Raw genomic sequence first — 57,671 nt, 5'->3', positions numbered from 1 at the left:
GGAAATTTTGAATACAATACAGGAGATCATGAGTTTACAAAAAATCAGTTTCCTATAAAAGTGCATATTGATAATGATTTTGTAGATAGATTGTTGTGTAAGGGTTGGGCAATTTATGATTTTCCAGATAGTTGGTGGACCGATGAGTTTAAAAATCGAGGGATGGAAGTCATTAAAGTAGAGTACGACGGTGCTTGCTACTCTAGAAGATATACTGGTTTTTGGCAGCCTGATGATAGATATTACGGAGACATATTTTATTATCATGCCGCATATGTATATATGAGAAATCTCAGAGTGAATTCAGAGCCTGTAGTAGAAATTCAAACTCCTAATGAACCTTTGTACTTAGCAAGTGAAGAATATGTAACAGTTAGTGTACCAGATAATCTATTAAGTAACTATAGTTATTATTGGAAGTTCAAAGTAGGAAATGAACAAAATTATAGAGGTATCTCCAACCAAAATGTTTTCTTAGAGAACGGTAACAAGGTTTTAAGAATTAAAGGTAAAGATTTTTTAAGAACTTCAGATTATGGTAAGAGAATACGGCTGGTACTAGATGCTGATTGCAAAGAATCAAATGCTATATCCTTTACATATTATCCATCTGCTCCAAGAGTTATAAATGTAGAAAAATTTGATCCTGTTTGTTTTGAAGGTGATGGAGAAGTTAAAATATCTTTTGATAGAAATTTAAATAGTTCTCTTCAAGAAAAGTTAACTATTAACTTGAAAGATGACTTAGGCGTAAAATATACTAGCGGTATTCTTACCACTTTTGTGACAGAAGGCACAAATAGCCACCATTACACTTTTGAAGGAGTTAAAGCAGGTGAATACCAGATTGAATTTGCTGGGGGTAATATGACCATTAATGGAGAAATTTTAAGCACGATTGTTAGAGACCCTGTTAATTTCGTGATTATAGAAGACCCTGCACAGGTATTATTTGATATAACTGTAAAAGATTCTAGTTGTAACGATGGAGATACAGAAATTAGTAACAATAATGACGGCGTAATAACAATTACAGCAGAGGGAGGCCGCCCTGGCGTATTTCAATATGCAATAACCCCGACAGATAATAATACTATTTTAGTTTGGCAAGATTTTGATAGTATAGATCAACATGCTGAACACGATCTTCGGCCAAGCCAATATGAAATACAAGTACGAAAAAAGATAGAGTCTGATTATTGTACAGGACACTTTAAGAGTGATGTATCTAAAACAGTAGTTACCGAAACAATTTCAGAACCTGATAATACCTTAAATGTTACACAGGTTTTTTATAAAGAACCTACTGCAAATGGTTTTTCTGATGGCGAAATTAGGTATTTAATCACAGGAGGAACTCCTTATGAAGATGGGGCTTATAGGTACGAATTTAAAAATACATCTGATATCATTCAAAATACTGTTACTACAGAGGTTTTAGACAATAATGAAGGATATGTGCTAACGCTACATTCTGTTGAATCGGATATATATACGCTATGGGTTTCGGATAAGAACTATGACGAAGCTATCTATAAAAAAGGTTGTTTTGAAAATAACATTAGCTTCAATCTACAGGAACCAGATCCTATAGAAGTTGTTTTTGAAGTGTTGAATCTGGTTTCTTGTAATATTTACAATGAATTTAATGATGGTAGAGATTTTGAGGTGCCATATAACGTTGCAGATCAATTTCAGGATGGTCAAATAGTTGCTCATGTTACCGGAGGTGCTGTTTATGATATAAATGATCAATCATTACCAGATAACAATATACCTTTAAATGATAGAGGAGAGCGACTTCCATATTATTATAATTGGAAAAAGAGAAATGATAATGTATGGACTGAAATTGAAGTAAATGATAGTATTATAAATAATCAGAGTTACGGAGATTATGCGCTAAATATTACAGATAAAAACGGGATTGTTCTAGGGAATTATAGAGCGGTAACTAATAGTGATGGAACGTTAGAGTATGTTTTGTCAGCGACTGTTGATAGTACTTTTTATTTAGCCCAGCCAACACAATTATCAATTTCTTTCGAAAAAACTGAAATCAATTGTTTTGATGGAGCCGATGCTACAGCAAGTGCTTTAGTAACAGGTGGTGTTCCTCCATATGATTATTATTGGAGCAATGGAGCTACATCTCAGATAGCAGATAATCTTATAGCAGGTAGACACCTGATTTATGTTACTGATATTAAAGGCTGTGTAATAGAAGGTAGCGTTGTTATAGAACAGCCTAACGGATTAGTTATTAATCCAATTAATGAAATAGCACCCACCTGTTATACGGGTGCTGATGGGTTTATAGAAATTACTGCTACTGGAGGAGAACCTCCTTACACTTATTTATGGAATACAGGAGCTACAACTACTTCGATTAATAATCTAAGCGCAGGATCCTATTCTCTAGAAATTGTAGACCAAAATCGTTGTAAAGCTTATTATGAAATTGTGTTAGAGAACCCAGCTTTAGTCACTGTTGATTTACCAGAAAAATATACTCTTTGCCAAGGACAAAATTTAGCGTTGGATGTAACAATAAATGATCCTGAAGCGGTATATGCTTGGTCAAGCGATAGAGGTTTTCTTAGTACAGATAGTCAAGTGTTATTAAATGAATCTGGCGTATATACTGCCCAAGTTACTAATGGATTAGGTTGTAGTAATCAAGATACTATCGTGGTAAATTTTTTAGATAAAGGAATCGATGCGCATTACTTGATTGCTACACAAGCTTATGTGGGTCAAGAGGTAACATTGATTAATATTAGTGAGCCTATTGGTGATATGGTAGAGTGGAGCATACCTGAAAGAACCAGAGTATTAAATGAAACTGACGAAGAGCTTACTTTGATTTTTGAAGAAGAAGGAGTCTTTGATATTAATTTAAGATCACATGTAGAAGATTGTTATAAGGATTTTAATAAAAGTATTATTGTACAACCAGCTATAATTGCTAATAACTCTTCAGAAACAGACAGATTTTTAAAAGAATTTATTTTGTATCCAAACCCAAGTACTGGAACATTTCAGACTAAAATAACTTTAGAGAATGCCTCGGATATCTCAGTTAAAATCATTCATCTTACTTCTGGAGCTATTCTGGATGAAAAACAAGGAACAAATAATGTAGAATTCTTGTTTGATAATTCAGTCTCACTTTCATCAGGATTGTATTTAGTGATATTAGAAACTTCTAGAGGTACATCAAGAAGAAAATTGATAATTGAATGAAAATGTTTCAAATGAAAAAAATCGGATGTATACTCCTTATGTTCTTTTGTTTGTCTTGCCTTAAAGAAGAAGCGGTACCAGTTGTTGTAGACTTTGATTATGAAGTAATTAATAACGATTATTCTATTCCGGTAAGTATTATATTTTTTAATAGAACCGAAGGTGCGGATGATTATGAATGGCGATTTGAAGGTGCAAATATTTCGAGGTCAGTGGACAGAAATCCTGGAGTTATAATTTTTAATGAAAAGGGTACGCAAACTATTTCTCTTACTGCCACCAATATTGATGGATCTGAGGATACCAAAACACTAGAGATTAAAATTGATGATCCAGTAACAATTGATTTTACAGCTACGAGTGTAAATAATTTGTTTCCTCCCGCAACTTATAATATTCGCAATGATTCGGAGGGAGCAAATTCTTTTATTTGGACATTTGAAGAAGGTGAACCCGAAAGTTCTACTGAAGAGAATCCTGAAGGAATAGTATTCGAAACACCAGGTGAGCATCAGATTTTTTTAGAAGTAAGTAACGGAAGGGAAACATATACAAAGGATACCACTGTTGTAGTTTTACCTTATTTGGTAGCAGATTTTAATTCTGAAATTGATTTTAAAGATGATGATTATCAAATCCCTGTTAAAGTCAAATTCATTAATACATCTATTAGTGCAACCGACTATACTTGGACTTTTGAAGGAGCTACTATCACTTCCTCTAATGAAAAAGATATAGAATTGATCTTTAATGAGGTAGGAGAGCAACAAATCACATTAATTGCAGAAAACGGAAAAGAAGTTAAAAGTAAAACTCAAAGGATTACCTTCTTCAGGAATACAAATCTAAGGGAATTAAAGAATGTAAAATTAGGCGTTAATACGGCGCATCAAAATAATAGTATTGGTAGCTTTTTTAGTATTGCTGAACGTAAAGTATATACAAAAGAGCAGATTACGCGAGAGACCGAAAAGATGGTAGACATTGTTTTCTACGGTCTTAATAGCACTTTTATAAGAAATGAATTTATTAGTCCTGATCTACTGTCAAATACTCCATTTACGAGTATTCAAAATCCTAAAAAAACTGTTTTTATAAATGCACAAGAATTATGTAATTGCCCGATTGCATTAACAAGTCAGCAGTTTGATGAAATGGAAGATGATAACTTGCTTCATAATCTTACAATAGTGTCAGATGATAATTTATCTTTTAGTGATTCAGTGACCCCGAGGATTATACTTTTTAAAACTCAAGAAGGTGAAAAAGGAGCTATAAAGATTAATCAATTTGTCGAAGATGGAGATGATTCCTATATCCTGATTGATATAAAAGTACAGAAAGAAACTAGATAATTATGAAAGTAAAAAGTATGCGTTGCTTACTAATGTTGTTGTTTTTTATGTCATTAACTCATGCACAGGTGCTGCCAGTGAAATCAACGGTTCAGTTAATCCCACCATATAGTTTAAGATTGTCGGATTATAGTACAGCAACTTTAGACAGGATATATTTGAATCTTCTACTGGTTGACCTAGTAGAACCTATACTCCAGGTTCGGCTTAAAATGTACATAGAAAACAGTACAGGATTATCTGTCCAGAGTAGAGATTTTGTAGCGGGTGCTAATCTAATAATCCTAGAAGGAGGTATTCCCACAAGACTGGGAAATATCGATTTACAACCTTATTTTGAATTAAATAATCTTCAAGGAATAACTCCTGATCAATATAATGCCACATTACCAGAAGGTTTGTATAGAGTTTGTTTTGAGGTTTATGATGTAGCATCCGGAAGGAAATTGTCTCGGAAAGATTGCACTACCGTATATTTAGTTCTTAACGATCCACCTCTATTAAATTTACCTTCGAGAGGAGAGTATATCGTAACGAGAAATCCGCAAAATATTTTTTTTACTTGGACACCTAGACATCTAAATGCAACTAATGTTTCTTATGAATTTGAACTTAAAGAATTATGGGATCGTAATTCAGATCCACAAACAGAGTTTTTAAAAAGTCCAGCATTGTATCAAACTACTACAAATGCGACAGCATTATTATATGGTCCTGGTGAGACCCAACTATTACCGAATAAAATGTATGGATGGAGGATAAGAGCTTCTGTAAACGATGGTATTAGTAAAGCTTCAATATTTAAAAATGATGGGTATAGCGAAATCTATTACTTTACATATACAGATACCTGTGATGAACCTAAATATGTATTAGCAGAGTCACAAGGAATTACTAAAGAAAATATTACTTGGCAGATTTCTGATCACGAACTATACCAAGTACAATATCGAAAAAAGGGATCACAGAATGATTGGTTTAAAGGGAATACTAAAAATAGTGTGATAACAATATATGATCTAGAACCTGGAACTACTTACGAATATAGAGTAGGAGGGCAATGTATTGTAGATGGACCTTTTGTGTATTCTCAAACGTTAGAATTTACGACTACTATAGCGGCTTCTGAGAATATAGCTTCAAATTACAATTGTGGTATACTACCTGATATCGAAATTACTAACCAAGAACCGTTATCATCTCTTGATTTAAGTAAAGGTTTTAAAGCTGGAGACTTTGATGTAGTACTGCAAGAGATTAGTGGTGGCAATGGGGTTTTTAGTGGTAAAGGATATATCACAGTGCCATATATGCGTGATGCAAAAATTAAGGTGGACTTTAGTAATATTAAAATAAATACAGAATATCAATTAATTGAGGGAATAGTAAACACTACACAACAATAAAATAATCAATAGATATTATTACTATTTGGGACTCATATAACGCATATGCCTACAAACGATCAAAATTAGTAGCGATTTGAAAAAGATATTCCTTTTTTTATTCTTACCAGTATTTTCATTTTCTCAGAATATAGATAATCAGTATATAACTAACATTATAAAAGGGGATCCTTTTAAAGTTAGTGGTCAGATATCGGCTAATAGTGTTTATTATAATGCTAATAGAGATTCAAATCGTATGCCATTGACTTATTTTCTTCAAGGAGTACTAAATGTCAGTTCTTTTAGTTTTTCAATGCCTATTGAGTATAGTTTTTCTAATCAAGGTGGAAACTTGGATTATGAACTTCCTTTTGATTATAACACCTTAAGTTTTCATCCATCATATAAGTCTATAACGGGACATTTAGGAACAATCACTATGAGTTTTTCTCCATATACTATGGATAATCATCAATTTACAGGAGGTGGAATTGATTTCACTCCTTCAAAATCTTTGGTAATAAATGCAATGGGAGGAGAACTTCGCAAAGGAATAAATGATGATGGAAACCCTCAAACAACTCCTTCTTACAGTCGTATGGGTTATGGTTTAAAAACATACCTAAGAAGAGGTAAATACAGTATTGGGTTTATTGGTTTTTATGCCAAAGATGATAAGAATTCTATAGATTCTATTCCAGAAGCAAGAAATATATTACCTAAAGAGAATCTAGTTTTGAGCGTTCAAGGAGAGATTAAAATTGCTAAAAATTATATCATTGAAGCAGAATATGCTTCTACAGCAATTACTCAAGATGTGCGAGCCAGCAATTCAAGCATCACAGGATTTTCTCCCGCAGGTTTTTTTTTAAATAATCATACTTCTACACAATATCACCATGCAGTAAAGGCTAGACTTGGATATGATCTAAAGTCTGTTAATCTAGGAATAGGTTATGAACGTATTGATCCTGGGTACGAAACCTTAGGAGCATATTTTTTTAATAACGATTTTGAAAATATCACCCTCGATCTCGCTAATACTTTTTTTAAAAATAAGTTGTCAATATCTTTAAATATTGGTTACCAAAGAGATAATTTAGATAATGCAAAAGTTAATAGTACGAATCGTACAATAGGATCTATCAATGCGCAAGCAATACTTTCAGACAAAATCACACTAGTAGGGTCATATTCGGATTTTACAACATATACAAATACAAGACCTAATCAATTTGACGATGTTAATGATGCAGATTTGTTAGATGAACAAATAGAAGAATTAAATTATAGACAATTATCGAGAAACGCTACATTATCCATGAATTATTTAGTGTCAGTAAAGAAAAAGTCAACCCAAAATTTATCTATAAATTATGCTTTAAATGATGTTGCTAATGAACAAGATGGTAATGTGCGTTTAGGCGATGTTTCTAGTTTTCATAACCTAAGCGCAGCACACACTATTAATTTCGCAGAAGATAATTTATCTATAAGTACGGCGGTAAATGCTACCTATAATACCATAGGTAGAGAAGAAACTACAACTTGGGGTCCTACCCTTGGTGTCGGAAAGCGTTTTTTTAATAAGAAATTAAACTCACGATTCGGAGCTTCATATAATCAATCTAATGGAATATCTGGAAATTCAAAAATCGCAAACTGTAGAATCAATTTTGGATACGTTCTATTAGAGCACCACAACTTTAACCTAAATGCGATACAGCTTTTTAGAACTACAGATCAAAAGGATAACTTTACAGAATTTACGGCTACTTTTGGTTACAACTATACTTTTGGATTAAAAAAGCCAAAAATTAATTTTAAGAGAAGAGAAAGAGTACAAGGAGACTCTATTAAAATTAGATATAGGAAATACTATTTTGAAGGACTACCTAAAGAAATAACACCAAAATTAACGGTTATTCCAGTGGATGAAGGTTTTAAACATCTTATTACCAGAAAAGAGCAGGAGCTTAATAGGTTGGAAGAGCAACTAATTGAAAATCAAGAGAAAGATAAGAGAGTATATAAAGAGGTTGCTTTAGCTTATCTCAAGAAAATGGATGCTTACTTTGATTTTATTGATTTTTACGATAAAAAAATATTGGAGTCCTATCAAAAGTTAGTTACTGAGGCTAGGTTAGCAGATAGACAGTTAAGAGATGAGTATATAGTTTTGACAGCTAAAATAAATAGCTCGGAACAAAAAAATCAAGAAGATTTAGAGCGTCAAAATATACTTGAAAAACGATATGAATCTCACACCAAACTTTTGAACTCGCTAATTAAATGGAATTTAGAGAAACAGGATGTAGAAAATCCTACTGGAGAAATTAAAATTCTTAAAGAACAAAATGCTTCAAAAGTATTTACCATGTACCATAAGAAGAAATCCGAGAAGGATATTGTAGATTTTATTGAAATACAATTGGCTGATTTATATCATAAGGTTTTAACGAGAGAACCTTAGTTACCTTTCCTTCAGTTAAATAAAATTATAAAAGATTATCTAGGCTACTTCCCAATACAGAAATTAGCAAAAATATTACCCAATAAATCATCCGATGTGATTTCACCTGTAATTTCACCAAAGTGATATAAAGCCTGACGAATATCAATAGCCATTAAGTCTCCAGAAATGCCATTATCAATACCATATTGTACTTTCTGAATTTCTTCGAGCGCTTTTAATAGAGCATCATAATGACGAGAATTGGTAACAATGGTTTCATCATTACGTAAGGCTCCCGTATTGACAAACGCTAAGAGTTTGTTTTGGAGTTCATCTACACCAATATTTTGTTTGGCCGATAATAAATGAATATTCTCGATTTCTGTAGTAAGACTTGAAATTTGAGACTTTTCTAATCTATCGATTTTATTAGCAACAACAAGTAAAGGTTTTTGAGGATATTTATTTTTAATCTTACCAATTTCAGTTTTTAATTGTTTTAAACTATCAATGGTTAACTCTGAACTATCTACCAAATAAATTACTACTTGAGCTTGTTCTATTTTCTCAAATGTTTTTTTAATACCAATACTTTCTACCACATCTTTGGTTTCTCTAATACCAGCAGTGTCAATAAATCTAAAACCAATACCACCAATATTTATTTCGTCTTCAATAGTATCACGTGTAGTTCCTGCAATTTCAGAAACTATAGCGCGTTCTTCGTTTAGTAAAGCATTAAGCAATGTGGATTTACCTACATTAGGCTCGCCTACAATCGCTACAGGAATACCATTTTTAATTACATTTCCAACAGCAAAAGAATCTATTAATCGTTTTAAAACCTTTGTGATTCTTGATATTAAATCTTGAAACTGTGATCTATTTGCGAATTCGACATCTTCCTCAGCAAAATCAAGTTCTAATTCTATTAATGAAGCAAAATTTAGGAGCTCATCTCGTAGTTTTTTGATTTCATTACTAAACCCACCGCGCATTTGTTGCATGGCAATCTGATGAGAAGCTTCAGAATCAGAGGCAATCAAGTCAGCAACTGCTTCAGCTTGCGAAAGGTCAAGTTTTCCATTGATAAAAGCACGTAGCGTAAATTCACCTGCATTAGCAATTCTACAACCTTTACGAAGTAATAATTGAATGATTTCTTGTTGTATATAACTAGATCCGTGACAAGAGACTTCTACCGTTGGTTCTCCTGTATATGAATTTGTTCCTTTAAAAAGAGATACTAATACTTCATCTAAGACACGTTTACCATCCAATATATGACCTAAATGTATGGTATGACTTTTTTGTTTATTAAGGTCTTTGCCTCTAATAGAACGAAATAAAGGAGCACAGATACCGATTGCATCGCTTCCAGAAATCCGTATTATAGCAATAGCACCTGCTCCTGCAGGAGTAGCCAAAGCAACTATAGTGTCTTGTGAAATCATATTTTACTTATGAAAGTACAAAAATAGACATAATATAATCTTACATTTCATTTTAGACTTCAAACTTTTTTGTAAACAAAATTTTCTTCCTTACTTTTATTGCTGGGATTGAAATTTAATAGATTTCGAATAAAAAAATAAGAGGAAATAAGAAGATGAGATTTAGTAATTTCTAAAATACATCTGTATGGAATATTTGTTTAGGAAGTAACTAATCCTAAACAGAATTGATTTAGTAACTAAATTTAATTTCTATATACTAAAACTTTTATTTTTATGAATTTTCACAGCACAAACTCATTTAATAATAGGAAACCGTTATTAAAACTCAAAATTATTGCTGCCGTCTGTGCAGTATTTATGCTAATTCCTTTTGTCAATTATGCTCAGACACAGAGTTTAGCGAGACATGAGACTCCTTATAATTTGACACTAAAGTCCGATGGGACCATTAATAAAAATGGTACTGAAGTAATTACTCAAGAAGTTTCAGAAACAGGAGCGACTTGGTTACGTTTATTTTTTAAGGATGTAAACTTAGGTAATAACAGTACTCTAACGATAACTTCAAAATTAGATGGAGCTACACAAACTTTAACTACCCAAACCATAAAAGATTGGAATAATTCCAGTGCTTATTTTAATGGTGACGCAGTTACAGTTACATTATCGGTAGCTTCGAATGAAAGATTAGCAGGAATTAACATTTCGGCATTAAGTGTGGGAGAGTTAGATCCTACTATCAAATCGCAATGTGGTTCTAACGATGATAGAGTAGATTCTGCCGACGACGCTATTGGTAGAATTGTTCCTATAGGATGTACCGGTTGGATTATTACGAATGGTAAACTAGTTACAGCTGGTCACTGTGTGGGTAGTAGAGCTGAGGTAATTGAATTTAATGTACCAAAATCAAATCCTGATAGAACTATAGTTCATCCAGGACCAGAAGATCAATATCCTATCGGAAATTTTGTTTCTCCTTATCCGGGGAGCCCAAGTCAGGCAAATGACTGGGCAGTTTTTGACGGTTTTGCTAATTCTCAAACAGGTCAAACACCAATTCAAGGACAAGGGGCATCGTATAATGTAGTACAAGACACACCAGGATCAAATATTACCATAACTGGTTTCGGAACGGATACTGGAATTGATAATCAAACACAACAAATTCATACAGGACCATTAAGTTCTACGACAAATACTTTTGTTAGATATAGAGCGGATACTACAGGAGGAAATTCTGGTAGTCCAATTATTGATACCGCTACAGGAAATGCGGTTGGGGTTCATGCTTATGGAGGATGTTCTGGATCTGGAGGATCTAATTCTGGAGAGAGAGCTACGATACCAGCTTTCTGGAACGCAATGGGATTAGGAACACCACCGCCACCTCCAACAGAGGAATGTACAGGAGATGTTTCATCTTTTCCTTATAGTGAAAGTTTTGAAGGATCTATTGGTGCTTGGTCGCAATCAACTAATGATGATATTAACTGGACCGTGAATTCTGGAGGTACACCTTCTAGCGGAACAGGACCAAGTGGAGCAGTAGATGGAAGTTCTTATATTTACATAGAAGCATCTGGAAATGGAACAGGATATCCAAATAAACAAGCAATTTTAAATGCTCCTTGTTTAGATTTTAGTGGAGCGTCATCGCCAATATTAAGTTTTCAATATCATATGATTGGTGATGCTGTCGGTACATTAGATATTGAAGCTAGAACTAATAATACAGGTAATTGGGCTAGTGTATTTAATAGATCAGGAGCGCAAGGAACAGATTGGAATACGGCAAGCATTGATCTTTCTGCATATGCAGGAAATTCTAGCGTACAATTACGATTAAATGCTGTTACGGGAACTAGCTGGCAAGGAGATATTACAATAGATGATTTAAGTATCACAAACGGAACAACACCTCCACCACCAACATGTGAATCATTGAATTTTAATGATTTTAATATCAATGGTTTTTCTAATCAAGACTCAGCAGGAAACTTTTCTGTAGGTAATGGAGGAGCATCGATATCAATGACTAATAATACTTGGAAGTTTATTGCGCTTAATTATAATGTAACATCAAATACGGTTATAGAATTTGACTTCAGCAGTACAAGTCAAGGAGAAATTCATGGAGTCGCATTTGAAAATGATAACACATTAACTTCTACGAGAGTTTTTAAAGTTCATGGAACCCAAAATTATGGAGTAACCAATTTTGATAATTATTCTAGTGGTACTATTACGTATACTATTCCTGTTGGTAATTTTTATACAGGAAATATGGATAGATTGGTCTTTGTTAATGATAATGATGCAGGTAGTGGTAATACTTCTGTGTTTTCTAATGTGAAGATTTATGAAGGTTCTTGTGGTCAATCTGCTAGTGCAGAGAGTTTAGTGGCTGATTTAGAATCTGCTGAAGCAATATTAGGAGATGAACCAGAAGGTATTTTCTCTGATGTAAGTATAGCTCCAAACCCAACTCATAATAATTTCTCTATCCGTTTGAATTCATCTGTTAAAAAGGCAAAAGCTACAATATTTTCTGTTTTAGGTCAAAAACAAGTTCAGATAGAATTGCAATCAGGAGTGAACACGATTTCTGCTGAGAATTTGTCACTTAGACAAGGTATTTATTTAATCCAAATAGAAAACGATGGTGAGTCTATAACCAAGAAATTGATCATTAACTAACCAATAAATAAACAATAAACAATAAACAATAAATTTTAAATTTAGTTATAGATGAAGCATCCCGAATTTTCGGGGTGCTTTTTTTTATAAAATATTTTTTACCAACTGTAACATTTTATTAACTTTTTCGTCATATAATTAAAGACTGCTAATTTTATTAGCAATTTTAATCATCAATCAAAAACCAAAAAAATCATGAGAAAAGACAGATCATTATTAGTTATTACCCATTTATCCCAGTTGTTAGACTTAGTAACTGGGTTTGGAGGATTCATAGTGCCATTAATATTATGGTTAACACAGAGAGAACAAGTATTGGCAATGGATAACCACGGAAAATCAATAATGAATTTTCAAATTAGCATGTTTATCTATGCAGTAGTCTGTGTGCCATTAATATTATTATTTGGAGTAGGAATTTTAGGATTAATTATAATAGGTATCTTATGTTTGGTGTTTCCTATAATTAATGCAATCAAAGCAAGTAATGGAGAAGAACCATCTTATCCTTTATCAATGGAGATTATAAAGTAATAATGGTTATGTAAATTAAATAAAAGGTATATAAATTAGAAAAGGGGTATATGATGTTTTTCATATACCCCTTTTCTTAAATTTTGTTTCTATACGAACAAAATTTGTTAGCTATCGTCTCCATAAGCAGAAATACCATGCTCATGTATGTCTAAACCATCAATTTCTTCTTTTTCAGATACACGTAGTCCAATAGTTTTCTTAAGAATAAAAAGTACTACAAAACTTGCTAGAACAGTCCATCCAATCATAGATAGAGAACCAAGCGCTTGAACACCTAATTGTTTAAATCCACCTCCGTATAACAATCCACCTGCAAAATCATCTCCTGGTAAGGCAAAAACACCCACAAGTACTGTTCCTAAAAAACCACAAACACCATGTACAGAAATTGCTCCCACTGGATCATCAACTTTTAATTTTTTGTCTATAAATTCTATTGATAAAACTACTACTAAACCAGATATAATACCTATTGCAGCAGCTCCAGCAGCACTAACATTACCACACCCTGCTGTAATACCTACAAGACCTGCTAAACATCCATTTAGAGTCATAGAAATGTCTGGTTTCTTGTATTTTATCCAAGTAAAAAATAAAGCTGTAATGGAACCTAAAGCAGCAGCTAGGTTCGTGTTTATAATCACACTACCTACCGCAATAGAGTCGCTACCACCAAATGCAAGTTGCGAACCTCCATTAAATCCGAACCATCCTAGCCAAAGAATAAGTACACCCAATGCACCTAATATCATATTATGTCCAGGAATAACATTTATTTTACCGTTGTCATATTTTCCTATTCTTGGTCCAATTAATATGGCAGCTACTAATCCAGCAAATCCACCTACAGCGTGAACTATGGTTGATCCAGCAAAATCAATAAAACCAAGATTGTTTAACCAAGCTTTATCATCAAAAGGCCATAACCAACTTCCAGAAATAGGATAAATAATTGTTGTTAATACAGCCGAGAAAATAAGGTAAGTCGAGAATTTTGTTCTTCCTGCTACAGCTCCTGATACTATAGTTGCTGCAGTAGCACAAAATACAGTTTGAAAAAATAAGTTATGCCAGTCATCTTGTTTGAAAAATGCGAGATCAAAAGGATCTCTCATAAAGCCCCCTAAAATTGTATCTCCTCCATACATAATTGAGTATCCCACTACCCAGAACATTAAAGAACCGACAGCAAGATCCATAAAGTTCTTCATAACAATATTACCAGCATTTTTAGAGCGGGTAAATCCTGTTTCAACCAAAGTGAATCCTGCCTGCATAAAAAATACTAAAATAGCAGCAATAAGAATCCACAAAATACTTAGATCTGCATTAACGCCATCTACAGCAGCCTTGACTGCCTCTTGCACTTCTTGTTGTTGTATATTGTTCATAAATTTTTAGTTTTTAAGTTGATCATTTTTTTAATAAATTTAAGATAAGGTTATTCCACCTTTCTCAGAAGTACGTATTCTGTAAGCTTCTTTAATGTCGGATACAAAGATCTTTCCATCACCGACCTCACCTGTTTTTGCTGCTTCTAGAATTGCTGAGATTGCAATTTCTTCGAAATCATCATTCACTATAATTGATAAATAACGTCTTTGGATATCAGTAGTGCTATAAGATATACCTCTGTATACACTTCCTTTCTGTTCGTTCCCAACTCCAGTAACATCCCAATAAGAAAAGAATGTGATGCCTTTGTCATGCAAAGCTTCTTTTACAACACGATATTTTGATCTTCTGATGATTGCTTCTATTTTCTTCATAAAGACTAAAAAGTTAAAATTAATGTTAAATCTGTGTCAAAAATATGCGAATTACTTTTTAGCCACCAAATTTTGACGGGTAATTGCTATATTTTTATCATTTTAAAATATTTACCCCCTAAAAAATTAGGGGTACATATTTTTTGAAGAAATAAATAAGGATTTCGCAGTAATACATTTTAGTTTTTATACGAAAACGTTTTCATAAGAACTATTTGATACTAAATTGCTGTAATCCCTTATATTATTTGAGTTTTTTATGAAAAAATGCGTTATCGAATTCGTAATTAGAAGTCATTATTTTGTGATTATTTTATTGAAACTTGTGTTTTTTTAAAGAGCTAAGAAAAGTAATCCTTAAAGCTTCGTTTTTCTTTTTCCTTCCTTAAGGTTTTGTTAATTTCAACAACTCGAAACACTTTAGATCGGAAATAATATGAAGAAACAAGGAATGTATCTACCAGAATTCGAACACGACGCATGTGGTGCCGGATTTATTTGTAGCTTAGAAGGAAAAAAGTCTAATGATATTATTCATAAGGCACTTGAGATTCTGGAGAAATTAGAACATCGTGGAGCAGTAAGTTCAGATGGAAAAACCGGAGATGGAGCTGGAATACTTATCGATATTCCTCATGATTTCTTTGTAGAAAACTGTAAGTTTGATTTACCTGAAGCTGGTGAATACGCCGTGAGTAATGTGTTCTTGCCTAAAAAAGAAAACCAACGTCAGTATTGTATTGATACTTTCGAAAGAAATATTACCGATCAGGGACTTGTTCTTTTAGGATGGAGAGATGTTCCAGTGGATACAGTACATTTAGGAGAAATAGCAGCAACAACAGAACCTTTTATAAAGCAAATATTTATAGGTAAGAATAATAATAAGCAAAGCTATTTTGATTTTAATCTAAAATTGTTTACCGCTCGAAAAGCAACGGAACACGAAATATATAGTTCTAAATTATCAGAAAATAAATTTTTCTACCTACCCAGTTTATCAACAAAAACTTTAATTTTTAAAGGTCTTTTGATGCCCGAAGACATTAAATTGTACTACACTGATCTTATGGATCCGAAAGTAGTGACTAGATTAGCGTTAGTGCATCAGCGTTTTTCAACGAATACATTTCCTACTTGGGATCTGGCTCAGCCTTTCCGATATATGTGTCACAATGGAGAGATTAATACCTTAAGAGGTAATGTTACTAGAATGAGATCCAGAGAAGAATTATTGGAAAGTGATTGGTTTGGAGAGGATATTAAAAAAGTGTTACCAGTTGTTCTGAAAGGTAAATCAGATTCTGCATCTATGGATATGGTAGTAGAATTATTATTGATGACAGGTAGATCATTACCAGAAGTGATGATGATGATGGTACCAGAAGCTTGGGAGAAGAATCCAGAAATGTCTGAAGCCAAGAAAGCATTTTATGAATATAATTCTTGTGCTATGGAACCTTGGGATGGACCAGCTTCCATTCCATTTACGGATGGTAATTATATAGGTGCTGTATTAGATAGAAATGGATTGAGACCTTCCCGTTATTCTGTTACTAAGGATGGGTATGTAATTATGTCCTCTGAAACAGGAGTAGTAGATTTAGAGCCTAGTAATATTCAGTTTCATGGACGATTGGAACCAGGAAAAATGTTTCTGGTTGATATGGGTGAAGGAAGAATTATTAATGATGAAGAAATAAAAGAAAAAATAGCATCTCAGCATCCTTATAGAAAATGGTTAGATTCTAACTTGGTGCACCTTAAGGATATTGCATATAACGATTGTCCATTATTCTTAGGAGAAGAAACAATTTCTAAACGTAAAGAAGTATTTGGTTATACTCAGGAAGATATAGATACGATTATTGTTCCGATGAGTCAGTTGGCTAAAGAGCCCATTGGATCTATGGGATCAGATACTCCAATAGCGGTGCTTTCAGAAAGATCGCAACTAATTTATAATTATTTCAAGCAGTTATTTGCGCAAGTAACGAATCCTCCACTAGATGGAATCCGTGAAGAATTGATTACAGATATAAGTCTCACCCTGGGTGCAGATCATAACATATTTGATATCAATGAAAAACACTGTAAGAAATTAAAAATTCAGAATCCTGTCATTTCTAAAGAAGATTTGGATAAGATCAAAACATATGCAGATAAAGGCTTTAAAGTAACTTCGGTTCCTATTCTGTATAACGTTCATAGAGGTCTTAATGGATTAGAAGATGCATTGGAAGATACTTTAAACAAGGTCTCCGAAGCTATTAATGAAGGCAGTAATATTATTATACTTTCTGATAGAAATGTAAGTAAACATAGAGCTCCAATACCTGCATTATTAGCTTGTTCTTTTGTTAATAGTGGATTACAGAAACTAGGGAAACGTTCTCAGGTTAGTATTATCATAGAATCTGCAGAACCAAGAGAAGTACATCATTTTGCGTTATTATTTGGATATGGTGCCAGTGCTATCAATCCATATATGGTAAATGAAATTATAAAAGAACAGATAGAGGATCATAACATTACAGATTTAGTAGCGGAAGAAGCAGTCAATAATTATAACAAAGCAGTTGGAAAAGGAGTGCTGAAAGTAATGAACAAAATAGGAATTTCGACATTGAACTCCTACCGTAGCTCTCAGCTTTTCGAATGTATTGGTATAAATACTAAAGTAGTAGACAAATACTTCCCAAATACGGCAACACGTATTCAAGGAATTGGATTGTACGAAATAGAGAAAGAAATAGCTAAGCGACATAAAAGAGCATATGCAGAGAGAGAAGTGGATGCAATGTTGGATCTGGAAATAGGAGGTCAATATAGATGGAGACGTAATGGCGAAAAACATCAATTTAATCCGTTATCTGTAGCTAAACTTCAAAAATCTGTTAGGGATAACGACCCTGAAACGTATAAGGAATATGCAAGTTTGATCAATGAACAGTCTAAAAGTCTAATGACAATTCGCGGATTATTAGAATTCTCTAATTATGATCCAATTCCATTAGATGAGGTAGAGCCTTGGACAGAAATTGTAAAACGTTTTAAAACCGGAGCCATGTCTTATGGATCGATTAGTAAAGAAGCACACGAAAACCTTGCAGTTGCAATGAATCGTATAGGTGGTAAGAGTAACTCTGGAGAAGGAGGAGAGAATCCATTACGCTTCTATAAAGATGTAAATGGTGATTGGAAAAACAGTGCAATAAAACAAGTTGCTTCTGGTAGATTCGGTGTTTCGTCAAATTATTTGACGAACGCAGCAGAGATCCAAATAAAAATGGCTCAAGGAGCAAAACCAGGAGAAGGAGGACAATTACCGGGGCCTAAAGTAAATCCTGAGATTGCTAAAACACGTAACTCCACTCCATATGTTGGATTGATTTCGCCACCTCCACATCACGATATCTATTCGATTGAAGATTTATCACAGTTAATTTATGATTTAAAATCAGCAAATAGGAATGCTAGAATTAATGTGAAATTAGTATCAGAAGTAGGAGTAGGAACTGTTGCGGCTGGTGTTGCCAAAGCAAAAGCAGATGTTGTATTGATATCTGGTTTTGATGGAGGAACAGGAGCATCACCCTTAACTTCATTAAAACACGCAGGTTTGCCTTGGGAATTAGGAATTGCCGAAGCACAACAAACACTTGTAGGTAATAATTTACGTAGCCGAATAGTATTAGAGTGTGATGGACAGTTAAAAACAGGTCGTGATGTAGCGGTAGCTTGTTTATTAGGAGCAGAGGAATTTGGTTTTGCTACCGCTCCTTTAGTCGCATCAGGATGTGTGATGATGCGGGTATGCCACTTAAATACATGTCCAGTAGGTATTGCAACTCAGAACCCTGAACTACGTAAAAAGTTTAAAGGAAAACCGGAACATGTAGTAAATTATATGTATTTCGTTGCTCAGGAGTTAAGAGAGATTATGGCGCAACTTGGTTTCCGAACTATCAACGAAATGGTGGGACAAGTACATAAATTAGATCGTAAGCAAGCTATTGAACATTATAAAACTGCTGGAGTTGACCTTTCACCAATATTACATCAGGTAGAAGCACCCGAAGGAGTAGAAGTATATAATTCAGAAAAGCAAGATCACTGTCTAGGGAAATCGATAGATTTCGAAATTATTGAACAGGCACATCAAGCATTATTTAGAAAAGAAAAAACTACGCTGGACTTTGATATAACCAATACAGATAGAGCAGTAGGAGCAATCCTTAGTAATGAGATATCTAAAATATATGGAGCACAGGGATTACCGGAAAGTACACTAAAATTAAATTTCACAGGTGCCGCAGGACAAAGTTTTGGAGCTTTTGCAACAAAAGGATTGACAATGATCGTAAATGGTAATACGAATGATTATCTGGGGAAAGGACTTTCTGGAGCTAAGTTAATTATAAAAGTACCTGATGAAGCTACTTTAGTGCCGGAGGAGAATGTGATTACAGGTAATGTTACTTTATACGGCGCTACCGATGGAGAGGTTTACATTAATGGTAAAGCAGGAGAACGTTTCTGTGTACGTAACTCTGGAGCTAGAGCAGTTGTAGAAGGTATCGGAGACCACGGATGTGAATATATGACCGGTGGAGTTGCAGTAATTTTGGGAGAAGTTGGTAGAAACTTTGGAGCAGGTATGTCTGGAGGTATTGCTTATATCTATGATGATAAAAAGACATTCGAAGCGCATTGTAATAAAGAAGCATTAAATCTGGATCCGGTCGAACTATCAGAAGATGTGATCGAATTAAAAGGCTTAATAGAATCGCATTACAACGCGACTTTAAGTCCATTGGCGCAAAGAATTCTGGAGAATTGGGAAAACGAATTACCAAAATTCATTAAGATATTCCCAGAAGAGTACAAGCAGGCTCTAAAACGATTAGAAGAAGAAAAATTAGCACAAGCATAAACGATAAGAAACATGGGAAAGATAACTGGATTTTTAGAATTTGAAAGAGAGATAGAACAGTACCAGCCTGTTAAAGATCGTATACAAGGATATAATGAGTTTACAGTTCCAATGGAGGAAAGTAAACTCAAAAATCAAGGAGCAAGATGTATGGATTGCGGAATCCCATTTTGTCATAGTGGATGTCCGTTAGGAAATCTTATTCCAGATTTTAATGATGCTGTGTATCGAGGTAAATGGGAAAAAGCTGCTAGTATATTACATGCTACAAATAACTTCCCAGAATTTACGGGAAGATTATGTCCTGCACCTTGCGAGGAGGCTTGTGTTCTAGGAATTAATGAAGATCCAGTAACAATAGAAAATATAGAAAAGAATATAGTCGAAGAAGCTTTTAAAAATGGATGGGTAATTGCTAATCCACCCAAAGAAAGAACAGGTAAAACTGTTGCTGTGATTGGATCAGGACCAGCTGGATTAGCAACAGCACAGCAATTAAACCGCGCAGGACATTTAGTTACTGTTTTTGAAAGAGATGAAAAAGTAGGAGGGTTGTTACGTTATGGGATTCCTGATTTTAAGATGGAAAAGAATGTTATTGATCGTCGTGTTGCTGTTTTAGAAGAAGAAGGTATTGTATTTAAAACAAATACTGCTATAGGAAAGGATATCAAAGCGGATGAATTAAAAGCTGATTTTGATGCAGTAGTGCTGTGCACAGGAGCGACCGTACGTCGTAACTTACCGGTAAAAGGATCTGATCTAAATGGAGTAGTTCAAGCCATGGATTTCTTACCACAGAACAATCGAAGAGTTGATGGGATAAAAGATTTAGGCAAAGAGATTTTGGCAACTGGCAAGGATGTGATTGTAATCGGAGGAGGAGATACCGGATCTGATTGTATCGGTACATCAATCCGTCACGGAGCTACATCAGTAACAAATTTCGAAATTATGGGAAAAGGTACTATAGAACGTCCAGCCAATCAACCTTGGCCATTTTGGCCTATGCGTTTACGCACAAGCTCTTCTCATCAGGAAGGAGCAGAACGTAACTGGAGCATTTCTACAAAAGAATTCTTAGGAGATGAAAACGGAAATCTTAAAGGACTAATAACATCTCAGGTAGAATGGGTAAAACAAAAAGGTCGTTTTACATTAAAAGAAATTCCAGATACTGAGAAAGAATGGAAATGTGAACTAGCGCTATTAGCGATGGGATTCACCGGATCTGAACCAACGATTGCAGAGCAATTAGGAATTGATATGGATGCTAGAACAAATATAAAAGCTACTGAGGATGATTATGCGACCAATGTAAAAGGTGTTTTTGCTGCAGGAGATACGCGTAGAGGACAATCATTAATTGTTTGGGCAATAGCAGAAGGTAGACAAGCTGCGTATCATATAGATACCTATTTAATGGGTAGCTCTAATTTACCGCTTAAAGGAGATGGTGATTTGCCGAGAGTTTAATTTAATCAAAGTGCTATAAATTAAAAGGCTGCTAATCAAATGGGATTAGCAGCCTTTTAATTTTACCTTAAAAAACCACCTGCTTAGCTGGTGTCCATGTTATGGTGACTTTGCCTGTTTTAGACCTGTCAGGTTTTGAAAATCTGACAGGTCTGGCCCATAATGTGAACCTAATTTATATGTTGTTCATTCCCCTTTTAGAGGCTTTATAAAGCCACCTTCTTAGAAGGTGTAATTTTACTTACTATTGATAGCTTTTTAGTCATATACAAAAATTACTTTTTCAATATTCTATCATTTACTATTTTTTCCATAACCGATGTTCTATAGTTACGTCCTAAGGGAATGTAATGTAAACCAATTGTTATTCCTTCTGTATCTACGGCTTCAATTTTATGAACACAAACAATAAATGACTTGTGGACTTGCATAAAAATATCCGAATCTAATTGCTTAGCAACTTCTTTAAGAGGAATTAATGAGAGATGTTTTTTTCCATCGGTAGTGTGAAAAGCTACATAGTTTTGCATAGACTTAATAAAGAGGATATCATTAAAATATATTTTTTTATAAGTACTATCACATTTAATAAAAACATGATCTGGCATCGAATTATCTTTATTCTGAGTAGTGCTAGTTTTGTTTTGTGTCAAAAGATATTGTTCTTTAACCTTGCAAACGGCTTTAAAAAAACGTGTAAACGTAATAGGCTTTAATAAATAATCCATAACATCCAGATCAAACCCCTCTAAAGCATAGTTCGGAAAAGCAGTAGTAATCACTACCATTGGTTTTGATTTCATAGATTTTAAAAATTCGATTCCATTCATTCTAGGCATTTGTATGTCTAAAAAAAGAAGATCTGCTTCGTGCGCATTTTTAACCTTGGTGATTTCTAAAGGATTATTACAAGACCCTTGTAGTTCTAAAAAGTCCACTTCGTTGATGTAATTAGAAATACATTCTCTGGCTAAAGGTTCGTCATCGATTACAATACATTTTAAAACCATAATTTCTTTTTAAGAATGCAATGAAGTTACTGGAACAATAGGTACTCCGTTTAAAACAGAGGTCGTATTTAATTTTAAATGAAGTCTTATTTTGTATACTTCCTTAGTTTTTTTTATGGACAGTTCATATTGGTCTTGATATACTAAATCCAATCTTCTCTGTACATTTTTTAATCCTATTCCACTGTTTTTCATAAGATCATCAGGACTATTTTCTTCTTGATTAATTATAGTATTCCCTATTTCGAATAAAACTTTTTCTTCAGAAAAACTCAAATGTATGGAGATCCAATTTTTTTGATCTTGACCTTGTGAAACATGCTTAAAAGCGTTTTCTACAAAAGGCATCAAAATAAAAGGAGCGATAGCAACATTACCATATATTTGATCTTCAATGTTAGTGCTAACTTTTACGGTGTTATCAAGTCTTAATTTTCCCAAATCAATAAAATTCCTTAGGTAATCGATTTCTTTATCTAAAGGAATTTTGGCTTCGTTACATTCATATAACTGATAACGCATAAGATCTGAGAAATTGGCAAGAGATTCTGAAGCCATATCGGGATTCTTATGAATTAATACAAAAATGGAATTAATGGTATTGAACAAAAAGTGGGGGTTGAATTGCGATTTTAGAAATTTGAGTTCGGTTTCAATTTTTTCTTTTTCCAATAATTGCTGCCGTTGTTGTGATTTAATCCAGTTTTTTGCGAATTTAATACTCATGGCAAGAGTCATACTCGCCAATGTAGAAGATAAAGGACCTGATTTTAATAGTGAAACAAAAGTTTGATCACCAAATAATTCGGTGAGAGTAGTATTAGCAACATAGGCTGTAACGAAATATCCGGACGTAATTATCAGAACGGTAATGCTTGTGGTGAATGCAAATAAAAAGAGGTACTCCGGATATTTTCTTTTCTCCAAAAATTTAGGAATTAAATAATATAAATTGAAATAAACAGCCGCTGCCTGAAAAACAAAATAAAAAAGAAACTTTGTAGTATACGGTGAAAAGAAAATATTAATAGCCGCTTCTTTGGCACTACCAATACCAATGGTCCACCACATATAGTGGTATACAAACCAAAATAATAGATGATGTACTTTATACCGATATAATCCGGTAAGTAATTTAGAATTCTTTATAACTTCCAATTCTATACGCATAAAAGGTATTACTTAAGACTTAGTAAAATAAGAAAATAGTTTTTAAACACAGAGAGGAGTGTTGATTTATTGACCAATGTATTCAAATTATTGACGAACTGCTTTTAGATCTTACTTTAGATAAAATTATAGCGGTAAGTGATACAATTTTGTTGATCATCAATTGTCGATTGGGTTTTATCAATTCTAGTCATTAATGTTTTTGTCTCCGTAATATTTTAGTTGAAAACAACTAAAAAATAAATCTATGTGGTATATCAGAAATAATTTTTTCCTCCTAACTTTAATTTCCGCTAGTATTCAGTGTGTAGTTGCGCAAACGGAATCAATAACTAATGAAAGTATTGAAGAAGCATACCTAAACAAATTCATAGTAGATTATAATAAAGGAATGCTTTCAGCCAATCCAGAAGATATCGTAAACTATTATTCAGAAGATATTCGGTTGATGCCAGCTTTTCAAAAGACACTTTTAGGGAAAGAGAATGCCTTACCCTATCACAAAGCCTTTTTTGATCGATTCGATGTTTTAGAATATAACAGAGAAACTATAGAAACACTGGATTTGGGGGGTCAGCTTTGCGTTTTAGGAATTTTTACTATCAAAGTAAAATTAAAGGCTTCAGAAAAAGTAGAAGAACTCAAAGGGAAGTATATAGACATATGGAAAAAAGAAAGTGGCAAACTGTTCCTTATTTCAGAAATTTGGAATTATAATCATCATACACCATTAACCGATGATTTACGTTTTCATAATCTTCCAGGTGTCGTAATTGCGTTTCAACCACACCTTCCTTTAGATACAGATATTAGATACGAAATTGGTGCATTAGACCAATTATTAGAAACAGTAATTAGACAACATGACCATATATCCTGGTCAATGGCTTATGATCAAGATGGTATTTTTTTATACAGTTATCAACCAGTTTATTACGGAAGAAAAGAATTGGATCCTTTTATAGAAAAGCATATGAAGGAACTTCCAATATTTGAAAAATTAGATGTACGAAACGATCGGATAGATGATTTTGGGACTTATGTCGTGGAATACGCTAGTCATATAGCAAATTGGAGAAGAGATGATGCTTCGGGTATTAGTACCGGTAAAGGAATTAGAATATGGAAACGACAACCCAACTGTTCATTAAAAATTTTCAGACAAATAGCTACCTATGATTAAATTATTAAAAACAACTTATTAATCTATTACTATTGTTATGAAACACTTCAAAAAGTTTAAAGTTTTTTCTTTTAGAATATTTATTGGTCTTTTTATCATTCCATTTTCATCAAAAACAGTTGCTCAGTATCAGATGAAAGGAAAAGTAATTAATGACACTATTTATTCTAAAGTTTTAACTGTTAATAAAATAGAATTAAATACACGCCGAAATATTAAAATTTACCTTCCGCCTGGTTATTCATCATCAAAAAACAAATATCCAGTAGTCTATTATTTCCATAGTTTGTTTGAGAATCCTAATCATGTTATTTCTAATCATAAAACTCCAGAAATTATAGATAAGAGTATTGCTAAAAATCAATCAGAAGAGTTCATTTTTGTGGTTGCAGATTTCACATCACCCACGATAGGAAGTCTCTTTGAAAACTCGGAAACAAGTGGTTTTTGGTTAGATTTTATAAGAAAAGAACTGGTTCCTTTTATAGATCAGAAATATAGAACGATTTCTGATAAAAACAGTAGAGCGGTAATTGGTCATTTTATGGGCGGAAGAGGAGCACTAAAGGTAGCTATGACGTATCCAGAAATCTTTAGTATTGTCTACGCTTTGCATCCTGTAGCGACTGGTTCAGGATACTTACCAAGAGCTTCATTAGATATTGATTGGAATATAATGCACACTGCTAAGTCTTATAAAGAAATTGAAGGAACAGGAAGAACCCAAATTTTTGCAAGCATCTGCCAGGCATTCCTCCCAAATCCTAATAGACCACCATTTTATTGTGATTTTTTGTTCGAAAAAGATGAGAAAGGAATATTAAAACTAAATCCAAAAAATGTAAGGAAAGAACAAAAAGAATTTCATTTGGATGAAAAACTAGACGAATACGTAGATAATTTAAGAAGCTTAAAAGCGATTGCATTTGATTGGGCAAGATTCGATCAGACACAAGCACATGTTATTTCCAACCGTAGATTCAGTAAAAAATTAATGGATATAGGTGTAGATCACGAAGGAATTGAATTTGTTGGAGATCCCTGGAATAAGTATTGGGGAGATAACGGACGTATTGCAACTAGAGTCTTACCTTTTTTGAATAAACACCTTAAATTTTAATGAACACTCAAATTATAAGAAAATGAAAGGTAAGTATCTGTTAATGAGTGTAATATTGCTATTGCTGTTCATGCAATGCAAAAATTGTTTAGAAACTTCAAATTATTATAATAAACAAGATCAAAAATCAGTACATGCTATTTTAAAAATATTAGACGATCATAGTATTTCTACTGAAGATAAAATGGATGTATGGGTGGATGATTTAGTTCATATGGCTCCCGGTCATCCTATAATTACTGAAAAAACCTCGTTAATCAAACACATCAACAACGAAAAACAATATGGTACTGCTGAAATGAAACACGAAATGATTGAGATGCATTCATATGATCAAATTGTTGTAATGCACGGTAAGGTGAGAGGAGTTTTTTTTTCAGCTAATAAGGATGTTTCAGATAATTTTGAAACTAAAAACATATTTGTTTTCAGAAGGATGAAAGATAATTCTCTAAAAATCTGGAAAGTAATTTTTAATATGACTTCTTAAACAAAATTCAGAATTTTAAAAGACTAAATAATGAAGAAGTATATATGCTTAGTTATTGCCTTAGTAGGACTATTAGCTTGTCAGAACTCCAAAAGTTATAATTCTGATAGATCTGAACCTTCAGTAAAAATTGAAGATCTTTTAAAAGCGCACAATCAAAAAATAATTCACTGAGAATACAGAGACAAATAGGATTACATATACATAAATAATAAAAAGAAAATAACGCTGTATATCAAATCATAATAACTTCTAGCTACTTTATATATAAGCCATAGTAACGAAACCAACATAATACTATAATATAATGAAACTGATTAAAAATTATTTATTTCTGATTTGTATACTATTCTCATTACTGGGATATGCACAAAAAATAGTAATTGAATTTGAATCAAATGGTAGAACTAAAAAAGGAACAGAACTTAATCCATTCGTAAAATTTATTGGCCAATGGACACTTAAAAATGACAATTGGACTCATAATTGGGGAAATGGAACTACAACTATAAAAATCCCAAAGCATCATACAGTATCACAAGATATCAATACTTCTAATAGTTTATTATCAATTGTAGATGGACCAGAACCTAATGGTCATATATTTTGGTCTTATAATCCAAATACAAAAGTGGTTGATCATTTATCCAGTTTTGGCACTATTAGAGCAGGAAAAGGAAAAGGAACCATAAATGAAAAAGGAGATGTCCAATTAAAGCTTTCGTTTGAAGGAGAACCAAAAGGAACTTATAGAATTTATAATTATAAATGGATAAATAAGGATGAATATCATATGAAATCTGTTCAATTTTCGGAAGAAAACATTCCGACAGGGCTGTTTTATGAAGGAGTTTTTAGACGTATAAAAAAGTAGCGTTATATAGAACTATTTGTATAATAAATAGTAAGAATAGCTTATATAAAATGAGGAATATAAAAACTTTGTAAATATTGGAATATTAGAAAAGACCGCTAATCATAGTTGATTAGCAGTCTTTTTAATGATTGATGAATGGTATTAGGTGTTGGCTAGATTGTCATAAAAATTTAAAAATGAATTTTTATTCGAATGGCCTGATCCAATGAAACGTCTTTATCCTGATCTTTCAATGATTTTACGAATTCTGGGGTCACACCGTGAATCTTTAAACTCTGTGCTTGATCTGCTGTGATATTAGTATATCCTAAATCTTCAAATGTCTTTACAAATTCTGGAGTCACATTGTGTATTTTAAAAGACATAATATCGTCTAATGCAATATTACCAAACTTGGTTTTTTTAAATTCTTTAATATACTCTGGAGATACATTATGAATCTTTAGAGACATCAGGTCATCTATATCCAGATTGTTATATCCAATTTTAATATACTCTGCAGCAGCATCTGGCGATACATTATGGATTTTTAATGACATTGCTTCTTCTAGAGAGATGTTTTTATAACCAGCTTTCTTAAAAGTATTAATAAACTCTGGAGTTACATTGTGAATTTTCAATCCTACAACTTTATCTAAAGGGATGTTTTTATATCCTGCATCGTTATACCTTTTGATAAAATCAGGTGTTACGTTATGTATTTTAAGAGAAATAATGTCATCTACGGATGAATTTTCATAACCAAGTGCTTTGAATTGTTTTATAAAATCATCTGGTGTTTGTTTCACATCTTGATATGCTTTACCAGAACTACTGGTAGAACTGGATTGGCCATTGCTCTTAGCAATTTTTACTTGCTCAGGAGAAATATTATGTATTTTTAATTTAATTGCTTCTTTTAAGGAAATATTGTTCTGCCCAGATTTTTTATATGACTGTATGAGATTAGCTGTGACATTATGGATTTTTAGATCTTTCGCTTCTTTTAAAGAAATATTGGGATATCCGATCTTTTTAAAACTACTAATAAACGTAGGCGTGATATTATGGATTTTTAAGTTTTCAGCTTCTTTTAATGTAATGTTTTTATACCCAGCATCTTTATAAGATTGGACATATTGAGGTGTCACATTATGAATTTTAAGATTCTGTGCTTCTTTTGCAGAGATATTAGTATATCCTTCTTTCTTGAAGTCTGTAATAAAGTCAGGAGATACATTATGGATTTTCAATTTCATATAATCATTTAATGACATCTTTTTATATCCATTGTCGTTATATGATTTAATGAATTCTGGAGAGAGGTTATGAATTTTCGCTTTAGTGATTTCCTTTAATGTTGCCTTTTCACCATTCACCTTATTGATAAATTTTATGTAAGCTACATCTACATCAAATAAATTTAATTTACTTACTTCCTTCATCGTATAGTTAGCGTACCCAAGTGCTGAAAGCTCTTTTCTATACAATTTCAATTTTTCTAGAGGAAGTCCTTTGTGGATAATATCTTCGAAATCGTCCTGACTTAAGGAAAGATTTTCTTCCTTTAGATACGCTAAATATGTAGTATCAAAATCTGTAAGAAAACAATGAACTAGTTCTTCATTATCTACAGTGAACCCTTGTTTAGATAACGCACTGCTGAAACTGGTATTTGGAGTGAAAGTATATCTTCCGTCTCCGATTCCATTTTCGAATTCACCCACATATACCATAGTACCGGCATCTCTTATTATTTCTATTTTTTGTTTATCACCAGAAGGAAAACCGGCAAAGAAAGATGGATCATAACACCGTGTTGTTGACCAAAAGCTACGTTTAAGAGGTTCTGCATTTCTGTACATAATACATAGTTTTCCTCCGCCAACTTCTGCATCCCAAACACCTTTAGTAAAATCATTTTTAAATTTTGACTCTTTAAAATGTTCATCCGTTGGAGTTTCTAATTCATTTGAAAAAACTTCATCAATTTCAGCGATTGATGGATTAATACTAACCGGATTAAATGATAATACGGTTACAGCCAGTAATGGAATAATGATTAGGTATTTCCATCCTGATTTTGCAGTCGATTTTTTAGAATTCATCATAATTATTCGTTTTTTGAGAAATGATTGATTGTAACTTGTTGCCAAGCCTGTTGGCATATCTGGGGTTGATACTTTTAGTAAATTCATTTGATAAACTTCTTTATCCTCACCTTTGATAAGCATACCGCTATCTGTGAGATATTCTAGGTTATTATCAATAGCTTTTCGATAGAACCATGCAAAAGGGTTAAACCATTGTACGGTCACTAATAATTCCACTAACAACATATCTAAGCTATGTTTGCCAGCAATATGCATTTGTTCGTGTTTCAAGATTTGTAAATAAGTATCGGGATTATATTGATTTGGGTTGATAAATATTCTGTTCCAGAAAGAGTAGGGGGCATGATTGGTGTCTGTTTCCACTATTTTGTACGTATCCACTTTTATACTAGGGTATTGTATCATTCTATATAATAATACAGCTAATTGAATTAGAAAATTAACACCAAAAGCCATAACCCCTAAAATATAGATATATATAATAATAGATTTCCAATCTAAGGAAATAATAGTAGGAGCAATGGTATTTGCAATGTTTTCAGAAGTTGCAGGAGACCCATTTTCTGATGGATTATATTGAATTTCATTTTTTGTAACTGGAGTTTCCGCTACTTGAGTAGTTTGATTTTCAATTTCAGCTTTCTGAAAAATAGTAGTTCTGAAGGAAATGTTTTCTGGAACTGATACAAAAGGTAATGAGAACGACACAACTATTAAACCAAGTAAAACCCATCTATTTAGTTGGTGAAATGTTTCTTTAGAAAGGAATAATCGATAGATAAGATACGATAAACCTATAAGTGCTGCACTGTAGATGATATAAGCCATTACTTATTGTTTTTAATGAGTTTAATAATTTCTTCTAATTCTTCGGTGTTTATTTTTTCTTCTTTGGCAAAGAATTTAACCAAAGCTAGCGGTGAGTTATCAAAATAATTATTGACTACTTCTCCTAAAACATCTTTTTGATATTCATTTTTAGAAATCAAAGGATAGTACTGAAAACTATTACCAAATGCTTTATGACTAATAAATCCTTTTTCTTCTAAAATTTTCACAATAGTGGCAGTGGTATTATAGTGGGGTTTAGGATCTGGTAGTTCTTCAATAATTTCTTTTATAAAAGCTTTCTCCAGTTTCCATAAACTCTGCATGATCTGTTCTTCTCTTTTAGCTAACTTTTGCATGATCTTGAAATTTGATATAGCAAACGTACTACTAATTAATTAGTTTTACAACTAATTGGTTAGTAGTTAAACTAATTAGTTAGTAGTTTTGGATTGTAAGTATCTGTTTTAAAGGTGCTTTGGAAGGTTGTTAAAAATGTGCTAAAGCGTTTTTAAAAAGGTAAGTTACTTAAATCTACATTTCCACCTGATAGAATAATTCCTACTTTTTTGTTTTGAAAACGCTCTTTTTCTCTAAGCAAAGCAGCTAAAGGAACTGCGCAAGAAGGTTCTATTATAATTTTCATACGTTCCCAAATTAAACGCATAGCATTTATAATTTCTTCTTCATCTACACGAATAATTTCTGAAACATATTGTTGTATAATTGGAAAAGTAAGATCGCCTAAAGGCATCTTAAGCCCATCTGCAGAAGTGTTAGTTGTTTGGTTAACTTCTAAAGCGCCGCTTTGTAATGCTCGATAGGCATCATCAACTTCAAAAGGTTCACCTCCAATTACGGTACAGTTCTTTCCAAAAAAATGGGCTGCTAATGAAGTTCCTGCGATCAGTCCACCACCGCCAACAGGAGTAAAAATATAGGCTAAATCTGGATGATCTTCTAGTAATTCTAATGCTGCAGTACCTTGTCCTAATATAACATTATGATCATTATATGGATGTAAAAATGTAGCTCCTTTTTCTTTTTGAATTCTATTGGCAGTTTCCTCTCGATCTTTATGAGTAGGAGGACATTCTATGATTTCTCCTCCATAATCTTTAACTGCATCCTTTTTTACTTGTGGAGCATTAGATGGCATTACAATATAGGCTTTAACACCTAAAATTTGAGCCGATAGAGATAGTGCTTGTGCAAAATTACCGGAAGAATGAGTAACAACACCTTTTGATTTTTGTTCATCTGATAATTGAAGAATAGCATGAGTAGCACCTCGCATCTTAAAAGCTCCCATTCTCTGAAAGTTTTCGCACTTAAAGTAAAGATCTGCGCCAGATATTTGATTGAGAAGTCTCGATGTTAATACGGGAGTTCTATGGATATGCGATGCTATAGTTTGTGCAGTATCAGTAAGACTTTTTGCGTTCATGATGGAAGAAATAAATATCCAAACGAAGATACTATTTTTTCCTACCTATAAGAAGCGTATTCGTTCCGTAAACATTGTCGTGGAATTGAAATTCAATTTCTTTAGAATATCTATGTATTATTGATTTTGTATCGGTGTCATCTTTTAACTGAATTCCAGCGTTAAAAATTATATTTCCCTTTGGTTTTAACTGTTTTGTTAGGGAATCCCAGAATTCAATTGTATAGAATTTATCTGGTACTTTTAAATCAATAAAAATATCAATAATGATAAGACTAAAGGAGTTTTTATAATCATTTATAAAATGATAAGCATCCTCAGATATGATAGATAAACTATTATTTTGAATAATGTCAAATTCTTCTCCAGCTAATTTGATAATAACTGGATCTATTTCTACGGCTGTTATATGTCCGCTATGATTATACTTATTTTTTAACGTCTCTATAACACTTCCTCCTCCCATTCCTAACAAAAGGATATTTGCTTTACTATCAAAATATATCTTAGATAGCCCATAATCTAGAATTCGTTGTAATGAACCGTAAGAGTAATTAGCAGTTTCACTATCCAAAACTTTTTTACCATTCATCCAGGTTATTTTCAAGGTTCCATTGACTTTGGATTGAATTTTTCTGGAAACTGGCGGCATATAACTAACGATTTTTTTCATATACTAGTATTGAAGATAGTTAGTAGCGATATTAAGATTATAATAAAACGTGTAGATTATCGATATTCAATTTTTGATAACCCACACGCTACTTTTTTAAATTATTATAACGCGTTTGCACCAGCTTCTGCTACAGCATGATCATTTTCTACGCTACTACCACTTACTCCAATTGCACCAATAATCTCATCGTTTTCGTTCTTGATAGGAACTCCTCCAGGAAACGTTATTAATCCTCCGTTAGAATGTTCGATATTGTATAAAGAACCTCCAGGTTGAGACAATTCTCCGATAACACCTGTATTCATATCAAAGAAACGAGCAGTCTTTGCTTTCTTTAATGAAATATCTAAGGATCCCAACCAAGCGCCATCCATGCGTGCGAAAGCAACTAAGTTCGCTCCAGCATCAACAACAGAAATATTCATTTTAGTATTTAATGCAATTGATTTTTCTTTTGCAGCGATAATTATTTTTTCTGCTTGATCTAATGTAATGTTCATTTAAATTTTATTTTATGAGTATTCTAATTTGGCAACAATATCTTCATAAAACGGTACCGAAAATATGAATTACCTCATAAATAAAATATAAAGTTTTGTTTATGATTGTATATTGTGAAGTAATATAATGGAAGACAGTTGTTTATACTAAATTATATTAGATGCTTAATTATTATTCGGACTTTTTATAAGCTTCTTTTAGCCATTCTGTAAGTTCTGAATCTATTTGATCAATAGATGTTAATTGAACTCTATGTGTACACATGGTTCCAAAAGGACCGGAATCTAATAATCGATCAGTTGTGGATGCGTCTTTTAATTTTAACCCAAGATCGATTCTTGTTTTAGTTGCTGGTTTAATAAGTGCAAACTGTTTTTTTCTTATAATACTTACACTAGTTTTTTTAGGAGTATTTATGACATCAGCACCAAAAGAATTAACTACAGTTAATAGTTTTTGATAGATTGGTAATAAACTTTCTTTTCCTTTATACTGATTCGTAACTAAGTCATCCAAAGTTTCGTTTGATTTTTTAGATAGTGCAATAATTGTATTAGCAAAACCGTGTGTAACTCCATGTTCATCCTTTAAAAATTTCATGGCTTCTCCATGTTTTGAAAAAGATTTTTCTTTTAGAATTTTTTTCCATTCGTCTAATGATTTACCTGTTTTTTTAGGCATATTACTAATCATGGTTTGTAGTGCTATGTCCATACTTTAATAGTTAATTGATCGTTTCCCAGTTTCTAAATATGTGATAAGGTTCAAATATGATTTTTCATTACCGCTAATAAAAAATTTCATTAATGATACGTATTTTGGATTGTTCTTATATCCAACTCCATAAGAAGTTACCTTGGTTTTTTTAGTTGTGATAGTCTCAAAAGATATAATATTATAAAGATCTTTTTCATCTTTTTTCATGAAATTTGGGAAATTAGGAGTAAGTTCTGCTTGTAGGGTGATCATTTTTTTTGGCACATAATTTATCACATTAAGATGTATTGTCGTGCTATCCCCAATCTTTCCGTGCTTATTATAATTGGTTTTTATTTTTCCATTGATTTTGAAATCAACTTCCGCTATTGCTACTGCCCAATTTTCCCAGCCTTTTTTTGTTGTATATGCATTCCAAACAGAATCTAATGACACATTAATTATAAATTCTTGTATGAGTACAAGTTCCTTTTTATTGGTAGAATCAATGGTAGAAGTAACTCTTTCTTCTGTTTGCAACTTTTGATCTTGTGAATAAAGGAATAGGAAAGGAAAAATAATAAGCATGGTAAGAAAAGATGTTTTCATTTCAATATGAATTTAGTGCGAAGTAAGAAAAACAAAAAATACTATGATAGTAAAAAATTAACCTTCTCTATCCAAAGGGAAAAAGTTAGGTTCATCTTTGTTGAATTCTTGCTTGATAAATTCCTGAGGATTAAAACCCGAAAAATGATTAAACTCTTTGATGAAATGAGATTGATCGGCATATCCGCATTGATAAGCGATTTGGGACCATGATATACTTTCTTTTTGTTTAATTTGTTTGAGTATTTCATTGAATCGTAAGATTCTTTGATAATATTTGGGAGTCACACCTATGTATTTTTTGAATTGATCTATAAGGTGTTTTTGGGTATATGGATAGTTCTTGGTGGCTTCATTAAAATTAGTTATGGGTTCTGTTTCCAGCTTTTTTACTACAGAAAGCAATTCGTTAGATGGTGCTTTGGATTCATTAAATCTATTAGTTAACCATTTTTCTGCTACACTGAATTTATCTAGAGAAGTCTCTTTTTTTAAAAGGTTTTCTCTTAGTAGTGTGAGTTCTTCTCCAAAAACTTCTTCATGAGATAAAACTTTATTACTCACGTCTGCAGCGGGAAAATGAAAGAAAGGATATGTTCCAAAAGGCTTAAATTGAATTACAAACATCTCGGATTCTGGATGGGCAGAAATGGATATGTAATTTTTGTGTATTCCAGATATCCAGGCTTTTGTAAATGTTTTTTTAGGTTTTAGAGTAGTATTATCAAATGTATTTCTTGGTATGTCATCTAATTCGAATATAATAAACACGTGCCCTGTTGGTATTACACGCTCTATAGAATGATCTGGTATAAAATTTTTAAAATGAAATATAGATTCAATGTATTCGCTAATTGGAGAGTTCAATTGATGAGTTTCGAATATCATATATATAAGTGTATGTTAATAAAAACTTTGTTAACGCTTTATTTAAAGAAAAACGTTATAGATTAACCCGATACCAATCATTTCTTTATTTACATCTGCCTAAATTTGATAGGTTTTATTTTTATGTCTGGCATATGCTGTAGGAACAGAATTAGGTGATTTCTAATTTCCTTTTCTCACAAATTATAGTGCTTAGGGACTATTATTAATACTATTTATCAGTTTCTTGAGTCTGTAATTTCTTTATAAGTTTTAAATCGTCTTTCATTTAGTCATTGGCTTCTTCAAATTTAAAAAAATATAGTTTAAACTTCTCTAAATAAATTAAACTGATGTATATCAATATGAACCGAACGTTTAATAATAAAAAAACATATTGTTATTACATCTATAATTACATCAGTATATGATTTTTCTATGTTAGTAACAATTCTTAAAAGAGATAAGCTTTTTAGAGTACATATTCGTACAAACAATACTTTTGCAGAAAATACTAACTTCTTCATTAGAAATAGCATAGGAACGAATTTTTCACTTCTATTCTTACGGATCACGTTATTGATACAATTGCTGTTGTTAATACTTTAAAAAAGGTCGCAAGAAAAAGTAGAATTAATAACGTTAGGTGGTATTATGATAAAAGGTAAAAAAAAGAATGGTAAAATCTAGTTCGATATTAAAACGGTCATTATTGACAAATTATAAAAATTGTTGCAATGACTTTAAATAGAGTGATTTATATTATTGATAATGTTTTAATACATAAGTAATTATTATCATATTGTTTTATAAAGTGTCGTAAACTTTGGTACGCCTATTTTTTTTATAATAGATTCAAAATTTAATTGGTACAAACTCTAAAACAATAGCACCTTCATATTGGTTTACTATGAAGGTGCTACAAGCTATAAAAATTAGTTGGCAAATAATATTAATTAATAAGCGATTAACTTTGATGTAAAGCTTTTCGAATCAACACGGACATTTATAAAATAAATACCGCTTTTTAGGTTTGAAATATGTATGGATTCATTATGGGCATTTTTCTGTTGATAAACCATTTTTCCAAAAGAATCGTATACCTGAATTTCAGAATTTAATCCAGATTTTTTTAGTTGAATGATAGCATTGTCTGTATTAGATGGATTCGGGTAAACAGTAAAGTAATCCTGAGTATCTAATTCATCAATACTTAAAGTTGTGTTGTCTACGATAACATCTAACTCAGTAAATTCAAAATTACCACTACTTTGATATCCCTCTACTACTATAGATACTTCATGTAGCTTTCCAAGATCCATTCCTAGAGATTCCCATTTGTCAAAGTGAGCAGAAATATCAATAGAACCACTAGAGCGTTCATCTTGTCTGATACTAAAATACTGCTGAAATGTTCTATTTCCGACTATAGATGGTTTATTTACTCTTGTGTTTTCATATATTTCATAGGTACTCCCATCTACAGTAAAAGTATCTATAAGGGATGCTCCAGCGGCCATAGAGGGTATCCAATTACGCCAGTCTTCTATAATGTAATATTCTACCAAAGGTTCAACAGTCCACCCATATACAGATAAATAAGAGTTTCCAGAAGAACTAGATGGATGATAATTACAATTGTAGGTCGAAGAAAATTTACCGTATTCTTGATGTTCTTTAGTCTGATCATATCCTAAACCTCTACGAGATAAATAGTTTTGGATACCACTCCAATTCCCACTAAATAATGCCCCATTTCCCAAGGTCATACAAGCAGTCCCCTGCGAATTTTCATTCCATAATTCATATCGAAAACCATCTTGTGTTCCTGCTTTTTGGTCGGCTCCGGTTTCGATACAAAATTCTTGAGCACTTAACATCTGAAAACTTAAAAAAAATGCAGCGTAATAGAATAGAGTACGAGATTTTGTTAAAGAAATAATAGTTCTTTTCATAAGTATTTTTCTTGAGGCTTTTGTGTATCGCAAATTTATCAAATACAACGTTCAAATTACCGGTTGTTTAAAGATTTTCACGAAAACTAAAATCCATTTTTCGTACTGTTTTTCGAAAAAATAATTACAAAGCAAACACTAGGTCAAAATGTATTACTATATAAGTTGTATTATTTATTTTTGGATGTCTTAGTTTATTTTATCAAGTTTATAAGAGTGTATGCATAATTCGTATTACCAGTTTTAAGTAACATCAAAGTATGCTACTCGTTATTTTCTGTTATCAGTTTTTTTATAAGTGAAATCTGGCCAAGATGGTAATAACTGTGTTCAATGAAACCTTCAATATTTCGTAAGTAGGTCCCATACTTTTGGTCTATAAATATTTCATCTAATTTTTGATCATCCATTTTTTCTATTTGAAGAATAAATTCTTCAGCATTGGTTAAGAATTCGCTGATAAGGTTTTTCCAATCAGTTTCAGATGTAACAGGCGGCATATCAAAACTAAACTTATCTTTAATTTCAAGTTTCCCTCCGATAAAAACATTTAGAATCCCACCAAGGTAGTAATTGATATGATATGTAAGTATTGCAATGGTATTTAAGGTTTCGATTTTTTGATTAGCCTGTTGCCAAGTCATACTTTCTATTTGTTGTTTATAGTTGGTGTTTGCAATCCAAGTACCATTCAATAAAACTTCTCTTAATCGGTTAGCAATAAGTTCACTTTTTGTCATTATTAACTGGATTTAGTTTTAGAGCACTTAAAATACAATAAATCTGGATTTCTGCTAAATCTTTGTCGTAATGCGTACTTTTATTTACTAAAGATTCATTATTTTTATTTAACAAATCTTTTAATGTTTTTAGTTGCTTCTTGCTAATAGTCTCTCCAACCATATTCCTCCGTTATGCAATAGAATATAAAACTCGTATAATTATCGATTATTGAAGACTTTTGTTTATTGAACTGTAGTTTATAAGTTTTGAATTGTGTTTAATTAGTAGTAATATTCAGTATTAGAAGTGTAGGGAAGGTGATGAGCTATACATTTCAGATTGGAACTAAGCCAAATATAAATATTTTGCTTTTATCTAATGAACGTCAAATTTTGTATTTAGTGAATTTTAGAAAAGGTAAAGACGTTAAGATCAAATCCAAAAACCCTATCTTTTCTTATACCTAATTTCCATTTGTTATTTTCGTCTAAGTGGGTGTTTTACTATTAGTTTACGTTAATTTTTCCTATTTCTAAGTTCGATTATGATTTTACTTTCTTTTGATGTTTCTGCTGGGATATTGTATGAATTCCAGAAATCAACATTAAATTCTTTTGCTTGATTTTCAATACTCGAACCAATATCCATATTTTTATTAAATGGATAATTTTCTAAATCTTCAGTTATTATTTTATTAATAAATAACTCTTTTTTAGGATACTTTGTGAAAAGTATTTTGTTTGATTCTAAACCTCTAAAAATTCTCCAATTATCTTCTTCTTTCTGATATTTCAGATACATTTTACCATCATATTCTTGATATTCCAAAACTAAATTGTAATATACCTGAAGAGCGCCATTTGTAAATCTTCTTGCCCAAGACTTATTTTTTATAGCCTCTCTTGTTAGTTCTATTTTTACAAAAGCAAAAGTTTCTGTGTCTATAAATAGGGTAGAATTTTGAAATGGTTTGTCGATACCATTTATTTTATAAACCAGTCCATTACCGTATGGTAATACACTTTCTAGTTTATATTTCCATCCGTTTTTTCCTTTTATTGGGCCGTAATCAAATCGAATTAAGTCGTCTTCAACTAAATCTATAATCGAGTTTTTTCGCTCCGAATTTTTATTCCAAGGGTGTTTATCACCTAAATAATTTGTTTTTACTTCTAATAATTCTACCATAGGCTCTCTTTTTGTTTTGTAGCCTTGATATAAAAGTTTTGTAGCACATTCTAGGTACTCAACATACCTATCGTCTTCTTTTTGAAGATCTCTTACATAACCTTCTAAAATATAAGGTTGGTTAGGATAGTTATTTTCAATTTCTTTATATGCCTTTCTTACTATTTCTTTAGCTGTAAGTTTTTTTTTCTTAGTTGCAGTTATGACAACTTCTTCAAGATCGGTGGTTTTAGCCGAAAGTGATATTTTTTGATTTTCACTAAAATTCTTTACTTTTTTTGATACCGATGAATAACCTATTATTGAAATTATCACGATACTTTCTTCTTTTCCTGGTGGTAAGTGGAAAATAAAAAATCCATTATCGTTTGTTATTGTTCCTATGGATTCTGATTTAATGTATACCGAAGCGAATGGTATTGGCTCGGAGGTTTCTAGGTCTAAAATCTGACCTGAAATTGAGAATGTACTATTTTGGGAAAAGCTAGTAAAAGAGGCTAACAATAAAATAATTGCGGTGTATGTTTTTAAAAATCTGTTCATAATCTTTAGACGATTTGACTAAAATATTGTTACATCTTTTAATTTATTGAGATTATATTTTATACGATTTCGAAAGGTTTGTGTATTAGATATAATGTATAAGTACAATGAATAATAACTACATATTAAAGCTATTTTCTTAACCATGAATTAAAATCACAATTGACTTTAGTTTTTATTTTCTCATAATACTCATCACCAGCTTTAATCTGATGACCGGTCATTTTTTTTGCTAATTTAGGAGCCATGCGTTTAAACATTAAAACTTTTGATCTAGGCATATGCCATTCATCCCAGTCAGTTGGCACAAAATCAGCAGCTAATCGATACCAGCCATAAGCTTTAGCTAAATCAACCTTTTTGCCTTCACCAATTTCCCACATAATCCCTAAACTTCGCATAGAATTATGAATACCAAGACAGGCTGATTTCTCAAAATAAACATAAGCTTTTTTATAATCAACAGGTATTGTGTCATTACCTTGAACATACAATAAACCCAAGCTATGAATAGAGTAAGCGTGATTAACCTCTGCTCCTGCAGTTAGCCATTTAACTGATTTCTCTTGTGTTTTTGAGTCTTCATGAAATTTAAGTGTTTCGTCTGTGAAACAATTTTTTTGTCCATAAGTATGTTGAAAAAGTATAAAAAATAGAATTAATAACTGAAAATTTGTCTTTTCAATTTTATATAGTTGTTTCATGGTTTACCTAATAATTGTAGTATGATTTTTATTTGAAATGTATTGTTAGAAATAGATGGATCTTTTTTTGTGCTTAATTATTTAGTAGGAGCTTTTATTTATAAATCATTGCTAATGTTTTGAATAAAGTATGTTTTAATCCGCTTTATTTTTTTGTTAGAAGATTTTTATCACACCAATACCAGACAGCATCTTCACTTCCAAGTTCATAGGGAGCAAATTTATCAAATTCCATCCCGATTTTTTCCATTACTCGGATTGATGCTTTATTTTCTTTCATTGCAATTGCAATTATCTTTTTTATTTTGAGTGAATCAAACCCATAATTTAAAATAGCACTAGATACCTCTGTTGCAATACCTAATCCCCAATATTTGGGCAAGAATCTATACCCAAGATCAATTTCATCAAATTCAGGTAGATACGCCAAACCGGCCCAGCCTACAAATTGCATTCCATTCTTTAAGAAAGTAGCCCATCGTCCAAATCCATACTTCTTATAGTCATCAATTCTTGTCTGTATTGCCTTTTCTATTTCTTCAATTGATTCTACCACGGGTTCCCCCGTATAAATTTGTACATCTGGTTCAGAATGTAACTCGAATAACTCTTCTTTGTCATCCAGAGTAATTTTCCTTAACAACAATCTTTCTGTTTCTATCAAATTTTTCACTTTAATGCTTATAACGTTTTATATATGGTAGATTGTTTAGTACCCCCCACCGTTTCTATGTAGATTATATATTTTTCATAATAAAATCTATACGCCATTCCAAATATATAAAAACCTCTTGATCAATCGTCAAAACCTATTATGACATATGCTTGATGTTAATATTACTTTTTATTTTAGTTATTACTTTTTCAACTTTATTATTCAATTCCATTTCTCCATTTATTCTCAGAACTTCACACGTTAGTAATTCAATCCAATCATTGTGGATTTTTAAGGACCTTCCATTAAAATTTGGATTTTCGTATTGCTTAGCCCATTCTAGGAATGCTTTCGAATTCTGTTTAATTTTTTTGTCCGTTAACAATTTTTCTCCGTAACGTTCGGTTTCTCGTTTTTCAAGTCGTTCTATCCTTTTGCTATTGTTTAAATACAGGAATATTGCCAAATCAAAAGAGGTTTCCCATTCTTTTCCCCAACTCACCATTGAACCACAAATAATTACATTTTCAAATTTCTTAAAATCAACTTTTAGGTTTTTGTTTCGTTTAGTTAATGGTATTTTTTCTTGGAAAGGAGGTTGTGTTTTTTTCCAATAGTAATCATCAACGTCTAAATGTACAAAATTCGTTCTTTTTTCAATTTCATTTCCAAGAGTTGTTGTTCCTGAACCCGAAGCTCCAAATATCAAAATCTTCATTCTAAATTAATATGTTTTAGATATTGTTATATTACTGGTAATGGTTTTGCTTATAAAATGTAGCTTGTAAAATGGCGTTAACTTTTCGGGTTAACAAAGAGCTTAAGTTTTTCATAAAGTCAAATTTGAAAATAGCGAGGTATTAGAAAATACAAGCAGACCTTTCGATTTAGCTATTATTAGCTATGTTTTATATACGTTTATACGTTTCCAAAGTAACTACTAATTCCACTTAATATACTTTGAACGGCGTAAGAAGCCAAAATTAGTCCCATTATTTTACTTAAAACAGTAATTCCATAATCGCCAATAACCTTCTGTAAATGATTCGCCATTAGAAGAATAAAGCAAGTAAGACCAATAACAAATAATACAATAATAGTTGTTATAGTTTGTTGCTGAATTGTATATATGTGATTATTTGTCATAAGTACAACTGCCATAATTGCTCCAGGTGATGCTATTGAAGGAATTGCAATTGGAAAAATTGTAACGTGTTTATAGTCGGTAATTTGGTTTTTTTCCAATTCAGGTTTACCGTCTCCAAATATCATAGTAAGTGCGAACAAAAATAGTATCACTCCACCAGAAATTTGGAAAGCATCAAGTGATACTGACATTCCTTCTAAAATCAGTTGTCCAATTACAATGAAAAATAAAAGTATCAAGAATGCCATTATTGATGCTCTTATTGCAATCTTCTTTTTGTGGGTTAAATCAAACTCTTTAGTTGCTTCAAGATATACAGGTATGCTTCCAACTGGATCGATTACTGCAAACACAAAGAATATAGTAGTTAAAATTTCAATCATTTATTTTATTCGTTTTGCTTGTGTTATGAAAGATAAACCTTGTTGTCCCATCGTCGAAGTCATTATTCCCTCAAAAAGTGGTTCGGGACAGTTTTTAGGAATTTTCCATTCCAAAATAAAGTTTGAACCTGTTCCGCCAGAAACATCAATTTCGTCTATTATGATCTCTGTTGTTTCCATAGGTGCTAGAAATATTGGCGAGTCAAAATATTTTCTAATAGATTTTCCATTGGTGTCATAATATTCTGCTCTTAAAAGATAAATTGAATCTGATTCACTTATGTTTCTCATACTTATCATTGAAGTTAAGTTATGAGTTTTATGTTCCGTATTGCTATAAATTTGAGAATAGACTGATAGATATGATTTTCCAAATTCTAGTGAATCTTTTGTTGATAAGTTTATCGCTCGTTTTGACCAATTTTTAGGGTTAACAGAACTGATTTCTTTTTTTTCGTTGCAACTAAAAAGTAGGGAAATCAATAATATGCTTAAATATTTTATTTTCATTTCTACACAATGTTTTGTTTAAATATTTGCTAGTGTTTAATATATATGTTGTAGCTGATTAAATTGTTATCCAACTATTTATCTTTTGAGCGCATCGATTGCTAACTTTTTTTCGCTGTAAGTATTGCGCCTTGCAAAAATACAATAAGCATTCGATTCATCACATAGCAACTATGATCACATATATCATGTTAGCAGTTATTTTATTCCAGTTTTGTCAATTTATTATTTCTTCCAATCGTTTTTCTGGAAATATCATTCATATATATAGTGTCATTCTCAAATCGATAAACTCTTTTTAGAATCGCATATTCTTCTCCGACGAATTGATTCAGTTTAAAGTCAATTTTTTGCGGTCTCCTTGAATCCAAATAGTTGCTCATATCTGGACTATAAATTTTATTGTCAAAATAAATAGTATAGTTTTTAATTACCTCGTTAGATTCTATAATTCCTAAATTTTCTAGCTTTTTGTATGCAATATTAATTTCACCAAGTTCATTTGATTCAAATTCTTGAATAGAACTATTAAATTTAATTTTTGCTTTAATAACTTCCTTAAATCTCAAGAGTAACGAATCGGGTTTGTCTGTTCCATTCCAAGAATAAGTATATCCAATATCTACGCTGTCAATTTTATTATATGATTTTCGAGATAGAGTTATTTTATCATTTCCAATTTCATAAAAACCTTTTTCCGATTTTGTTTCGAAAAAAGTTGGGTATGAGAACTTGTACATAGAATCATCGTATAGTTTTAATTCACAAGACTCAGTTTCATTAAGGTATTCGATTTTTTTACTACAGCCATAAATAAATAAGGAAGTAATTATAATAAGTATGATTGTCCTAATTCTCAATTTAAAATACGATTTTTATATTGCACCACAACGTTTAATATATGGCAAGTTGGGCAGAAAATAAGCGATTACTTTCGGATTAGCCACAAGCCAAAACTTTTTATTTTGTTTTAATTTTTCTTCTTTAATACCAAATCAAAAGATTTGGCGACTTTGCAAATAGATAATGACCTTTCGATTGATCACTTAACTGCTATGATCACATATATCATGTTGTGCATAGTTTTTACTTATTAAACTTCGATTTTATTCTGTTCAAGAATGAGCTTTTTTCAATGTAAAGTTTATTAATTGACTCAGCTATTTTCTCCACCTATCCTGTCTCGTGATTCCAAAATTGCAGTTCGTCAGTTAAATTTCCATTCCCGTTGTGAGTCAATATTAATTGATTACCAAATCCGTCTGCTCCAATTGCGATTCCATTGTCAGGAACCCCATTCCATTCACGAGCATTTTTTGTTTCAAGTCCAATATGGTTACAAGTCTGACTTATTCTTTTTCGGTCAGATTTATCAAAAAATGGATAAAGTTCAAATTCAAATTCGTCTGTTATTAATTCACCTCCATTATTGTTGATCATTCGAGCTTTAAATTCAGTTGGGAGTTTGACATTTAATTCAATTTCAGATTCTTTTATGTATTTCGGGTTAATTGGAAATGGCATTTTTTAATTAGTTAGATTTTTTACTTCTTTTCAAAAAGAAAACTCCAGTGATGATTAGGATCGAACTGATAGCTATGTTTTCCCAAGATTTATCTATATATCCTCCCCAACCATAAAAGCCATCATTTTTATAAAGGAGAATTAAAACTCCCAATAAAATGATTAGAATTCCTATTAGCTTACTTCTTATCATCAGAATATTTTATCATTTTGGAATTATGCACCTAACGTGAGTCTGTGTATTAACCTGGTTTTGTTTATTCAAATATATAGAAGTTGTTTTTATTAGGTATTGGAATCAAGATTTTTGTCAAAAAGTGCTTAAAATGATTCTTTCTGATTCTAAAGGAGGCATATTTTGGTAAAAACAGGATCAAAACAGCCTTGATCTTGTTCATCAATGCTTCGAACCCCAGTATAGACAATGTTCTTTTGAGGTTATAACAAGTAAAAACCAGAGATACTTCACCTAAGACTTTCGTTTTAAATATTTATTATCCTTTAGATCCTCAGTAAATGTTATAATTGCGCAACTGAGTAGTAAATAAATTATTACGATTATATAAAAATAAACTTTGGAAAGATTCATTTTGTGAATATACATGCTAACGTTTAATATATGTGTGGTGGCGAGGCAAGTTGTTACCTAATCGTCGATTTTTCTGCGCAGATTTTATTCCTTTTTCAGCTTTAAAATCACTGCGCCATCCTAAATATACAAGAACCATTCGATTAATCACAATCTAAGCCATGATCACATATATAGTGTTAGCTTTTCGTTTTTATTTTTTCCAACCAGGTCCATTTTGTTCATTGCAAGGATCCGCAAGTTTATTCCAGTGGGTTAGTTGCATTGGAGGTTCTCCTTTCTCAGCTAGTTCGCACATTTCATAAAATTCCTGAAAATAATCAGGTGATAATATAGAATAACCTTGTCCTTGGTAATTTAAATTAATTTTACCACGTTGTATTGCTTCCCAGAATAATTCTTGATTTTCTTTTGTTAAGCTTCTTAAATCCAATTTTCGACTTATCCATTCGTCTGATTCCAAATCTAGAAATCCCCAACCAGCCTCCATTTCGTCAGTCAGATTATCGTTAGGTATTATAACTTTAAGCCATTTAGCGAGAGGTTTTCCTCCTTCCAGTTCACGTAATTCTTTTATTACTATTTTGAGAATTTCGTCATAACCAGTCCATCTTCTTGCAAAACATCTTCCATCCTTTAATATTATAAATCCACTTGCCATTTTATTTTATTTGATGAAAGCTAACGTTTAATATATGTGTCGTAGCAGGGCAAAATGTTACCCTGTTTTTCGATATTTCTGCGCAGATTTTATACTTTAATTCAGCTTTAAAATCACTGCGCCATAGCAAATATACACGAACCTTCCTATTAAACCCAAATCTAAGACATGATCACATATATCGTGTTGTAGATAGTTTTTATCCAATTATTTCGTCGTGACGTTTCCTCAAATTTTTCCAATTCATATTCGTTGTTGGATTTAAAAAGTTTTTATATGCAGTAGACATTTGTCTTGCCGCTTCTTTAGGCGTAACTCTTCCAGTAGCCGTCCCCATTCCGGGACAAAGTACTTTTTCAATTTGAACCTTGTTATTTTTGTTATAATTAGCAACAGCTGTAAGCATTGCAAAAAAAGAATTATAGACATTATCCGTTTTGGAAATATCTGTAGGTACTCTCATTGTTGGCGTGTGAGCTAAGAAAGGGTGATGTTCGTTTTCAGTAAGTACTATTATTGAAGTTCCGACAGGTTGTTCTCCATAAAATTCTTTTTGTATTCTTTTTTGAACATTATATTGGATTTTCATTCCAAAATAATTTCGAATAGCCAAATCAATTCCGCCATCCATTAAACCAAATGAATTTGCAGGACTAACCAAACAGTCAAATTTTCTAACATATTCGAAATTTCCATTTATAATTTGAATTTCAGGGAATTCTTTAAAAGATTCTTTCCATTCAGAGCATAATTCTTCTTGAAGATCAATCAATGTTATTTCGAATAATTTTGGAGATGTCGACATTAGATTATTTTTTATTTCACTTAAGTAATTATCTACAACGTTTAATATATGTGTCGTAGCAGGGTAAAATGTTACCTTGTTTTTCGATTTATTTGCGCATTGATTGCTAACTTTTTCATTCTGCAAGCATTGCGCCTTACCAAAAATACAATAACCATTTGATTGATTACCTAGCTGCTATGATCACATATATAGTGGTGTAGATAGTTATTTTATTTTAATTGATTCGAAAATTTCTTTTGTAATTGGATTCCATTGCTCTTTTAATTCCAAATGACAATTGATATTTCCAATTATTGTATTATCATTGGTATTGATAAAAAACATTCTAGAGAAAGTTTTCTTACCATAGAACGAACGTAGCATCAAATTCTGTAAGATGCATTTTTATGTTATTTATGCTTATTGTATCATTAAAGTAGAATTTTGAATCATTTCCTCTAAATGCAGATTGAGAAAATGTTTTACACCATTGAAGGTTTTCTGATTGCTTAGGAATTCGCATAAATGAAATTTCAATAGATTTCTCTTTATTTTTAAAATAATCATCCGGCTTGGGCACTCCAGCATATTCAGGAATATAATCTTCTTTTGAAACACGAATGAAGTCTTTAGGAATTAACATTGTTAAATCCCCATTTAAGATTTCTTTCCTTTCAAGTTCAAGTTCTGTTAGGGATAATGAGATTAAACTAATGATAAGGATTAAGATATACTTAATTTTCATTTCGATTTTTATTAATATTAGGTTTTGATTTACACGAATCTTCTCGGTTAATAAGCTGTAATATGCAATTATCTACAACGATTAGTATAAGGAACGTAGGGCAGGTGATAAGTACTATCGTTTCGATTTATTACTTAGCGAACTTTGTAAATATTCAAAGACCTTTCTGCAAGCACAAATGACCTATGTTTTTTATACATTGTTGGCAATAGTTTTATCCAAAGTATACAATTCAATCATCTGTTTTTTCATGTAAGATTCAGGCGTGTTTTTGAGAATAAAATTCCTGATTTTTTCCGTAAACCTATTTGTTATTGCAATCTTTGATGTAAGTCTTGATTGCTTAACTAATTTTTCAACTTTTTCTTTTCTATAATTAAAGAAACTTTGGCAGGCTGTTTCTATTGTTGTTGAATTATTAATGAAGTTAGATAGATAGAAGGCATCTTCAATAGCTTGAGCACCTCCTTGTCCTAAGTCTGGTGTCATGCTATGCGCAGCATCGCCAATTAGGCAGATATTTCCTGAGTTCCATTTATTAAGTAGCTCTAAATCGGAAAGATCCCCTCTAAATATTTTATTTCCTGTTGTGTTTTTAATTAGATTATTCACAAGTGGATGAAATTCTGAAAACATATTAGTTAATTCTTTTTTTAAGTTTTCTTTATCATCAGTTAAATTTGGGGCACTTAATTTTACAGCAAACCAATATACTTTCCCTTCTGTAATTTTCGATACACCAAATTGTAATTTTTTACCCCATAGCGTAAAACCAACAGACTCTAATTTATTTTTTATATCATAATCTGAGATTCCTCTCCAACATGTTTGTCCTGAATACCTTAATTTACTATTTGGAAATAATTGTTTTCTCACATTAGAATTTATTCCATCTGCACCAATTATAGAATTTGTATTTACAAAGGACCCATCTATAAAGTTTACTTTTAAAGATTGATCTTTATTTTGTGAGTATGCTTTAAAATTTTTATTCAGTTCAATATTTTCTTGTGCTACGTATTTGTATAAGATTTGTTGTAATTTCCCTCTATGAATTGCCATTGTTGTGTAACCAAATTTTTCTTGAACAAAACTTTGGCTAGAATCAGAAATTGGGTTTAGTTTATGATCAGCTACTAAAATCCGGTTGAAAATATTCCCAGCATTTTGAATTTCCTTTAACATTTTAGGATTAATCCATTCTAAAACTTGAAGAGCATTTGGTGATAACCATATTCCGGCTCCCACTTCTTTTAAAGATTCTGCTCTCTCATATAATCTATAAGATATATTTAGTTTGTCAAAAGATAGTGCTGTTACTAGTCCTCCAATTCCTCCTCCAATTATTGAAATATTATTTGTCATTTTTTAGCCATTGTTAACGATTAGTTTAAGATAAATATCAAGCTAAAAAATCCAATATTTTAGAATTGTACACTGAGCTTATACTTATTTGTAGTTTTATTCCTTATTAAACTTTATAGATATCACATTGGTGTCTCGTTTTTATTTTATTGTAAATGTAGTAGTTAATCCAACACTAAAATTTCTTGGTAATTTTTCAACCCCCAAAATAGCTCTTGAATGTTTCCCTTTTTCTTCTAATACTTTCACAAATAAATCCGAAGCTCCGTTTACAATATTAGGAGAGTCGTCCCAATTTTCTCCTGATTGAAAATAAGCATCAATATGATTCAGTCCTACAATTTCATCAAACCCTATTTTATTTTCTACTTGGGATAAAACATTCAAGGCGCATAATTCCATGGCTTTATAGCCTTGTTCTGTTAAAATTTCATTTCCTAATCGCCCTTGATAAAGATATTCTTCATTTAAGATTGGAAATTGGATTGCTATATATGCTATATTTTCTCGAACATTGACAGAAACATAATTCCCTCCTGGTATTGATACTTTTGGAAGCTCAAGGTTTAGTTTTTTAAGATTTTCTTTTGGGCTCATATTTTCAAATTTTGTTTTGGCTACTGTCTGTTCGGTTATTTACGGTACGTTTTTTACTTTCTCTAAATGCGTTTTTAACCATTCTTTTGACAACTTGTTTATGAAATGGTTTTATTATACCCATATATATATATCCTTTAAGATTATTGTATTCGACCAAAGTAATTACTTTAACGTTGTTTGAATCAGATTGATTATTATTAATCACCGCACGAAAGTTTAAATGCGAGTCATCTATTCCCAGAATCACTTCACTATCTGATATTGAGAATATCCTAAAGAATTTTATATATCCTCCTACTTTGTATTGCTCATTGTAATCATCTGGAATTTCCATTTTTAAACCAAACAAGCCTGTAATTTTATTCCGTAGAGCAAATAATAAATTAATCCATTGCGAAGTTATGTTAAAAACAAGATTTGTAATTTCTTCAATATTGTTTACATGATTAGTTGTGGAAAAAGTGTCCGAAAAATCAATTTTTGAGAGTATTGTTTTTTGATTATCAGTTAACTCCGTTTTTTCTTCTTTTACTTTTTTCTGTTTATTTCTCTGAATTAACATATAAATTGCGTGAGGTAACATTAAAAATGTCATTCCAGAAAGAGGTATCATGTAAACACCAATGAGTACCACAAATAAATAGGTGTATGATAAATGCCATGGTATATAATTATTTGTTTTTTCAATATGGTTAATTGCCATACCAAACGGAATGAGCAATAAACCAAAATATACGAACCAAAAAGCCGCAAAATACTCATAGTTCATTTGTCCGTTAAAAAAGGGAAATTCCAAGAGCCCCTCACTAATTCTAAAGAAAAATTTGGAGTAAAATACGTTAAATTGTTTTCCAAAAGCCAATGGAGATATTCCTAATAGAAAATGTGAAATACCAAGAAATATTAGAATTTTACCGTTGTTAATTTTCATAATATAAAAATATTAATTCTACCTGTTCTTTTGTCCAAGTTTTTCTACTTTATTCAACCATTTTGTCCTAAATTTTTCTTTAGATAATCGGATGGGACCAATAGTAATAATTCGTGCTTTTTTTACACCTATATAATGTAATGTACCTTTCTTTATAGCATTATGACTTGGGCTTTTGTAAACCAAACTATAATACCAAGGCGGTTGGTCAAGAGTACAAATTATTCTTGCAGATTTACCAGTCAAGCATTTGTCTGCCAATAACGAATTTTCTTTCTTTTTAAATGCAAACCCTGGGAGCAGAATACGGTCTAAAAAACCTTTCATAATTGCGGGAACAGAACTCCACCAAACAGGGTAAACCCAAACTATGTGATTTGCCCAAATTAATTTTTCTTGAGCAGCTATTAAATCAGGTTCTAGTTCCATTCTTTTTCGATATCCGAACTGAAGATTAGGGTTGAAATTCAATTCTCTGATATTGATTTCCTTAATATCTGCACCTGAACTGATTGCTCCTTTTTTATAAGCATCTGATAAAGCATAATTGAAACTCTCTTTATCAGGATGGCCGTTTATGATGAGTGTTTTTTTCATTTTTAATACGGTTTATACAATGCCACTACAATATCCGTTTCAATTTTTGCTCAAAACTTGTATTGGTTAGATTATTGACACTAAAGAATTTGAATAAAATAAAAATGATAGGGACAGTCAGGAAAATAACACAAATTACAAATGTGCCTGCGCTACAAAATACATTGAGAATTTGGGCACCTATATTTCCGATGTATGATGAAATAGTATTCTGTTGTTCTGTAAAATATTGGTTGACCGAAATAAAATATTCGTAAAATCGAATAGTGGTTTCATAGGTGAACCATATGCTGTAAAACCATTTTCTTATGGGTTCCCACCATTTCCCCCAAATAGAGTATTGCTGATTGGTATTTTCTTTCATTGTATTCCTTTTTCACAAAGGTCTATCAATAAAAGAGAGTGTCATTTGATATAAATCAAATTCGGTTCTTTGGGTTGCGAATTCTGCTTAAGGTTTCAAGTGTAATTCCTAAATAAGAAGCAATATGAGTTAGTGGTATTCGGTTAGTTATATTTGGATATATGTTTAAAAGATAGTCATAACGCTGTTCTGCTTTGTTAAATTGGATACTGTGTAATCTTTCACATAAGCCTAACATGGTTTCGGTAACGACCTTACTGATGAAATGCTCAAAATCATGATGCTTTTTAGAAAGCATATTTACGGTTGATTCGTTAAATTCATATACTGTAGAATCTTCAATAAACTCAATGTAATGTGGACTTGGTGCTTCACTAAAAAAGCTCACAATAGATGCCATAAATTGATTTTCAAAGGTAAACCAATCCGAAATGTCTTTTCCATCTTTTAAGTAGTATGCCCTAGCACAGCCTTTCTCAATTAAATAGCCTTTTTTTGCTAACTGACCTTCACGAACAACAACTTCTCCTTTTTTAAACACTTTAATTGTAGAATGTCTAAAGAAATCTTGTTGACATTCAGATGATAGAGGTGTATAGAAATTACTTATTGTATCTAGGATGTTTTCGTTCATTTTTTAATTGTTGCCAACGGGTTGACTTTGATTAGTACGGGAATTAAAAAGCGATTAATTTCCGATTTGGCGGACTTAATAAAAATACACTAAACTTTGGATTAAATATAGCCATTGTTGTGCAACGTATTTTTATGTGTTATTTTTTCCTTTTTGAAATCTGTTTCCTAAGAAATTTAGTCCAAAAATTCCATTCAGTTATTTTTTGACTACCAGATAAATTATTTTCGATTTTATCAAATCCATCTTCAATAAGTGCGTTATGCAATGAACGTATAGCAAAAGTCCAAATCAATATTCCTTTTCCTTTAGCATTCATATCAATCGTATGTTTTATTTCCGTTTTGTTTTCATCTAATTCTTTTATTTCAAACTTATGAATTCCGATAAATCCATAAGGTTTATTAAACTTAAATTGAATTATTTCATTCGGATTATATTTTTCTACAGAATACCTTATTGGTCCGTGTCCACCTTTTGCTCCAACCTTAATCCCTCCTTTGAATTTCATTTCTGGCCATTTTTCTTTTGGCCAAACTTTATCATTTTCAGTTGATAATGTCTTTAGTATTTCAACAACTATATTTTTCGGTTGAGTTAATGTTCGTTTATGAATATTTAAGACTTTCACTTATGTATATTTTGGTGTACTTCTAATTATTGCCAACGTTCAGTATAAGAAACGTAGGGCAGGTGATAAGCGATTTCTTTTCTGATAAACATAAGCTGAATTTCTAAAAATGCCCAAACCTTAGTGTTAGCAATGACTTTCGCTATTTTTTATATACATTGTTGCCAGTAGTTTTTATGTATCCGTTGACACATCGTCCCATTCCTGTTCCATATAGTTAACCAACCAATTTAGAGTATAATGCCTTTCATAAACTACTCCAGCATTCAACCCATTTAATTCGTGTCCATTAACTCTAGCGTCAACACAAGCCCAATCTATTCGGTAATATAAATCGTTTACATCAAGTATTTCTGATTTTGTTCTAGATTCCGTAATTCTGTTAATAAAATCATTAGGGTCTTTATCTTGTCCGATAGGATATTTGTCCGAAGGAATATTATTCAAATCACATAATTCACTTGGAAATCCTAAATCATCAATTATTTTTAGTGACCACATTAAAACCCAAATACCTTCACATTTCCAAGTTTCTTGATTTTTTTTCTCGTCAGTTGGATTGGCTAAAAAATCCTTTTCATCTGGCGTAACATAATCCCAAAGGTTATATTTTTTTAAATATTCGGTTGCTTCTTGTCCTGACATTCCATTAAATGCAACCATATTTGTTGTAGCCAAAACAGTAACTCTTTGAGCTATTTCTTTTGGTGTTCTCAATGTCGTTTCTTCCTCAGACTCTATATGCGGAAGATTGTAATTTATTTTTACTCCTTTACTTTTTAAGAACTTCTCAGTTTTTTCTTTTCGATTAGGTTCTTTTTTTGATTTAAATAATCCAAACATTTCATTTTCGTTGTTAGGTTCTGCTTTTTTGTCCGAGAAATTACAGGATATTAAGGTTAAAATTATTCCGAATATTATTAGTTTTCTCAATGTTTCTTAAATTACTGGCAACGTTGCATGTATGAGGCGTAATATCCCGATAGGGTATTATGACTTCATACATTTGTGTTATCATAAGTTTTACTACTAAATTTATAGCTACCCCTTAATCAGTTTTTTGCTATACCTCTTTTTAGACTTATCAAGGAGAGTTAAAAAATAAATTCCATTTTTTAATCCTGAGATATCGATTGAAAAACCCTGATTATTATCATTTTTAAAATCAGAGTATTCTATAACCTTTCTGCCCGAGAAGTCATATATTGAATACTTTTCTATATCCAATGAAAAACCATTTTGGATATTAATCGTATTTGTTGAGGGGTTAGGGTATATACTGAAATTTATCTTTTCCGAGATATCATTAACACTTAAAGCTGTATCGGAGTTTACAGAAAATAGGGAATTACCAATGTTGATAAACCATTTGTCATTTTTATAATAAGCTTTACTGCCAGTATTTCCAGCATTATTTAAAATTTTAATAATTTCTCCTTCACTAGAATACAAATACCACTTTCTGTCATTTTGAAATATGATTTCTCCAATGTTATTTACTGCTACTAATCTTGAATCCGAACCAAACGGTGAAACTCTAATTTTTTCGCCTGATACTGTTCTTAGCATTATGACTTCTTGTCCTAGATTACCTAGGTTTTGATATGCAACAAAACCATTATTTATCATATAATGTGTTGGATTAAATGAAAAATCAGTATCATCAAATCGAAATTCTTCTTCAATATTATTTTCAGAATCAAAAAATATAGTCGAAACACTAGAATAATCCCAAGAAAACAAGTGATCTTCTACTTTGCTGTATACGAATAAATTACCATCTGTTTTAACAGCTGTGTTATTAATTCGTGGAAAATCACCATCAGAAGTAATATTAGTCTTTACTCCATTTTCAAGAAAAACAATGTCTCCTTTATCGTCATAGTATAAAATCGAACCATTGTCAAATACTTTACTAACCCCCATTTGATCATCCTCTATTTGAAAATCAGATAAAGGAGTATACATATCTAAATCATTTTTATTGTGTATAAAATAAGATGGTGAAATATTATGACAGTCCACCAAAACTGTACCAGGTGTTTGTTCAAGATCTAAACATATGTGTTCTTGTCTTAACAAATAATTGGAATAATGATCCCCACTAACATATGTTCTATTGAATCCAAAATAAAGAGTTGGATCATTTGAATCATAGCCATCAATAATAACCTTTGGAAATTCTTTTACGATTTGACTATCAGAATGCCAAAAAAGGGTATTATGATAATTTTCGTTATCATTAACATTTCTAACACTTGAAAATAATATTCCATCTTCTATTAATTTCATTGGAGGGAAAAGTGCCTGTTTTATATAAAATTGAGATTCTAAGTTAATCGTATTCTCTTCACTAGTAGTTATGTCAGTAATTTTGAAATTTCCAAACAAATTAAAGTCCTCGGATAAAGAAAAATTACAATTACCTCTTGAAGTAGATAGTATCTTTTTTCCGTCAAAATCGGCTATTTGATGATTATTTGTTTTATACTCTAAGTTTAATGCTTGACTTGTCTCAATAAAAAAATATGAGGTTATATTTAAGGTTTGATTTGATGCATCAGTAACAGAATATAATATTTCAACTTTTGAATCGATAAATTCAGAAAGATTAAATTCTTGATCAATTACTTCGTTTGATTCTATTATTGGAATAGGATTGTTATCATCGTCATATTCCAAAATAGTATTTCCATTGCTACTAATCAAAAACACTTGATACAAGAGATTAGTTGGTAAATCTGTTCGTGGTCTATCAAATGCGTCAAATACAATCCTAACATTTCCGTTTTGTTTTACATCATAATATACAGGTTTTAAGTCCACTATTTCAGAAGGAGAGTCATATGTGAGTATTTGAGTTACTTCCTTAATATTTCCAAGTACATCATTAACGATAATTTTTAAAATATATTCTCCCTGTTCGGAATCCTCAAAATCGACAATACCATTGAATATATTTTGCTCTACAATATCTAAATCTACTACTTTTCCTTCTATCTCTGCTTGTACTAATGAAACTTCATAAAAGGAATCTACTTTTACTTGTATATTAAAAGTTTTATTAACGAAAGTAGTATTAGGTTCAATAATTTGAATATCTATATTTTGTCCAATACAAAAATTGATAGAAAATAGTAAACAAAAGGTAAGAATAAATTTTTCCATTTTAGCGTAAATTATTGATTTTTAATCGTCTAATGTTTTTTTTAATTTATGATAACGTTTCTTGTATGGTGCGTTTGCATCCCGCTGGGTTCATATGCATTATACAAATTGTTATAAGCTTTTTATTTTTCAGATTTAAGCAGTTGTTTAACTAATGATTTTAATTCCTCTATTTCATTTTTTTGCTTTTCAATTTGAGATTTTTGGACCTTTAGTTTTTGGATTTCTTTCTGTTGTTGAATAGTGTATAGAGTTAGTTCTTCTATTTTTTGGAGTAACTTGGAATCCATTTCCCCTAAGAAAATTCCATTTTTTTCTACCTCCTTTGCACTTGGAATATCTTTTAAGTGTCCATTTTATTGAATATGATTTTCCACTTCATCAAGAGTTGGTAGTTGATAGTCGTCAAAGAAAACAAAGTCAGACCAACCAGTTTCAACTTTTATTTCTTTTGCTCTTATTTTTCCATTAACTGCTAATTTCCAGGAGCCTGTATTTGTAGTTCCGATTCCGACATTACCTTTAGGCATGGATATATCTCCTCCAGCTTCATTCATAATGTATAAATGATTAGTACTCGTTGAACCAAATCCTACATATCCCATTCTTGAATTTACATCATTAAATTCTAACCATCCATAAGAACTTGTTCCGTCTGCAGAATTTCTTAAGCGAATAACCGGACTACTACTGTAAATTTCTAGATCTTGACTTGGATTTGTAGTTCCGATTCCAAGGTTACCTTTAGGAATAGATATGTCTCCTCCTGTTTCATTCATGATGTATAAATGGTTAGTACTTGTTGAACCAAATCCTACATATCCCATTCTGGAATTTACGTCATTGAATTCTAACCACCCATATGAACTTATCCCATCAACAGAATTTCTTAAACGAATAACAGGACTACTACTGTAAATTTCTAAATCTTGATTTGGACTTGTTGTTCCTATTCCGATATTACCATTAACATTTGCTGATAATATAGTTTTTATTGAATTACTTCCTAAAGTCCAATCCTCAATTCTAAATGAATTATTTTCTGATTTGAGTGCTAAAGATAATCTGTTCCATTGTTTTATATGGGAGTTGTGAATTCCATTTGAATTGTAACTTTCATGTTCTGCCTGAAAATTAATTCCTTGAACTGTTTCTTGTGCGCTTAATGAAATGTTAATTCCTATTATTCCAATCCACAATATTATTTTTCCCATTTTTGTTTTATTTATATATGTATATAGGTAAGTGTCTTTTTTAATAAAATTGTTACCTTGAAATTTAGAGAAAATTGCTTATAACGTTTAATATATGTGTCGTAGCTGTGGCAAATGTTACCTAACTGTCGACGTTTTCTGCGCATTGGTTGCTATATTTTTCCTTTTGCAAGCATTGCGCCTTCATAAATATACAAAGACCTTTCGATTTATCACTAAACAGCTATGATCACATATATCTTGTTGTGCGTTCGTTTTTTAGGAGTCACTTTTAGTAATTACTAGTGGATACTCTATTTTAAGAATTTCTTCCATTTTTGGAGCGATTTCATCTACATCTGGATCATATTTATTCCAAAAAATATTTAAATCTTGTTTTTCAAACCTGTCAATTCCGATAGCAATTTTTTCGCTTTGTATTGATTTGTTAATAATCTCTCTATTTGAAAGAGTAATCATTAATTTGACTTTAGCATTTATAATTCCATCTTTAGAATCTAGTTTAATTTTGTCATTTGTTTGTATTTCACCAGATTTTACATACCCGTGAAATACAGTACAGGAATTCCAAATAAAAAAACCTTCATCAGTAATAAATTCAAATTCATTCATATGTTTTCAATTTCACCTTTTAAATATAATGTCTCGATTGACAATTTTAGTTCTTGCCAATCAATTCCTATAACTTCACTTTTGTATTTTTCAGTAGATTCCATGTAAGATAAAAGAAACCAGGAATCAATATGTCCGAATTCGGGAGGATTACTTAGTACCACTTCGACCCGCAATTGATGTTTTTTGTTATAAAATCCGCATTCACCTCCGTGAAAACTATAATTCCATCTTTTTGAGAGTTCTCCTCTTCTAGGAACATTTTCATTAGCTCTAGAAATTAGTTTTTCATAATCTTCTTTATTTTCAATATCAAGAGCGTATTTTTTCCCAAGTTCAAACATCAACCTTTTGCCGTCATTTCTATAATCAATTATAGCATTTTTAATTATTTCAAGATTGATATTATTTTTTTGTTTAAAAAGGTTTTGAAACCATTTTTTAATCATATTAAATTAATTTTGATTGAATGACGCACAACGTCGTACTAAACTCAGCCTTAGCGTCGTTGATTAAATCGTTTACGCAGCGATAGCGAAGATAAACTATTTGATC

53 protein-coding genes (1 of these 53 running past the window's edge) are annotated in these 57,671 nt (G+C 31.6%); 13 read left to right on the top strand and 40 right to left on the bottom strand.

What is annotated here, in order from left to right; translation table 11 throughout:
• From Q0921_RS09750 to Q0921_RS09735, 4 genes are all read left to right on the top strand, one after another.
• Positions 1–3,246 carry the 3' portion of a T9SS type A sorting domain-containing protein gene (locus Q0921_RS09750; protein WP_299256255.1) on the top strand. 246 nt of this gene lie to the left of the window's left edge, so only the last 3,246 of its 3,492 coding nucleotides appear in the window; the start codon falls outside the window, past its left edge; the stop codon is at positions 3,244–3,246.
• An 11-nt stretch (positions 3,247–3,257) separates the two neighbouring features.
• Complete coding sequence (locus Q0921_RS09745; RefSeq protein ID WP_299256253.1) at positions 3,258–4,601, top strand: PKD domain-containing protein; 1,344 nt, start codon at positions 3,258–3,260, stop codon at positions 4,599–4,601.
• Between the two features lie 2 nt (positions 4,602–4,603).
• Positions 4,604–6,007 carry a fibronectin type III domain-containing protein gene (locus tag Q0921_RS09740; RefSeq protein WP_299256251.1) on the top strand — a complete coding sequence of 468 codons (1,404 nt, stop codon included), beginning with the start codon at positions 4,604–4,606 and terminating at the stop codon, positions 6,005–6,007.
• 76 nt (positions 6,008–6,083) lie between these two features.
• Positions 6,084–8,462 (top strand): hypothetical protein, encoded by a 2,379-nt coding sequence (locus tag Q0921_RS09735; RefSeq protein WP_299256249.1) that lies wholly within the window; start codon positions 6,084–6,086, stop codon positions 8,460–8,462.
• A gap of 44 nt (positions 8,463–8,506) precedes the next feature.
• Here Q0921_RS09735 and mnmE read toward each other — a convergent pair whose 3' ends face one another.
• Entirely contained in the window at positions 8,507–9,898 is a 1,392-nt protein-coding gene (mnmE, locus tag Q0921_RS09730) for a tRNA uridine-5-carboxymethylaminomethyl(34) synthesis GTPase MnmE (protein ID WP_299256247.1), read from the bottom strand.
• Between the two features lie 276 nt (positions 9,899–10,174).
• Here mnmE and Q0921_RS09725 point away from each other — a divergent pair, with 276 nt between their 5' ends.
• Positions 10,175–12,601, top strand: coding sequence for a T9SS type A sorting domain-containing protein (locus Q0921_RS09725; protein ID WP_299256245.1), 2,427 nt, complete (start codon positions 10,175–10,177; stop codon positions 12,599–12,601).
• Between the two features lie 195 nt (positions 12,602–12,796).
• The gene (locus Q0921_RS09720; RefSeq protein WP_299256244.1) at positions 12,797–13,135 is read left to right on the top strand and encodes a DUF4870 domain-containing protein; all 339 of its coding nucleotides are present in this window, start codon (positions 12,797–12,799) and stop codon (positions 13,133–13,135) included.
• 107 nt (positions 13,136–13,242) lie between these two features.
• Here Q0921_RS09720 and Q0921_RS09715 read toward each other — a convergent pair whose 3' ends face one another.
• Together Q0921_RS09715 and Q0921_RS09710 are read right to left on the bottom strand one after the other, a co-directional pair.
• Positions 13,243–14,529, bottom strand: a complete 1,287-nt coding sequence (locus Q0921_RS09715; protein ID WP_299256242.1) for an ammonium transporter — start codon at positions 14,527–14,529, stop codon at positions 13,243–13,245.
• Between the two features lie 39 nt (positions 14,530–14,568).
• Positions 14,569–14,907 (bottom strand): P-II family nitrogen regulator, encoded by a 339-nt coding sequence (locus Q0921_RS09710; protein ID WP_299212522.1) that lies wholly within the window; start codon positions 14,905–14,907, stop codon positions 14,569–14,571.
• A 436-nt stretch (positions 14,908–15,343) separates the two neighbouring features.
• Between Q0921_RS09710 and gltB the strand changes: the two genes are divergently transcribed.
• Both gltB and Q0921_RS09700 read left to right on the top strand, forming a co-directional pair.
• Positions 15,344–19,843, top strand: coding sequence for a glutamate synthase large subunit (gene gltB, locus Q0921_RS09705; protein WP_299256240.1), 4,500 nt, complete (start codon positions 15,344–15,346; stop codon positions 19,841–19,843).
• A 12-nt stretch (positions 19,844–19,855) separates the two neighbouring features.
• Positions 19,856–21,319 carry a glutamate synthase subunit beta gene (locus tag Q0921_RS09700; protein WP_299256239.1) on the top strand — a complete coding sequence of 488 codons (1,464 nt, stop codon included), beginning with the start codon at positions 19,856–19,858 and terminating at the stop codon, positions 21,317–21,319.
• A gap of 275 nt (positions 21,320–21,594) precedes the next feature.
• Here Q0921_RS09700 and Q0921_RS09695 read toward each other — a convergent pair whose 3' ends face one another.
• Both Q0921_RS09695 and Q0921_RS09690 read right to left on the bottom strand, forming a co-directional pair.
• Positions 21,595–22,329 carry a LytTR family DNA-binding domain-containing protein gene (locus Q0921_RS09695; RefSeq protein ID WP_299256237.1) on the bottom strand — a complete coding sequence of 245 codons (735 nt, stop codon included), beginning with the start codon at positions 22,327–22,329 and terminating at the stop codon, positions 21,595–21,597.
• A gap of 9 nt (positions 22,330–22,338) precedes the next feature.
• On the bottom strand, positions 22,339–23,499 hold the full coding sequence (locus Q0921_RS09690) for a sensor histidine kinase (protein WP_299256235.1): 1,161 nt from the start codon (positions 23,497–23,499) through the stop codon (positions 22,339–22,341).
• Positions 23,500–23,746: 247 nt separating this feature from the next.
• Here Q0921_RS09690 and Q0921_RS09685 point away from each other — a divergent pair, with 247 nt between their 5' ends.
• The 5 genes from Q0921_RS09685 to Q0921_RS09665 all read left to right on the top strand — a co-directional run bounded on the left by Q0921_RS09685 (position 23,747) and on the right by Q0921_RS09665 (position 27,166).
• Entirely contained in the window at positions 23,747–24,682 is a 936-nt protein-coding gene (locus Q0921_RS09685) for a DUF4440 domain-containing protein (protein ID WP_299256234.1), read from the top strand.
• A gap of 37 nt (positions 24,683–24,719) precedes the next feature.
• Entirely contained in the window at positions 24,720–25,802 is a 1,083-nt protein-coding gene (locus Q0921_RS09680) for an alpha/beta hydrolase-fold protein (protein ID WP_299256232.1), read from the top strand.
• Between the two features lie 22 nt (positions 25,803–25,824).
• Positions 25,825–26,292: a hypothetical protein gene (locus tag Q0921_RS09675; RefSeq protein ID WP_299256230.1), complete on the top strand. Its 468-nt coding sequence runs from the start codon at positions 25,825–25,827 to the stop codon at positions 26,290–26,292.
• A 30-nt stretch (positions 26,293–26,322) separates the two neighbouring features.
• Positions 26,323–26,466, top strand: coding sequence for a hypothetical protein (locus tag Q0921_RS09670; protein ID WP_299256228.1), 144 nt, complete (start codon positions 26,323–26,325; stop codon positions 26,464–26,466).
• A 133-nt stretch (positions 26,467–26,599) separates the two neighbouring features.
• Entirely contained in the window at positions 26,600–27,166 is a 567-nt protein-coding gene (locus Q0921_RS09665) for a hypothetical protein (protein ID WP_299256226.1), read from the top strand.
• Positions 27,167–27,339: 173 nt separating this feature from the next.
• Here Q0921_RS09665 and Q0921_RS09660 read toward each other — a convergent pair whose 3' ends face one another.
• The 35 genes from Q0921_RS09660 to Q0921_RS09490 all read right to left on the bottom strand — a co-directional run bounded on the left by Q0921_RS09660 (position 27,340) and on the right by Q0921_RS09490 (position 57,565).
• On the bottom strand, positions 27,340–30,090 hold the full coding sequence (locus Q0921_RS09660) for a M56 family metallopeptidase (protein WP_299256224.1): 2,751 nt from the start codon (positions 30,088–30,090) through the stop codon (positions 27,340–27,342).
• Complete coding sequence (locus Q0921_RS09655) at positions 30,090–30,449, bottom strand: BlaI/MecI/CopY family transcriptional regulator (protein WP_118456867.1); 360 nt, start codon at positions 30,447–30,449, stop codon at positions 30,090–30,092. The genes Q0921_RS09660 and Q0921_RS09655 overlap by 1 nt, the downstream gene beginning before the upstream one ends.
• A 152-nt stretch (positions 30,450–30,601) precedes the next feature.
• On the bottom strand, positions 30,602–31,537 hold the full coding sequence (locus tag Q0921_RS09650; protein WP_299256222.1) for a threonine/serine dehydratase: 936 nt from the start codon (positions 31,535–31,537) through the stop codon (positions 30,602–30,604).
• A 31-nt stretch (positions 31,538–31,568) separates the two neighbouring features.
• Entirely contained in the window at positions 31,569–32,210 is a 642-nt protein-coding gene (locus Q0921_RS09645; protein WP_299256219.1) for a fused MFS/spermidine synthase, read from the bottom strand.
• A 104-nt stretch (positions 32,211–32,314) separates the two neighbouring features.
• Positions 32,315–32,713: a heme-binding protein gene (locus Q0921_RS09640; RefSeq protein WP_299256217.1), complete on the bottom strand. Its 399-nt coding sequence runs from the start codon at positions 32,711–32,713 to the stop codon at positions 32,315–32,317.
• A 172-nt stretch (positions 32,714–32,885) separates the two neighbouring features.
• Positions 32,886–33,428 (bottom strand): DUF4287 domain-containing protein, encoded by a 543-nt coding sequence (locus Q0921_RS09635; RefSeq protein ID WP_299256216.1) that lies wholly within the window; start codon positions 33,426–33,428, stop codon positions 32,886–32,888.
• Positions 33,429–33,431: 3 nt separating this feature from the next.
• Positions 33,432–34,019, bottom strand: coding sequence for an SRPBCC domain-containing protein (locus tag Q0921_RS09630; RefSeq protein ID WP_299256214.1), 588 nt, complete (start codon positions 34,017–34,019; stop codon positions 33,432–33,434).
• A gap of 57 nt (positions 34,020–34,076) precedes the next feature.
• Positions 34,077–34,907, bottom strand: coding sequence for an AraC family transcriptional regulator (locus Q0921_RS09625; protein WP_299256212.1), 831 nt, complete (start codon positions 34,905–34,907; stop codon positions 34,077–34,079).
• 935 nt (positions 34,908–35,842) lie between these two features.
• Entirely contained in the window at positions 35,843–36,841 is a 999-nt protein-coding gene (locus Q0921_RS09620) for a glycoside hydrolase family 11 protein (protein WP_299256210.1), read from the bottom strand.
• A 263-nt stretch (positions 36,842–37,104) separates the two neighbouring features.
• Complete coding sequence (locus Q0921_RS09615) at positions 37,105–37,581, bottom strand: DinB family protein (protein ID WP_299256207.1); 477 nt, start codon at positions 37,579–37,581, stop codon at positions 37,105–37,107.
• Entirely contained in the window at positions 37,568–37,744 is a 177-nt protein-coding gene (locus Q0921_RS09610) for a hypothetical protein (RefSeq protein WP_299256205.1), read from the bottom strand. Before Q0921_RS09610 ends, Q0921_RS09615 begins: the two co-directional genes overlap by 14 nt.
• Before the next feature lie 336 nt (positions 37,745–38,080).
• Positions 38,081–39,295, bottom strand: coding sequence for a carboxypeptidase-like regulatory domain-containing protein (locus Q0921_RS09605; RefSeq protein WP_299256203.1), 1,215 nt, complete (start codon positions 39,293–39,295; stop codon positions 38,081–38,083).
• A gap of 131 nt (positions 39,296–39,426) precedes the next feature.
• A complete protein-coding gene (locus Q0921_RS09600; RefSeq protein WP_299256201.1) occupies positions 39,427–39,999 on the bottom strand; it encodes a tetratricopeptide repeat protein in 573 nt (190 codons plus the stop codon).
• A gap of 145 nt (positions 40,000–40,144) precedes the next feature.
• Positions 40,145–40,672 carry a GNAT family N-acetyltransferase gene (locus tag Q0921_RS09595; RefSeq protein ID WP_299256199.1) on the bottom strand — a complete coding sequence of 176 codons (528 nt, stop codon included), beginning with the start codon at positions 40,670–40,672 and terminating at the stop codon, positions 40,145–40,147.
• Between the two features lie 139 nt (positions 40,673–40,811).
• Positions 40,812–41,372, bottom strand: a complete 561-nt coding sequence (locus Q0921_RS09590) for an AAA family ATPase (RefSeq protein ID WP_299256197.1) — start codon at positions 41,370–41,372, stop codon at positions 40,812–40,814.
• 200 nt (positions 41,373–41,572) lie between these two features.
• A complete protein-coding gene (locus Q0921_RS09585) occupies positions 41,573–42,184 on the bottom strand; it encodes a MarC family protein (RefSeq protein WP_299256195.1) in 612 nt (203 codons plus the stop codon).
• Positions 42,185–42,694, bottom strand: a complete 510-nt coding sequence (locus Q0921_RS09580) for a DUF3124 domain-containing protein (protein WP_299256193.1) — start codon at positions 42,692–42,694, stop codon at positions 42,185–42,187.
• A gap of 203 nt (positions 42,695–42,897) precedes the next feature.
• Positions 42,898–43,434: a hypothetical protein gene (locus Q0921_RS09575; RefSeq protein WP_299256191.1), complete on the bottom strand. Its 537-nt coding sequence runs from the start codon at positions 43,432–43,434 to the stop codon at positions 42,898–42,900.
• Positions 43,435–43,867: 433 nt separating this feature from the next.
• Positions 43,868–44,218 carry an SMI1/KNR4 family protein gene (locus Q0921_RS09570; protein ID WP_299256189.1) on the bottom strand — a complete coding sequence of 117 codons (351 nt, stop codon included), beginning with the start codon at positions 44,216–44,218 and terminating at the stop codon, positions 43,868–43,870.
• A gap of 7 nt (positions 44,219–44,225) precedes the next feature.
• Positions 44,226–44,411 carry a hypothetical protein gene (locus Q0921_RS09565; RefSeq protein ID WP_299256187.1) on the bottom strand — a complete coding sequence of 62 codons (186 nt, stop codon included), beginning with the start codon at positions 44,409–44,411 and terminating at the stop codon, positions 44,226–44,228.
• Between the two features lie 589 nt (positions 44,412–45,000).
• Positions 45,001–45,468 (bottom strand): hypothetical protein, encoded by a 468-nt coding sequence (locus Q0921_RS09560; RefSeq protein WP_299256185.1) that lies wholly within the window; start codon positions 45,466–45,468, stop codon positions 45,001–45,003.
• A 199-nt stretch (positions 45,469–45,667) separates the two neighbouring features.
• Entirely contained in the window at positions 45,668–46,273 is a 606-nt protein-coding gene (locus Q0921_RS09555; RefSeq protein WP_299256183.1) for a macro domain-containing protein, read from the bottom strand.
• A 343-nt stretch (positions 46,274–46,616) separates the two neighbouring features.
• A complete protein-coding gene (locus Q0921_RS09550; RefSeq protein WP_299256181.1) occupies positions 46,617–47,000 on the bottom strand; it encodes a hypothetical protein in 384 nt (127 codons plus the stop codon).
• Between the two features lie 192 nt (positions 47,001–47,192).
• Entirely contained in the window at positions 47,193–48,365 is a 1,173-nt protein-coding gene (locus tag Q0921_RS09545; protein WP_299256179.1) for an FAD-dependent monooxygenase, read from the bottom strand.
• Positions 48,366–48,506: 141 nt separating this feature from the next.
• A complete protein-coding gene (locus Q0921_RS09540; RefSeq protein ID WP_299256177.1) occupies positions 48,507–48,962 on the bottom strand; it encodes a RidA family protein in 456 nt (151 codons plus the stop codon).
• Between the two features lie 4 nt (positions 48,963–48,966).
• On the bottom strand, positions 48,967–49,896 hold the full coding sequence (locus Q0921_RS09535) for a DUF6463 family protein (protein WP_299256175.1): 930 nt from the start codon (positions 49,894–49,896) through the stop codon (positions 48,967–48,969).
• An 18-nt stretch (positions 49,897–49,914) separates the two neighbouring features.
• The gene (locus Q0921_RS09530; protein WP_299256173.1) at positions 49,915–50,493 is read right to left on the bottom strand and encodes an NAD(P)H-dependent oxidoreductase; all 579 of its coding nucleotides are present in this window, start codon (positions 50,491–50,493) and stop codon (positions 49,915–49,917) included.
• A 25-nt stretch (positions 50,494–50,518) separates the two neighbouring features.
• A complete protein-coding gene (locus tag Q0921_RS09525; RefSeq protein WP_299256171.1) occupies positions 50,519–50,857 on the bottom strand; it encodes a hypothetical protein in 339 nt (112 codons plus the stop codon).
• 55 nt (positions 50,858–50,912) lie between these two features.
• Positions 50,913–51,491: a Crp/Fnr family transcriptional regulator gene (locus tag Q0921_RS09520; RefSeq protein ID WP_299256169.1), complete on the bottom strand. Its 579-nt coding sequence runs from the start codon at positions 51,489–51,491 to the stop codon at positions 50,913–50,915.
• Positions 51,492–51,630: 139 nt separating this feature from the next.
• On the bottom strand, positions 51,631–52,122 hold the full coding sequence (locus Q0921_RS09515; RefSeq protein ID WP_299256167.1) for a hypothetical protein: 492 nt from the start codon (positions 52,120–52,122) through the stop codon (positions 51,631–51,633).
• Positions 52,123–52,296: 174 nt separating this feature from the next.
• The gene (locus Q0921_RS09510) at positions 52,297–53,055 is read right to left on the bottom strand and encodes a DUF4272 domain-containing protein (RefSeq protein WP_299256166.1); all 759 of its coding nucleotides are present in this window, start codon (positions 53,053–53,055) and stop codon (positions 52,297–52,299) included.
• A 108-nt stretch (positions 53,056–53,163) separates the two neighbouring features.
• Positions 53,164–55,290, bottom strand: coding sequence for a T9SS type A sorting domain-containing protein (locus tag Q0921_RS09505; protein ID WP_299256164.1), 2,127 nt, complete (start codon positions 55,288–55,290; stop codon positions 53,164–53,166).
• Positions 55,291–55,646: 356 nt separating this feature from the next.
• Positions 55,647–56,504, bottom strand: coding sequence for a hypothetical protein (locus Q0921_RS09500; protein ID WP_299256162.1), 858 nt, complete (start codon positions 56,502–56,504; stop codon positions 55,647–55,649).
• Between the two features lie 258 nt (positions 56,505–56,762).
• Positions 56,763–57,116, bottom strand: coding sequence for a hypothetical protein (locus Q0921_RS09495; protein WP_299256160.1), 354 nt, complete (start codon positions 57,114–57,116; stop codon positions 56,763–56,765).
• Positions 57,113–57,565: a hypothetical protein gene (locus tag Q0921_RS09490; RefSeq protein ID WP_299256158.1), complete on the bottom strand. Its 453-nt coding sequence runs from the start codon at positions 57,563–57,565 to the stop codon at positions 57,113–57,115. The genes Q0921_RS09495 and Q0921_RS09490 overlap by 4 nt, the downstream gene beginning before the upstream one ends.
• Positions 57,566–57,671 lie beyond the last annotated feature (106 nt).

The organism is uncultured Aquimarina sp. (assembly GCF_947496855.1).
Lineage (GTDB): Bacteria > Bacteroidota > Bacteroidia > Flavobacteriales > Flavobacteriaceae > Aquimarina.
Note: the sequence above shows the minus strand (reverse complement) of the source record. Positions and strands in the feature narration are given on the sequence as shown.

What these genes read in the sequence shown, in the direction of transcription:
- Q0921_RS09685 (WP_299256234.1), top strand. Translation starts at nt 23,747, where the DNA reads ATGTGGTATATCAGAAATAATTTTTTCCTCCTAACTTTAATTTCCGCT.
- Q0921_RS09640 (WP_299256217.1), bottom strand. Translation starts at nt 32,713, where the DNA reads ATGAACATTACATTAGATCAAGCAGAAAAAATAATTATCGCTGCAAAA.
- Q0921_RS09615 (WP_299256207.1), bottom strand. Translation starts at nt 37,581, where the DNA reads ATGACAAAAAGTGAACTTATTGCTAACCGATTAAGAGAAGTTTTATTG.
- Q0921_RS09715 (WP_299256242.1), bottom strand. Translation starts at nt 14,529, where the DNA reads ATGAACAATATACAACAACAAGAAGTGCAAGAGGCAGTCAAGGCTGCT.
- Q0921_RS09725 (WP_299256245.1), top strand. Translation starts at nt 10,175, where the DNA reads ATGAATTTTCACAGCACAAACTCATTTAATAATAGGAAACCGTTATTA.
- Q0921_RS09600 (WP_299256201.1), bottom strand. Translation starts at nt 39,999, where the DNA reads ATGAAACAACTATATAAAATTGAAAAGACAAATTTTCAGTTATTAATT.
- Q0921_RS09605 (WP_299256203.1), bottom strand. Translation starts at nt 39,295, where the DNA reads ATGAACAGATTTTTAAAAACATACACCGCAATTATTTTATTGTTAGCC.
- Q0921_RS09635 (WP_299256216.1), bottom strand. Translation starts at nt 33,428, where the DNA reads ATGGACATAGCACTACAAACCATGATTAGTAATATGCCTAAAAAAACA.
- mnmE (WP_299256247.1), bottom strand. Translation starts at nt 9,898, where the DNA reads ATGATTTCACAAGACACTATAGTTGCTTTGGCTACTCCTGCAGGAGCA.
- Q0921_RS09555 (WP_299256183.1), bottom strand. Translation starts at nt 46,273, where the DNA reads ATGTCGACATCTCCAAAATTATTCGAAATAACATTGATTGATCTTCAA.
- Q0921_RS09740 (WP_299256251.1), top strand. Translation starts at nt 4,604, where the DNA reads ATGAAAGTAAAAAGTATGCGTTGCTTACTAATGTTGTTGTTTTTTATG.
- Q0921_RS09665 (WP_299256226.1), top strand. Translation starts at nt 26,600, where the DNA reads ATGAAACTGATTAAAAATTATTTATTTCTGATTTGTATACTATTCTCA.
- gltB (WP_299256240.1), top strand. Translation starts at nt 15,344, where the DNA reads ATGAAGAAACAAGGAATGTATCTACCAGAATTCGAACACGACGCATGT.
- Q0921_RS09545 (WP_299256179.1), bottom strand. Translation starts at nt 48,365, where the DNA reads ATGACAAATAATATTTCAATAATTGGAGGAGGAATTGGAGGACTAGTA.
- Q0921_RS09670 (WP_299256228.1), top strand. Translation starts at nt 26,323, where the DNA reads ATGAAGAAGTATATATGCTTAGTTATTGCCTTAGTAGGACTATTAGCT.
- Q0921_RS09520 (WP_299256169.1), bottom strand. Translation starts at nt 51,491, where the DNA reads ATGAACGAAAACATCCTAGATACAATAAGTAATTTCTATACACCTCTA.
- Q0921_RS09710 (WP_299212522.1), bottom strand. Translation starts at nt 14,907, where the DNA reads ATGAAGAAAATAGAAGCAATCATCAGAAGATCAAAATATCGTGTTGTA.
- Q0921_RS09495 (WP_299256160.1), bottom strand. Translation starts at nt 57,116, where the DNA reads ATGAATGAATTTGAATTTATTACTGATGAAGGTTTTTTTATTTGGAAT.
- Q0921_RS09490 (WP_299256158.1), bottom strand. Translation starts at nt 57,565, where the DNA reads ATGATTAAAAAATGGTTTCAAAACCTTTTTAAACAAAAAAATAATATC.
- Q0921_RS09550 (WP_299256181.1), bottom strand. Translation starts at nt 47,000, where the DNA reads ATGAAAATTAAGTATATCTTAATCCTTATCATTAGTTTAATCTCATTA.
- Q0921_RS09505 (WP_299256164.1), bottom strand. Translation starts at nt 55,290, where the DNA reads ATGGAAAAATTTATTCTTACCTTTTGTTTACTATTTTCTATCAATTTT.
- Q0921_RS09660 (WP_299256224.1), bottom strand. Translation starts at nt 30,090, where the DNA reads ATGGCTTATATCATCTACAGTGCAGCACTTATAGGTTTATCGTATCTT.
- Q0921_RS09540 (WP_299256177.1), bottom strand. Translation starts at nt 48,962, where the DNA reads ATGAGCCCAAAAGAAAATCTTAAAAAACTAAACCTTGAGCTTCCAAAA.
- Q0921_RS09680 (WP_299256232.1), top strand. Translation starts at nt 24,720, where the DNA reads ATGAAACACTTCAAAAAGTTTAAAGTTTTTTCTTTTAGAATATTTATT.
- Q0921_RS09700 (WP_299256239.1), top strand. Translation starts at nt 19,856, where the DNA reads ATGGGAAAGATAACTGGATTTTTAGAATTTGAAAGAGAGATAGAACAG.
- Q0921_RS09625 (WP_299256212.1), bottom strand. Translation starts at nt 34,907, where the DNA reads ATGATATTCGAAACTCATCAATTGAACTCTCCAATTAGCGAATACATT.
- Q0921_RS09535 (WP_299256175.1), bottom strand. Translation starts at nt 49,896, where the DNA reads ATGAAAATTAACAACGGTAAAATTCTAATATTTCTTGGTATTTCACAT.
- Q0921_RS09650 (WP_299256222.1), bottom strand. Translation starts at nt 31,537, where the DNA reads ATGAACGCAAAAAGTCTTACTGATACTGCACAAACTATAGCATCGCAT.
- Q0921_RS09655 (WP_118456867.1), bottom strand. Translation starts at nt 30,449, where the DNA reads ATGCAAAAGTTAGCTAAAAGAGAAGAACAGATCATGCAGAGTTTATGG.
- Q0921_RS09720 (WP_299256244.1), top strand. Translation starts at nt 12,797, where the DNA reads ATGAGAAAAGACAGATCATTATTAGTTATTACCCATTTATCCCAGTTG.
- Q0921_RS09580 (WP_299256193.1), bottom strand. Translation starts at nt 42,694, where the DNA reads ATGAAAATAAAATATTTAAGCATATTATTGATTTCCCTACTTTTTAGT.
- Q0921_RS09560 (WP_299256185.1), bottom strand. Translation starts at nt 45,468, where the DNA reads ATGGCAAGTGGATTTATAATATTAAAGGATGGAAGATGTTTTGCAAGA.
- Q0921_RS09530 (WP_299256173.1), bottom strand. Translation starts at nt 50,493, where the DNA reads ATGAAAAAAACACTCATCATAAACGGCCATCCTGATAAAGAGAGTTTC.
- Q0921_RS09630 (WP_299256214.1), bottom strand. Translation starts at nt 34,019, where the DNA reads ATGAAAACATCTTTTCTTACCATGCTTATTATTTTTCCTTTCCTATTC.
- Q0921_RS09645 (WP_299256219.1), bottom strand. Translation starts at nt 32,210, where the DNA reads ATGAAAAAAATCGTTAGTTATATGCCGCCAGTTTCCAGAAAAATTCAA.
- Q0921_RS09690 (WP_299256235.1), bottom strand. Translation starts at nt 23,499, where the DNA reads ATGCGTATAGAATTGGAAGTTATAAAGAATTCTAAATTACTTACCGGA.
- Q0921_RS09695 (WP_299256237.1), bottom strand. Translation starts at nt 22,329, where the DNA reads ATGGTTTTAAAATGTATTGTAATCGATGACGAACCTTTAGCCAGAGAA.
- Q0921_RS09575 (WP_299256191.1), bottom strand. Translation starts at nt 43,434, where the DNA reads ATGTACAAGTTCTCATACCCAACTTTTTTCGAAACAAAATCGGAAAAA.
- Q0921_RS09500 (WP_299256162.1), bottom strand. Translation starts at nt 56,504, where the DNA reads ATGGGAAAAATAATATTGTGGATTGGAATAATAGGAATTAACATTTCA.
- Q0921_RS09610 (WP_299256205.1), bottom strand. Translation starts at nt 37,744, where the DNA reads ATGGTTGGAGAGACTATTAGCAAGAAGCAACTAAAAACATTAAAAGAT.
- Q0921_RS09745 (WP_299256253.1), top strand. Translation starts at nt 3,258, where the DNA reads ATGAAAAAAATCGGATGTATACTCCTTATGTTCTTTTGTTTGTCTTGC.
- Q0921_RS09565 (WP_299256187.1), bottom strand. Translation starts at nt 44,411, where the DNA reads ATGATAAGAAGTAAGCTAATAGGAATTCTAATCATTTTATTGGGAGTT.
- Q0921_RS09590 (WP_299256197.1), bottom strand. Translation starts at nt 41,372, where the DNA reads ATGAAGATTTTGATATTTGGAGCTTCGGGTTCAGGAACAACAACTCTT.
- Q0921_RS09675 (WP_299256230.1), top strand. Translation starts at nt 25,825, where the DNA reads ATGAAAGGTAAGTATCTGTTAATGAGTGTAATATTGCTATTGCTGTTC.
- Q0921_RS09620 (WP_299256210.1), bottom strand. Translation starts at nt 36,841, where the DNA reads ATGAAAAGAACTATTATTTCTTTAACAAAATCTCGTACTCTATTCTAT.
- Q0921_RS09525 (WP_299256171.1), bottom strand. Translation starts at nt 50,857, where the DNA reads ATGAAAGAAAATACCAATCAGCAATACTCTATTTGGGGGAAATGGTGG.
- Q0921_RS09585 (WP_299256195.1), bottom strand. Translation starts at nt 42,184, where the DNA reads ATGATTGAAATTTTAACTACTATATTCTTTGTGTTTGCAGTAATCGAT.
- Q0921_RS09570 (WP_299256189.1), bottom strand. Translation starts at nt 44,218, where the DNA reads ATGCCATTTCCAATTAACCCGAAATACATAAAAGAATCTGAAATTGAA.